At 65.6% G+C, this 55,601-nt stretch carries 55 protein-coding genes, 1 tRNA gene and 2 other RNA genes (1 of these 58 running past the window's edge); 37 read left to right on the forward strand and 21 right to left on the reverse strand.

Going from position 1 to position 55,601, the window contains the following annotated elements; all coding sequences use genetic code 11:
* Nucleotides 1–34 precede the first annotated feature (34 nt).
* Complete coding sequence (gene thyX, locus LDL28_RS10450; protein ID WP_233058491.1) at nt 35–985, reverse strand: FAD-dependent thymidylate synthase; 951 nt, start codon at nt 983–985, stop codon at nt 35–37.
* 225 nt (nt 986–1,210) lie between these two features.
* Here thyX and ssrA point away from each other — a divergent pair.
* From ssrA to LDL28_RS10470, 4 genes are all read left to right on the forward strand, one after another.
* Nucleotides 1,211–1,534: a transfer-messenger RNA gene (ssrA, locus tag LDL28_RS10455) on the forward strand.
* Between the two features lie 213 nt (nt 1,535–1,747).
* On the forward strand, nt 1,748–2,335 hold the full coding sequence (locus LDL28_RS10460; RefSeq protein WP_233058492.1) for an SspB family protein: 588 nt from the start codon (nt 1,748–1,750) through the stop codon (nt 2,333–2,335).
* A 101-nt stretch (nt 2,336–2,436) separates the two neighbouring features.
* A complete protein-coding gene (locus LDL28_RS10465; RefSeq protein ID WP_233058493.1) occupies nt 2,437–4,089 on the forward strand; it encodes a fumarate hydratase in 1,653 nt (550 codons plus the stop codon).
* A 67-nt stretch (nt 4,090–4,156) separates the two neighbouring features.
* On the forward strand, nt 4,157–4,549 hold the full coding sequence (locus LDL28_RS10470) for a VOC family protein (protein WP_233058494.1): 393 nt from the start codon (nt 4,157–4,159) through the stop codon (nt 4,547–4,549).
* 118 nt (nt 4,550–4,667) lie between these two features.
* Here the strand turns inward: LDL28_RS10470 and LDL28_RS10475 are convergent, their stop codons facing one another.
* Together LDL28_RS10475 and LDL28_RS10480 are read right to left on the reverse strand one after the other, a co-directional pair.
* Nucleotides 4,668–5,162 (reverse strand): kinase inhibitor, encoded by a 495-nt coding sequence (locus tag LDL28_RS10475; protein ID WP_233058495.1) that lies wholly within the window; start codon nt 5,160–5,162, stop codon nt 4,668–4,670.
* Between the two features lie 31 nt (nt 5,163–5,193).
* Nucleotides 5,194–5,421 (reverse strand): hypothetical protein, encoded by a 228-nt coding sequence (locus LDL28_RS10480; RefSeq protein ID WP_233058496.1) that lies wholly within the window; start codon nt 5,419–5,421, stop codon nt 5,194–5,196.
* A gap of 180 nt (nt 5,422–5,601) precedes the next feature.
* On the opposite strand from LDL28_RS10480, the gene queA reads away from it, so the two are divergent.
* The 5 genes from queA to LDL28_RS10505 are packed head-to-tail and all read left to right on the forward strand — an operon-like array spanning nt 5,602 to nt 10,037.
* Nucleotides 5,602–6,660, forward strand: coding sequence for a tRNA preQ1(34) S-adenosylmethionine ribosyltransferase-isomerase QueA (gene queA, locus LDL28_RS10485; RefSeq protein WP_233058497.1), 1,059 nt, complete (start codon nt 5,602–5,604; stop codon nt 6,658–6,660).
* A complete protein-coding gene (gene tgt / locus LDL28_RS10490; protein ID WP_233058498.1) occupies nt 6,657–7,817 on the forward strand; it encodes a tRNA guanosine(34) transglycosylase Tgt in 1,161 nt (386 codons plus the stop codon). The genes queA and tgt overlap by 4 nt, the downstream gene beginning before the upstream one ends.
* Nucleotides 7,817–8,899 carry a tRNA epoxyqueuosine(34) reductase QueG gene (queG, locus tag LDL28_RS10495; protein ID WP_233058499.1) on the forward strand — a complete coding sequence of 361 codons (1,083 nt, stop codon included), beginning with the start codon at nt 7,817–7,819 and terminating at the stop codon, nt 8,897–8,899. Before tgt ends, queG begins: the two co-directional genes overlap by 1 nt.
* Nucleotides 8,896–9,195, forward strand: coding sequence for a ribbon-helix-helix domain-containing protein (locus LDL28_RS10500; protein ID WP_233058500.1), 300 nt, complete (start codon nt 8,896–8,898; stop codon nt 9,193–9,195). The genes queG and LDL28_RS10500 overlap by 4 nt, the downstream gene beginning before the upstream one ends.
* 26 nt (nt 9,196–9,221) lie before the next feature.
* Nucleotides 9,222–10,037 carry a TerB family tellurite resistance protein gene (locus tag LDL28_RS10505; protein WP_233058501.1) on the forward strand — a complete coding sequence of 272 codons (816 nt, stop codon included), beginning with the start codon at nt 9,222–9,224 and terminating at the stop codon, nt 10,035–10,037.
* A 73-nt stretch (nt 10,038–10,110) separates the two neighbouring features.
* On the opposite strand, the gene LDL28_RS10510 is transcribed toward LDL28_RS10505, so the two are convergent.
* Nucleotides 10,111–11,241: an Mrp/NBP35 family ATP-binding protein gene (locus tag LDL28_RS10510; RefSeq protein WP_233058502.1), complete on the reverse strand. Its 1,131-nt coding sequence runs from the start codon at nt 11,239–11,241 to the stop codon at nt 10,111–10,113.
* A 218-nt stretch (nt 11,242–11,459) separates the two neighbouring features.
* Here LDL28_RS10510 and LDL28_RS10515 point away from each other — a divergent pair, with 218 nt between their 5' ends.
* The 4 genes from LDL28_RS10515 (at nt 11,460) to LDL28_RS10530 (ending at nt 16,874) form a co-directional block, all read left to right on the forward strand.
* Entirely contained in the window at nt 11,460–12,620 is a 1,161-nt protein-coding gene (locus tag LDL28_RS10515) for an OpgC family protein (RefSeq protein WP_233058503.1), read from the forward strand.
* A 76-nt stretch (nt 12,621–12,696) separates the two neighbouring features.
* Nucleotides 12,697–14,247, forward strand: a complete 1,551-nt coding sequence (locus LDL28_RS10520; protein ID WP_233058504.1) for a DegQ family serine endoprotease — start codon at nt 12,697–12,699, stop codon at nt 14,245–14,247.
* Nucleotides 14,248–14,252: 5 nt separating this feature from the next.
* A complete protein-coding gene (locus LDL28_RS10525; RefSeq protein ID WP_233058505.1) occupies nt 14,253–15,368 on the forward strand; it encodes an aromatic acid exporter family protein in 1,116 nt (371 codons plus the stop codon).
* A gap of 42 nt (nt 15,369–15,410) precedes the next feature.
* Nucleotides 15,411–16,874 carry a mannitol dehydrogenase family protein gene (locus LDL28_RS10530; RefSeq protein WP_233058506.1) on the forward strand — a complete coding sequence of 488 codons (1,464 nt, stop codon included), beginning with the start codon at nt 15,411–15,413 and terminating at the stop codon, nt 16,872–16,874.
* Nucleotides 16,875–16,886: 12 nt separating this feature from the next.
* Here LDL28_RS10530 and LDL28_RS10535 read toward each other — a convergent pair whose 3' ends face one another.
* Nucleotides 16,887–17,435 (reverse strand): GNAT family N-acetyltransferase, encoded by a 549-nt coding sequence (locus LDL28_RS10535; protein WP_233058507.1) that lies wholly within the window; start codon nt 17,433–17,435, stop codon nt 16,887–16,889.
* An 82-nt stretch (nt 17,436–17,517) separates the two neighbouring features.
* Between LDL28_RS10535 and LDL28_RS10540 the strand changes: the two genes are divergently transcribed.
* The 3 genes from LDL28_RS10540 (at nt 17,518) to mdoH (ending at nt 21,644) form a co-directional block, all read left to right on the forward strand.
* Complete coding sequence (locus LDL28_RS10540; RefSeq protein WP_233058508.1) at nt 17,518–17,862, forward strand: winged helix-turn-helix domain-containing protein; 345 nt, start codon at nt 17,518–17,520, stop codon at nt 17,860–17,862.
* A gap of 111 nt (nt 17,863–17,973) precedes the next feature.
* Nucleotides 17,974–19,479 carry a glucan biosynthesis protein gene (locus LDL28_RS10545; protein WP_233058509.1) on the forward strand — a complete coding sequence of 502 codons (1,506 nt, stop codon included), beginning with the start codon at nt 17,974–17,976 and terminating at the stop codon, nt 19,477–19,479.
* Entirely contained in the window at nt 19,467–21,644 is a 2,178-nt protein-coding gene (gene mdoH, locus LDL28_RS10550; RefSeq protein WP_233058510.1) for a glucans biosynthesis glucosyltransferase MdoH, read from the forward strand. The genes LDL28_RS10545 and mdoH overlap by 13 nt, the downstream gene beginning before the upstream one ends.
* A 20-nt stretch (nt 21,645–21,664) precedes the next feature.
* Here mdoH and LDL28_RS10555 read toward each other — a convergent pair whose 3' ends face one another.
* Nucleotides 21,665–22,120 (reverse strand): hypothetical protein, encoded by a 456-nt coding sequence (locus tag LDL28_RS10555; protein ID WP_233058511.1) that lies wholly within the window; start codon nt 22,118–22,120, stop codon nt 21,665–21,667.
* A 716-nt stretch (nt 22,121–22,836) separates the two neighbouring features.
* Here LDL28_RS10555 and LDL28_RS10560 point away from each other — a divergent pair.
* Nucleotides 22,837–24,153 carry an MFS transporter gene (locus LDL28_RS10560; protein ID WP_233058512.1) on the forward strand — a complete coding sequence of 439 codons (1,317 nt, stop codon included), beginning with the start codon at nt 22,837–22,839 and terminating at the stop codon, nt 24,151–24,153.
* 174 nt (nt 24,154–24,327) lie between these two features.
* Here the strand turns inward: LDL28_RS10560 and LDL28_RS10565 are convergent, their stop codons facing one another.
* The 4 genes from LDL28_RS10565 to LDL28_RS10580 form a co-directional block, all read right to left on the reverse strand.
* Complete coding sequence (locus tag LDL28_RS10565) at nt 24,328–24,618, reverse strand: hypothetical protein (RefSeq protein WP_233058513.1); 291 nt, start codon at nt 24,616–24,618, stop codon at nt 24,328–24,330.
* A gap of 143 nt (nt 24,619–24,761) precedes the next feature.
* Nucleotides 24,762–25,832 carry a histidinol-phosphate transaminase gene (gene hisC / locus LDL28_RS10570; RefSeq protein ID WP_233058514.1) on the reverse strand — a complete coding sequence of 357 codons (1,071 nt, stop codon included), beginning with the start codon at nt 25,830–25,832 and terminating at the stop codon, nt 24,762–24,764.
* 101 nt (nt 25,833–25,933) lie between these two features.
* A complete protein-coding gene (locus tag LDL28_RS10575) occupies nt 25,934–26,482 on the reverse strand; it encodes an ankyrin repeat domain-containing protein (protein ID WP_233058515.1) in 549 nt (182 codons plus the stop codon).
* 61 nt (nt 26,483–26,543) lie between these two features.
* Nucleotides 26,544–27,605: an MBL fold metallo-hydrolase gene (locus tag LDL28_RS10580; RefSeq protein WP_233058516.1), complete on the reverse strand. Its 1,062-nt coding sequence runs from the start codon at nt 27,603–27,605 to the stop codon at nt 26,544–26,546.
* Nucleotides 27,606–27,981: 376 nt separating this feature from the next.
* Here LDL28_RS10580 and tkt point away from each other — a divergent pair, with 376 nt between their 5' ends.
* From tkt to LDL28_RS10635, 11 genes are all read left to right on the forward strand, one after another.
* Nucleotides 27,982–30,093 carry a transketolase gene (gene tkt, locus LDL28_RS10585; protein ID WP_233058517.1) on the forward strand — a complete coding sequence of 704 codons (2,112 nt, stop codon included), beginning with the start codon at nt 27,982–27,984 and terminating at the stop codon, nt 30,091–30,093.
* Nucleotides 30,094–30,216: 123 nt separating this feature from the next.
* Complete coding sequence (locus tag LDL28_RS10590; protein WP_233059270.1) at nt 30,217–33,075, forward strand: bifunctional transaldolase/phosoglucose isomerase; 2,859 nt, start codon at nt 30,217–30,219, stop codon at nt 33,073–33,075.
* A 120-nt stretch (nt 33,076–33,195) separates the two neighbouring features.
* Nucleotides 33,196–34,194, forward strand: coding sequence for a phosphogluconate dehydrogenase (NAD(+)-dependent, decarboxylating) (gene gnd, locus LDL28_RS10595; RefSeq protein WP_233058518.1), 999 nt, complete (start codon nt 33,196–33,198; stop codon nt 34,192–34,194).
* A gap of 150 nt (nt 34,195–34,344) precedes the next feature.
* Nucleotides 34,345–35,874, forward strand: coding sequence for a glucose-6-phosphate dehydrogenase (gene zwf / locus LDL28_RS10600; protein ID WP_233058519.1), 1,530 nt, complete (start codon nt 34,345–34,347; stop codon nt 35,872–35,874).
* Nucleotides 35,875–35,878: 4 nt separating this feature from the next.
* Nucleotides 35,879–36,706, forward strand: a complete 828-nt coding sequence (locus LDL28_RS10605; protein ID WP_233058520.1) for a Cof-type HAD-IIB family hydrolase — start codon at nt 35,879–35,881, stop codon at nt 36,704–36,706.
* Between the two features lie 30 nt (nt 36,707–36,736).
* A complete protein-coding gene (locus LDL28_RS10610) occupies nt 36,737–37,567 on the forward strand; it encodes a Cof-type HAD-IIB family hydrolase (RefSeq protein WP_233058521.1) in 831 nt (276 codons plus the stop codon).
* A complete protein-coding gene (pgl, locus tag LDL28_RS10615) occupies nt 37,560–38,309 on the forward strand; it encodes a 6-phosphogluconolactonase (RefSeq protein ID WP_233056848.1) in 750 nt (249 codons plus the stop codon). The genes LDL28_RS10610 and pgl overlap by 8 nt, the downstream gene beginning before the upstream one ends.
* A gap of 100 nt (nt 38,310–38,409) precedes the next feature.
* On the forward strand, nt 38,410–39,114 hold the full coding sequence (gene rpiA, locus LDL28_RS10620) for a ribose-5-phosphate isomerase RpiA (protein ID WP_233058522.1): 705 nt from the start codon (nt 38,410–38,412) through the stop codon (nt 39,112–39,114).
* Nucleotides 39,111–39,677, forward strand: coding sequence for a gluconokinase (locus LDL28_RS10625; protein ID WP_233058523.1), 567 nt, complete (start codon nt 39,111–39,113; stop codon nt 39,675–39,677). Before rpiA ends, LDL28_RS10625 begins: the two co-directional genes overlap by 4 nt.
* A 99-nt stretch (nt 39,678–39,776) precedes the next feature.
* Nucleotides 39,777–40,250, forward strand: a complete 474-nt coding sequence (locus tag LDL28_RS10630; RefSeq protein ID WP_233058524.1) for a low molecular weight protein-tyrosine-phosphatase — start codon at nt 39,777–39,779, stop codon at nt 40,248–40,250.
* The gene (locus tag LDL28_RS10635; protein WP_233058525.1) at nt 40,247–41,077 is read left to right on the forward strand and encodes a fructosamine kinase family protein; all 831 of its coding nucleotides are present in this window, start codon (nt 40,247–40,249) and stop codon (nt 41,075–41,077) included. Before LDL28_RS10630 ends, LDL28_RS10635 begins: the two co-directional genes overlap by 4 nt.
* Before the next feature lie 32 nt (nt 41,078–41,109).
* Here the strand turns inward: LDL28_RS10635 and LDL28_RS10640 are convergent, their stop codons facing one another.
* Together LDL28_RS10640 and LDL28_RS10645 are read right to left on the reverse strand one after the other, a co-directional pair.
* Entirely contained in the window at nt 41,110–42,207 is a 1,098-nt protein-coding gene (locus LDL28_RS10640; RefSeq protein WP_233058526.1) for an NADH:flavin oxidoreductase/NADH oxidase, read from the reverse strand.
* A gap of 165 nt (nt 42,208–42,372) precedes the next feature.
* Nucleotides 42,373–42,449, reverse strand: a tRNA-Asp gene (locus LDL28_RS10645).
* A gap of 250 nt (nt 42,450–42,699) precedes the next feature.
* On the opposite strand from LDL28_RS10645, the gene LDL28_RS10650 reads away from it, so the two are divergent.
* The 3 genes from LDL28_RS10650 (at nt 42,700) to LDL28_RS10660 (ending at nt 44,583) form a co-directional block, all read left to right on the forward strand.
* Nucleotides 42,700–43,635 (forward strand): hydrogen peroxide-inducible genes activator, encoded by a 936-nt coding sequence (locus LDL28_RS10650; RefSeq protein ID WP_233058527.1) that lies wholly within the window; start codon nt 42,700–42,702, stop codon nt 43,633–43,635.
* 98 nt (nt 43,636–43,733) lie between these two features.
* The gene (gene ykgO, locus LDL28_RS10655) at nt 43,734–43,859 is read left to right on the forward strand and encodes a type B 50S ribosomal protein L36 (RefSeq protein WP_003617324.1); all 126 of its coding nucleotides are present in this window, start codon (nt 43,734–43,736) and stop codon (nt 43,857–43,859) included.
* A 118-nt stretch (nt 43,860–43,977) separates the two neighbouring features.
* Nucleotides 43,978–44,583, forward strand: coding sequence for a tetratricopeptide repeat protein (locus LDL28_RS10660; protein WP_408887024.1), 606 nt, complete (start codon nt 43,978–43,980; stop codon nt 44,581–44,583).
* A gap of 85 nt (nt 44,584–44,668) precedes the next feature.
* On the opposite strand, the gene LDL28_RS10665 is transcribed toward LDL28_RS10660, so the two are convergent.
* The 6 genes from LDL28_RS10665 to LDL28_RS10690 form a co-directional block, all read right to left on the reverse strand.
* The gene (locus tag LDL28_RS10665; protein WP_233058529.1) at nt 44,669–45,631 is read right to left on the reverse strand and encodes a peptidoglycan -binding protein; all 963 of its coding nucleotides are present in this window, start codon (nt 45,629–45,631) and stop codon (nt 44,669–44,671) included.
* 20 nt (nt 45,632–45,651) lie between these two features.
* A complete protein-coding gene (locus LDL28_RS10670) occupies nt 45,652–46,698 on the reverse strand; it encodes a flagellar motor protein MotA (RefSeq protein ID WP_233058530.1) in 1,047 nt (348 codons plus the stop codon).
* A gap of 12 nt (nt 46,699–46,710) precedes the next feature.
* Nucleotides 46,711–47,475, reverse strand: coding sequence for a hypothetical protein (locus tag LDL28_RS10675; protein ID WP_233058531.1), 765 nt, complete (start codon nt 47,473–47,475; stop codon nt 46,711–46,713).
* Between the two features lie 70 nt (nt 47,476–47,545).
* Nucleotides 47,546–48,367 (reverse strand): inositol monophosphatase family protein, encoded by an 822-nt coding sequence (locus LDL28_RS10680; RefSeq protein ID WP_233059271.1) that lies wholly within the window; start codon nt 48,365–48,367, stop codon nt 47,546–47,548.
* A gap of 110 nt (nt 48,368–48,477) precedes the next feature.
* The gene (gene efp / locus LDL28_RS10685; RefSeq protein ID WP_025813909.1) at nt 48,478–49,044 is read right to left on the reverse strand and encodes an elongation factor P; all 567 of its coding nucleotides are present in this window, start codon (nt 49,042–49,044) and stop codon (nt 48,478–48,480) included.
* Nucleotides 49,045–49,129: 85 nt separating this feature from the next.
* Entirely contained in the window at nt 49,130–50,209 is a 1,080-nt protein-coding gene (locus LDL28_RS10690) for a lysine-2,3-aminomutase-like protein (RefSeq protein WP_233059272.1), read from the reverse strand.
* Between the two features lie 51 nt (nt 50,210–50,260).
* Here LDL28_RS10690 and epmA point away from each other — a divergent pair, with 51 nt between their 5' ends.
* Nucleotides 50,261–51,280, forward strand: coding sequence for an EF-P lysine aminoacylase EpmA (gene epmA, locus LDL28_RS10695; protein ID WP_233058532.1), 1,020 nt, complete (start codon nt 50,261–50,263; stop codon nt 51,278–51,280).
* A gap of 27 nt (nt 51,281–51,307) precedes the next feature.
* Here epmA and thiE read toward each other — a convergent pair whose 3' ends face one another.
* Both thiE and LDL28_RS10705 read right to left on the reverse strand, forming a co-directional pair.
* The gene (gene thiE / locus LDL28_RS10700; RefSeq protein ID WP_233058533.1) at nt 51,308–51,934 is read right to left on the reverse strand and encodes a thiamine phosphate synthase; all 627 of its coding nucleotides are present in this window, start codon (nt 51,932–51,934) and stop codon (nt 51,308–51,310) included.
* A 119-nt stretch (nt 51,935–52,053) separates the two neighbouring features.
* The gene (locus LDL28_RS10705) at nt 52,054–52,473 is read right to left on the reverse strand and encodes a hypothetical protein (protein ID WP_233058534.1); all 420 of its coding nucleotides are present in this window, start codon (nt 52,471–52,473) and stop codon (nt 52,054–52,056) included.
* Nucleotides 52,474–52,529: 56 nt separating this feature from the next.
* Between LDL28_RS10705 and LDL28_RS10710 the strand changes: the two genes are divergently transcribed.
* The 5 genes from LDL28_RS10710 (at nt 52,530) to LDL28_RS10730 (ending at nt 54,762) form a co-directional block, all read left to right on the forward strand.
* Complete coding sequence (locus LDL28_RS10710) at nt 52,530–52,796, forward strand: hypothetical protein (protein WP_233058535.1); 267 nt, start codon at nt 52,530–52,532, stop codon at nt 52,794–52,796.
* A 4-nt stretch (nt 52,797–52,800) separates the two neighbouring features.
* Entirely contained in the window at nt 52,801–53,142 is a 342-nt protein-coding gene (locus LDL28_RS10715; RefSeq protein WP_233058536.1) for a cell division protein ZapA, read from the forward strand.
* A 9-nt stretch (nt 53,143–53,151) separates the two neighbouring features.
* Nucleotides 53,152–53,310, forward strand: a non-coding RNA gene (gene ssrS / locus LDL28_RS10720) — 6S RNA.
* A gap of 10 nt (nt 53,311–53,320) precedes the next feature.
* Complete coding sequence (locus LDL28_RS10725; RefSeq protein ID WP_233058537.1) at nt 53,321–53,932, forward strand: 5-formyltetrahydrofolate cyclo-ligase; 612 nt, start codon at nt 53,321–53,323, stop codon at nt 53,930–53,932.
* A gap of 14 nt (nt 53,933–53,946) precedes the next feature.
* Entirely contained in the window at nt 53,947–54,762 is an 816-nt protein-coding gene (locus tag LDL28_RS10730) for a TIGR00282 family metallophosphoesterase (protein WP_233058538.1), read from the forward strand.
* A 48-nt stretch (nt 54,763–54,810) separates the two neighbouring features.
* Here the strand turns inward: LDL28_RS10730 and LDL28_RS10735 are convergent, their stop codons facing one another.
* Nucleotides 54,811–55,601, reverse strand: the 3' portion of a protein-coding gene (locus LDL28_RS10735) for an AMP nucleosidase (RefSeq protein ID WP_233058539.1). Its footprint extends 664 nt past the window's final position; 791 of the gene's 1,455 nt are visible here — the last part of the coding sequence; the start codon falls outside the window, past its right edge — the gene reads right to left on this strand; it ends in the stop codon at nt 54,811–54,813.

The following is a 55,601-nucleotide window of genomic DNA, read 5'->3' on the forward strand; positions in this document are numbered from 1 at the left end:
TGGCATCACAGTTTATTGAAGGTGCGGCCGGGGTTCAGGATACAAGACGGGGCGCGATTTCGGGGAACATGTCAGCCAGTTCCCGGATCTCGCGCCTGGACAGGCCCAGAGCCGCCGCATCCACCTGCTGGCCGCCCATGGCCGCGCGCAGCGCGCGCAGCGCGGGGCCGGACAGCAGCACAGCGTCGCGCATGTAATCGGTAAAGGCCTCGAATGTCAGCGGGGCCCATTTCTCCACGATCCGCAGGATGGCGTCGGCATAGGCGCGGATTTCGTACTGGGCGTGGCTGTCGGCGCGCAGGCGCAGGAAGTGCAGCAGGTTCCACAGGTTAATCTGCCAGTAGAACTGCGTCATGATGTTGACCGGCAGGTTCATGCGCGCCAGTTCACGGGCTACGGACGGGCGTGATGGATCGCGGGTCTGGCCGTTTTCATCCTCGTTCAGCAGGTCCATGTAATGGTCGTAGCAGCGCGAGGCGTCGTCACGCAGGATGTCGAGCACCTGCTGCGCCTGTTCGGGCGGCAGGCTGTCGGCGCGTCCCTGCTTGTTGCTGCTGGACTGGGCGGCGATATCCTCCGGCCGGGGAAAGTAGAATTCCTTTTCCAGCACCGAATAGCGGGCCGAGTACTCGTTGATGCTGGCGGTGCGGTGGCGGAACCACTGGCGGGTGACGAAAATGGGCGCGCGCACGTGCAGTTTCAGCACCGCCAGTTCGAACGGGCTGGTGTGGCGGTGGCGCATGAGGTAGCGGATCAGCCCCCGGTCATCGGACGTGCTGCGCGTGCCCTTGCCGTAGGAAACGCGCGCGCCCTGCACGATGCCGCTGTCACCGCCCATGTAATCGACCGCGCGCACGAAGCCGGTCTCCAGCACGGGGATGGGGGAATACAGCACGTCTTCCACCGCGGGTACGACAAGGCGACGTGTCTGCGCCCAGCCGGCGCGGGCCGCCTCGATTGCCGATTTCTGCTCACTGGAAAACATGTGTCCTACCGCCCCGTCTATGTCGATCATAACAAAGGATGGGGGCCATACCATACCGCCATGCCCTGTCCTAGTCATGTTGTTCCGGTCCGTGTTTCGCGGCGCCATCATGGCGCATGGGGTGGGCGCGGGCCAGCGGTTTTGCATGCCGGGCGGCACGGGCGCAAACGGATTCCCGGGCTGGTTCGGGGCGTCGCGCCATCGTCGTGTTCCCGCCCGGCCATACCCCTTGCCATATGCCGTGGCGCTCCCTATGTTCGGAAGTGCAGGAGGGGCTTGCCCCTTGGCTATGGCGATAAACGGCGCGTGGAATAAGTGTTGTGGACCCGGGGGCGGTACCCGGCGTCTCCACCAATTTCCCCCCCGATGGGGAACATGGGGACGAAACAGGCTCGACACGCATGGTAAAGACCCGCCTTTTGCCCGGCATTGTACCACCGTTATCGGGCTAAATCACAAGTGCCAACGATAACTCTGAGGTGCTCGCTGTCGCTGCATAAGCGATAAGCGCGGTTCGGGAGGGCACCGGGCAACAGAAGCCCTCCCACTTACATTTTCTTCGTGTATCTGTCCTTCATGTCGCGGCGGGCGCGGGTGGCGCACTATCCGCTTCGTGAAGAAATGCATCGTGGCTGTGGCTTGCCATGGGGGCGGGTTTGACGCACAGCTTGCTCCTGTGGCACGGCGTGGTCCGAACCCGCATGTCTGCAAAAATCCGCTCCGGTCGTGAACGCCCGGGCGGATCTTACGGAGAAGTCCGAAATGTCCGATGATCATGACGAGGAAAACGGTTTTGACGCCGCCCTCCCCGACAGCCTCATGCCCTATGATTCCTGGATCGAGGAGTCATACCGTCAGGTCATGCTGCACGCGCTGGATTACGCGGTCGAACATGGCCTGCCGGGCGATCATCATTTCTACCTGACATTCCGGACCGACTGGCCGGGCGTGGAAATGCCCGGACACCTGCGCGCCCAGTACCCGCACGAGATCACCATTGTCCTGCAGCACCAGTTCTGGGGCCTGAAGGTGGACCGTGCGCACGCGGTCATATCGGTCGGGCTGTCGTTCGGGGGCATTCCCTCCACGCTGGTCATTCCCGTGGCGGCCATTTCCGCCTTTGCCGATCCGCATATCCGCCTTGCCCTGCGCTTTACCGTGCCCGAGCAGCCGCCCGTGGCCGCCGCGCCGGAAAACGTGGTGCCGGTGCAGATACCGGAGGCGGAAGCCACGGCCGACGCCCCCGCCGCCGATGAGACCCGCGCGGAAGGGGAGGCCGAAAAGGGCGAAGGTTCGCAGGTCGTCAGTCTCGCCGCCTTCCGCAAGCGTGGGCCGGGGGGACCGGGCTGAGCCACATTTCCCATCCGGTGGCCCGGATGCACCGGGCGCGCCTTGATACCTGAACGCCGCCACCTGGAACCAATCCGGGGGAAAAGGCAGGAGACCGTCCGTTGAATGTATCCGCACCCACGCGCAAGCCATTTGTCTATGGCCCGCTCTTTCCATTGCATGATGAAACGACCCCGTGGAAGAAACTGGAGATCGAGGGGATTACCACCTCGGTCCTTGGTGGGCGCACGGTGGTCCATGTCCGCCCCGAGGCCCTGACCGCGCTGGCCGCGCGCGCCTTCAACGACGTGGCGCACCTGCTGCGCCCGGCGCACCTGGCGCAGTTGGCCAGTATCCTCAAGGATCCCGAAGCCTCCGAGAACGACCGCTTCGTGGCGATGGACCTGCTCAAGAACGCCTGTATCGCCGCGGGCGGCGTGCTGCCGATGTGCCAGGATACCGGCACGGCCATCGTCTATGGCAAGAAGGGCCAGCGCGTATGGGTTGACGGGAACGAGGAGGAAGCCTTCTCACGCGGGGTGTACGACACCTATACCGGCACCTCGCTGCGCTATTCGCAGATGGCCCCGGTCTCCATGTTCGAGGAAGTGAACACCGGCACCAACCTGCCGGTGCAGTTCCACATCTCCGCCACGCCGGGTGACTACCATGCCGAGCAGATGGATCTCATGTTCATCGCCAAGGGCGGCGGGTCGGCGAACAAGACCTTCCTGTTCCAGGAAACGCGCGCCCTGCTGTCCGACAAGGCCAGCCTGCTGAAATGGCTGGATGGCAAGATCCGCACGCTGGGCACGTCGGCCTGCCCGCCCTACCATCTCGCGGTGGTGATTGGCGGCATGTCGGCCGAGCAGAATCTGGAAACCGTCAAGCTCGCCTCCACCCACTGGCTCGACAGCCTGCCCACCGAAGGCAGCCCGCTGGGCCACGCCTTCCGTGACCTGGAGATGGAGAAGGAAGTCCACAAACTGACCCAGAAGATGGGCATCGGCGCGCAGTTTGGCGGCAAGTATTTCTGCCACGACGTGCGTGTTGTGCGCCTGCCGCGCCATGGGGCGTCGCTGCCGGTCGGCATCGGGGTTTCGTGTTCGGCGGACCGGCAGGTGAAGGCGCGCATCACCGCCGATGGTGTCTTTCTGGAACAGCTTGAGGCCGATCCGGCGCGCTTCCTGCCCGAAACGACGGATACCGACCTTGAGGGCGAGGCGGTCCAGATCGACCTGAACCAGCCGATGGACGAGATCCGGCGCAAGCTGTCGCAGTATCCGGTGCGCACGCGGCTGTCACTGACCGGCACGATGGTCGTCGCGCGCGACATCGCGCACGCCAAGTTCCGCGAGCGGCTGGAAAAGGGCGAGGGACTGCCCCAGTACCTCAAGGACCACCCCGTCTATTACGCAGGCCCGGCCAAGACGCCCGAGGGCATGCCCACCGGCTCCTTCGGGCCGACCACGGCGGGCCGTATGGACAGCTATGTCGCCATGTTGCAGAAGGCGGGCGGTTCCTATGTCATGCTGGCCAAGGGCAACCGCTCGCGTGCGGTGCGCGAGGCGTGCAAGGAATATGGCGGCTTCTATCTCGGTTCCGTGGGTGGCCCCGCAGCCCGTCTCGCGCAGGATTGCATCCGCAAGGTCGAGGTGCTGGAATACCCCGAACTGGGCATGGAAGCGGTATGGAAGATTGAGGTCGAGAATTTCCCCGCCTTTATCGTGATCGACGACAAGGGTAATGATTTTTACGAAGGCCTGACCGGCTGAACGTGACCCGTTACGGGTCCGTCCGGCCCATCCATCGGGCCGGACACACCGGAGGTTTGTGAGCGCCATGCGTTTTACCGTCGATCGTCTTGACCATCTTGTGGTGAGTGTGCGTGACCTGGAGGTCTCGGCTTCATGGTTCCAGCGCGTGCTGGGCATGGAGCGGGAGGAATATGGCCGCAACAACCGCACGGCGCTGAAATTCGGCGGGCAGAAAATCAACCTCCGCCCCCATGGGGCCGAAGGGTGGGTCACGGCGGAAGACGCGCTGCCCGGCACGAACGACCTGTGCTTCATCACCGCCGTCAGCAGCGGCGATGTGATCGAACATCTTGAAAAATGCGGCGTGCAGGTGACCGAGGGGCCGGTGGCCCGCCTTGGCGCGCTGGGGCCGGTCACATCGGTCTACTGCCACGACCCCGATGGCAACCTGATCGAGATCGCGTCCTATCAGGGTTAGGGGCGCGACAAGGAAAGTTTGCGGGTACCGCCTTTAAAACCGTCTTTTGGCTGGCGGATACTCCCTGCGCCATCCGTCCCATGACCGGGGCGGGTGGCGTTTTCGTTTCAGGGCCAGGTTATTTCGGCTTTTTGCCGTAAACCGCCGTCAGCGTGGCGGAGCCGAGGCTGTGCTGGTTGATGACAAAACCCACCATGGCGCCGGACGCGTCGCTGGGCAGTTCGATCCGTTCGATGTCCAGCGCGTGGATGGTGAAGATGTAGTGGTGCTCCGGCCCCGGCGGGGGGGCGGCGCCGCCATACACGTTCCCGCCGAAATCGGTGCGGGTCATCTCGGCGGGTTCGGGCAGGCTGTTGTCGCCCGATCCGGCCCCGGCGGGCAGGGAGGACACGGTGGCGGGAATGTTGATCACCACCCAGTGCCACCAGCCCGACCCGGTCGGCGCATCGGGATCGTAGAGCGTGATGGCGAAGCTCCTGGTACCCTCGGGCGGGTCCTGCCACGCCAGCGGGGGCGAGATGTTGCCGCCGGAATAGCCCATTCCATCAAATACCTGCGCTTCGGGCAGGCGGTCGCCTTCGTGGAAGGAGCGGCTTGTCAGTGTAAAGGTCATATCGGTTTCCTGTTTTCCGCGTGGGGGCGGTTTACCAGTTCTGGCTGATCAGCCAGAATTCCTCCGATGTCAGGGTAATGGCCTGGTCGCCATTCTTGCTTTCGGCGGCGGCGCGGGCCAGCGCTTCGATCCGCTGGATCATGAGCGTCTTGCGCTGGTGGACTTCGTTACGGTCCTGTTCATCAACCGCTTCCAGAACATGCAGGGCCGTCTTGCAGGCCTTGGTAATGCGTACGGCATCAAGTGCGGCATAGGACATGTGGTGTCTTCCTTGGCTGTGGAATGGAAAATTCCCCTGCGGGAATCGCGTCCGCATTCTGGCTTCCCCTTCCGCTTCTGTCCAATATCACCCTGCATGGCGGCCACCGCGCGGGGACGTGGCGGGGAAAGGTGAGAGTTCGGGCTGGCAAGTGCCGTGCGGATTCCGTAAAGGAGCCGCATGACGGATCTGGTTTCTGATTTTGATTTCGCGCTTCCCCCCGAACGGATCGCCGACCACCCGGCCCGCCCGCGTGACAGCGCGCGCCTGCTTGACGTGCCGGTGGAAGGCCCGTTCATGGACCGCCATGTGCGCGACCTGCCGGGCTGCCTGCGCGCGGGTGATATTCTGGTGGCCAATGATACGGCGGTGATCCCGGCGCAGCTCGCGGCCATGCGCGGGGCGGCGAAAATCGGCATCACGCTGGACCGTATCCTGCCCGATGGCACATGGCACGCACTGGCCCGCAACGCCCGCCGCCTGCGCCCCGGTGATACGCTGACCTTCGGGCACAACCCGGTGACGGCACAGGTCGTAAGCCGGGGGGAGGCAGGCGACATCACCCTGCGCTTCAGCGCGGAGGGGGCGGCGTTCGACCAGTTCCTGCATGATGCGGGCCGTCTCGCGCTGCCGCCCTATATCGCCCGCCCCGATGGCCCGACGGAAGCAGACCGCAAGGATTACAGCACCATCTTCGCCCAGCATCGCGGGGCGGTGGCCGCCCCCACGGCGGGGCTGCATTTCACGCCGGATCTGCTGGCCGCGCTTGATCAGGCCGGGGTGATCCGCCAGACCCTGACGCTGCATGTGGGGGCGGGCACGTTCCTGCCCATGCGCAGCGAACAGATTTCCGCCCACCACATGCATGCCGAACGCGGCACGATTTCCCCCCATGCGGCGGAACGCATCAACGCCGCGCGCGCGGCGGGGGGGCGGGTGGTGGCCGTGGGCACCACCTCGCTGCGTCTTTTGGAAAGTGCGACGGATGAGGAAGGCCGCGTGCACCCCTTCCATGGCGAGACGGCCATTTTCATCCGGCCCGGCTACCGTTTCCGCGCGGTGGACATGCTGCTGACCAATTTTCACCTGCCGCGTTCGACGCTGTTCATGCTGGTCTGCGCCTTTGGCGGCCCGCGCCGCATGAAGGCGGCCTATGACCACGCCATCGCCAGCGGCTACCGTTTCTATTCCTATGGCGATGCCTGCCTGCTGCATCGCGCCGAGGGAGACCTGCCATGACCTCTTTCCGCTGGCGCGCCGAAGCGCGCGCGGGCCATGCCCGTGCCGGCTGGCTCGATACCGCCCATGGCAGCGTGCCGACCCCGACCTTCATGCCCGTGGGCACGGTGGGCACCGTCAAGGCCATGACGATGGACAACGTGCGCGCCACGGGCGCGGGCATCGTGCTGGGCAATACCTATCACCTCATGCTCCGGCCGGGGGCGGAGCGGGTGCGCGAACTGGGCGGCCTGCATCGTTTCATGGACTGGCCCGGCCCGATCCTGACGGATTCGGGCGGGTTCCAGGTCATGTCGCTCGGTCCGCTGCGCAAGCTCGATCAGGATGGCGTGACCTTCCGCTCGCATATCGACGGCTCGAAACACCGGCTGACCCCCGAACGCTCGACCGGCATCCAGCACGCGCTCGACGCCACCATCAGCATGTGTTTTGACGAATGTCCCGCCCTGCCCGCGCCACCGGACGTGATCGCGAACTCCATGCGCATGTCCATGCGCTGGGCCGAGCGGTGCCGCGACGCCTTCATCCAGCGCCCCGGCTATGCGCAGTACGGCATCATACAGGGCGGCACCGAGCCGGAACTGCGCGCCGAGAGCGTAAAGGCGCTGACCGGGATCGGGTTCGAGGGCTATGCCATCGGTGGCCTCGCGGTGGGGGAGGGGCAGGAACTCATGTTCTCCACCCTTGATGTAACCGTGCCGCTGATCCCCGATGCCAGCCCCCGCTACCTCATGGGTGTCGGCACGCCCGATGACCTGCTGGGCGGGGTGGAGCGCGGGGTCGACATGTTCGACTGCGTCATGCCCACGCGGGCGGGGCGCACGGCGCGCGCCTATACCGAGCGGGGCACGCTCAACCTGCGCAACGCGCGCCATGCCAACGATTCGCGGCCGATTTCGCCCCATTGCGACTGCCTGGCCTGTTCGCGCCACAGCCGCGCCTACCTGCACCACCTGTTCCGCACGAACGAGATCCTCGGCCCCATGCTGCTGACATGGCATAACCTGGCCTATTACCAGCGTCTCATGCGCGGGATGCGCGGCGCGATCGTGGACGGGTCGTTTACAGCCCATGCCAGCCACCTGCGCGCGCAATGGGCGATGGATGACTGGAGTGGTGATGAAATGCCCTTTCCCGACATTCCATCGGTCGCCTGATGGCCCGCCCGCCCGCATCATCCCCCGCTGAAGGCGCCCGGCTTGCCGCGGCGATAGCGGGTCATGCGCGGGCGCTGGGGTTCGACGCGGTGGGCTTTGCCCCCGCACGGCTGGATGATGCGGAACGCGCCCGTCTTGCCGCCTTTGTGGAGAACGGGTTCGCGGGGGGCATGGGCTGGATGGCGCAGCGCATGGAGCAGCGCGGCGACCCGCGCGGCCTGTGGCCCGAGGTGCGCAGCGTGATCGCCCTTGGCGTGACCTACGCGCCCGAAGGCGATGCGCTGGCCACCACCCGCCTGCCCGATGCGGGCAATATTTCGGTTTACGCCCGTAACCGGGATTATCATGACGTGGTCAAGGGCATGCTCAAGCATCTGGCCCAGTTCGTGGTCAATGAAGGGCGGCGGCAGGGGATGGATGGCCCGGAGGTGAAGGTGTTTGTCGATACCGCCCCGGTCATGGAAAAACCGCTGGCGCGGAACGCCGGTCTGGGCTGGCAGGGCAAGCATACCGGCCTTGTCTCGCGCCAGCACGGAAGCTGGCTGTTCCTGGGGGAGGTCTATACCACGCTGGACCTGCCGCAATCCGCGCCTTCGGGCGGGGGGTGCGGCAGTTGCACCCGCTGTCTTGACGCCTGCCCCACCGGGGCGTTTCCCGCCCCCGGCGTCATGGATGCGCGGCGGTGCATTTCCTATCTCACGATCGAAAACCGCGATCCGATTCCGGTGGAGCTGCGCCCTGCCATGGGCAACCGCATCTATGGCTGTGACGACTGCCTGGCCGTGTGCCCGTGGAACCGCTTCGCCACGGCCACGCACCACATGAAACTTGCCGCGCGCGACGACCTGCGCGCGCCTGCGCTGGCTGAACTGGCGGCGCTGGATGACGTGAGCTTCCGCGCCCGGTTTTCCGGCTCGCCCATCAAGCGGATCGGGCGCGGGCGCTTCGTGCGCAACGTGGCGGTGGCCATGGGTAACAGCGCGCGCGCCGAGCTGCGCCCGGTGGCCATGGCCCTGTGCGCCGATGCCGACCCCGTGGTGGCGGAAGCCGCGCAATGGGCGGTGGGCAGGCTGCCCGCGTGAACGACCATAATGCCCTGCCGCTGCCCGCGCAGCGCGGCGCGCGGCCCTTGCGCAAGCGCAGCCTCAACCTGTCGGGCCACCGTACCAGCGTGGCGCTGGAGCCGGAATTCTGGCACGCGCTGGACCTGATCGCGCATAAACGCGGGCTGACGCTGGTGGGGCTGGTCGGGCGCATCGACGCCACCCGCCCGCCGGACCGCCCGCTGGCCTCCGCCCTGCGGGTGGAAGCCTTGCGCGAATGGATGCCAGCAATGCCGCAAATGCCTGATGGCGGCAGGGAAGATCGGTTGGGTTAAGCCTGTATCCGTGCTAGCATCGGGGCATGGCGATATGGGGCAAGATTTTTGGTGGCGTTGCGGGGTTCGCGGTCGGCGGCCCCATGGGGGCGGTCGTCGGCACCGCGCTGGGCCACGCGGCGGATAACGGTTCCCTGCTGGAAACGCCGGTGGGTGGCTGGACCGACCGCTGGGGCCCACGGCTGAATGCCGACCCCAATGGCGCGGCCACCTTCATCGCGGCCAAGATGGCGGCCGTGATGGGCAAGCGCGACCAGATGTACGGGCTGGTCGTCATTATCCTGTCCGCCAAGATGGCGAAGTGCGATGGCCCGGTGAACCGCGCCGAAATCGACGCCTTCAAGCGCCGCTTCCACCTTCCGCCCGAGAACATGAAGGAAGTGGGCCGCCTGTTCGATAACGCCCGCCAGCGCACGGATGACTACCGGGCCTTCGCGACCGAACTGGGCCGCGCCTTCGCCGGGCGCACCGCCATGCTGGAGGAGGCCCTGGCCTCGCTGTTCGTGATCGCCCGCGCGGATGGGGAGATCAACGCGCGTGAGGAATCATTCCTGCGCGGCGTGCACAAGGCGTTCGGCCTCAGCCCCGGTGCGTGGGACCGCGCGCGTGACGGCGGCGCACGCCCCGGCGTGAGCGAGGTGGATGCCTATACCGTGCTGGGCGTCTCGCGTGACGTGAGTGATGAGGAAGTGCGCATCGTCTGGCGTCGCCTTGTGCGCGAACACCACCCCGACATCATGACCGCGCGCGGGGCCTCCGCCGCCGAACAGGCGCGCGGCGCCGCGCGTATCGCCCGCATCAACGCGGCATGGGACCGGATCAAGCGCGACCGCAGGCTCTGATGGGGGCGTAACGGGGGCTGGCTGGCCCCCGCGCCACGGCGGGGAATGACCCCGCCATGCCCGGCCGGACGGATCAGCGGGCGTTTTTCTTCTGCTCCAGCACGCGGCGCACGGTCGCGCCCACCGTATGGGCCAGGCCGCGATAGGCCTGCCCCGCCGGGCTGTCGGGCGCGGCGATCACGATGGGCGCGCCTTCGTCCGCGCTGGCGCGGATATCGGCCAGAAGCGGGATTTCACCCAGGAACGGCACCTTCATCTTCTCCGCTTCCGCCCGCGCGCCGCCATGGCCGAACAGTTCGGTGCGGTGGTTGCAGTTGGGGCAGCAGAAATAGGACATGTTCTCCACGATCCCCAGCACCGGCACGTTCATCTTCTCGAACATGGTAATGCCGCGCCGTGCGTCCAGCAGCGCGATGTCCTGTGGCGTGGAGACGATGATGGCGCCCGCCAGCGCGGTTTTCTGCGCCAGTGTCAACTGCGCATCCCCCGTGCCGGGCGGCATGTCCACCACCAGCACATCCAGCGCGCCCCATTCGACATCGCCCAGCAACTGGTTGATGGCCCCCATCACCATCGGCCCGCGCCAGATCATGGCCTCGGTCTCGTCCACCAGCATGCCGATCGACATGGCGCTGATGCCCCATTTGCGTGGCGGGATCAGGTGACCATCCGCCACTTCGGGCCGCGCGTTCAGGCCCATCATGCGCGGCAGGGAAGGGCCGTGGATATCCGCGTCCAGCAGCCCGACCTTCAGCCCCTCAAGCCCCAGCCCCACCGCCAGGTTCACGGCCGTAGTCGATTTACCGACCCCCCCCTTGCCCGACGCCACGGCAATGACCACGCCCACCTGCGGGGGGAGCGGGCCGGTCGCGGCTTTCGGTGCGCCGCCCAGGTTGAGCGGACGATGCCCGCCGGATGCCGGCGGGGCCGCGGGGGCCGGCGCGGGCGCGGGGCGGTGCGCGGTCAGGATGACGCTGGCCCCGGAGCAGCCGGGAACCGCCGCCATAAGGGCACGTTCCAGTTCGGGCAGCAGCGGCTGCAGATCCGCCGCGCGCGCGCGGTCCGTCGCGATGGCGACGTGAAGCACCCCGTCACGCACCATGAAGGCGTCCAGACTGCCCAGTTTGGCTACATTGGTGGATTTATCTGCCGTATGGACCTGTTGCAGCACGGTCTCGATGGTTGTCCTGTCGGGGTTGGTCATGGTGGTGCGTTTCCTGCTCTGTCGCCCCTGCGGGTATAAAAGGAGCAGGGGAGTGTGGTCGAGTCATGAAACCGTGGTGCGGGCGCGTCCGGGCATGCGCCGCATGCGCGCCGTCCCTGCGGCGGGAGAATGGCGCCCGGCCCGGTTTGCTGCTTTACGCTTCTCCGTTGCATGGTGTGAATGGCTATCATGCGCGCATTCAGGCAGGCAGGGACATAATGGGCAATTCCACTCCACAGGCCGCGTCCCATCACCGGCGGGACCACAGGGTTGACGCCCTGCGTGGGGTGGCGCTGCTCATGATGTGCATCGACCATATTCCGCAAGATGTGCTTAACCGCTTCACCATGCGCAATATCGGCTTTGCCGACGCGGCGGAGGTGTTCGTGCTGCTGGCGGGCTATGCCTCCTGGCTGGCCTACGGGCGGGCCTTTGGCACCCGGCCCGTGCCCACGGTCCTGCTGCGCATCGGGCGGCGGTGCTGGCAGCTTTATGTGTACCAGATCGTGCTGGTTGTGGTCTGTGTCTCCACCATTCGCATATGGCGGCATTTCTGGCCCGTGCCGGTCGATTTCCTTGAACCCGAACTGGCGCATGGGCTGGATTCGGTCTGGCGGGTGCTCTCGCTGGTGGCGTTGCCGGGCAACCTGAACATCCTGCCGCTCTATATCGTGCTGCTGCTGGGCTTTGCGCCGCTATACGCGCTGCTGCGCGGGGTGGGGACCGCCGTGGTGCTGGGCCTGAGCGGGGCCGTGTGGCTGGTGGTCAATGTCGACCCCCGGCTCAACTTTCCCAACTGGCTTGATCCGGATGGCTGGTTTTTCGATCCGCTGGCGTGGCAGTTCCTGTTCGTGCTGGGGGTTTGCGCCGCGCGCGTGGCGGGGCGGCATGACGGCAGCCTGCCGCGCTCGTACGTGCTGGCGGCGGCGTGCGGGCTGTACCTGGTGTTTTCCGCCGTGCAGTCCTTTCCATGGATGGACTGGGGCTTTGCCGACCTGCGGCCCGTGACCATGGGGGTGCCCGACAAGATGATCCTCTCGCCCTGGCGGCTGCTGGACGTGCTGGCGCTGTTCTATCTTGTCCAGTCCTCCACGCGGGCGACGGGGCTGGCCGCGACGCGCGCCGGCCAGTTCATGGCGCTGTTCGGGCGGCACTCCTTGGAAATCTTCACCATGGGCACCATAGTGGATCTGTATGGCCGCCTGGTGCTGACCAGCTTCGGCACGGGGTTCGTGATGCAGGTGGCGGTCAATGCGACAGGCTTCGGCGTGCTGCTGGCCGTTGCCCGCATCCGGGAGCGCCAGCGCAACGCGGCCCGTGGCGCGGCACGGGGCGGGCAGGGCAACCTTGCGCCGCCCGCCCCCTTATGCAGGAACTGAGGCCGTGATTTCCGCGCCGGTCAAGGGCATGGTATAGCTGTCCACCCGATCCCGTTCAGCAGGATATATGCACCCCATGTCCTTTCGTGCCGCTGTCTTTTCCCGGTCCTGCCTTGCCCTGGGGCTGCTCGCGACCCCTGGTGCATACACCGCCGCCCATGCGCAGGAGCCCGCCCCCACGGCCCCCCTGCGCCTGCCGGGCGAGGGACGCAACATGCCCGACAGCTTCGCCGACCTGGCGGCGAAGCTGCTGCCCGCCGTGGTCAACGTCTCCACCACCGAGATGGTCCGCCCCGGCGATGACGAGGAGGAGGGCGGCGATGACGGCGACAGCACGCCGCAGGTGCCCAATTTTCCCGAAGGTTCGCCGTTCGAGAAATTCTTCCATGATTTCATGAACCGTCAGGATTCACCCAACGCGCCGCCGCGCAAGATGCAGGCGCTGGGTTCGGGCTTCATCATCGACCCGTCGGGCGTGATCGTGACGAACAACCACGTCGTGCGCCATGCCGACCAGATTACCGTCACGCTGCAGGACAATACCGTGCTCAAGGCGCGGCTGCTCGGGCATGATGACCGTACCGACCTTGCGGTGCTGAAGGTGGACAGCCCCAGGCCACTGCCCGCCGTGCCGTTCGGGGATAGCGACCATGCGCGGGTGGGGGACTGGGTGCTGGCCATCGGCAACCCGTTCGGCCTCTCGGGCACGGTGACGGCGGGGATCATTTCCTCACGCGGGCGCAATATCGAGCAGGGACCGTATGACGATTTCATCCAGACGGACGCCCCCATCAACAAGGGCAATTCCGGCGGCCCGCTGTTCAACCTGAAGGGTGAGGTCATCGGCATCAACACCGCCATCTTCTCGCCTTCGGGCGGGTCGATCGGTATCGGGTTCTCCATCCCCTCGGCCGAGGCGCAGGGCATTATCGAACAGCTCCGCCACCACGGCACCGTGACGCGCGGGTGGATCGGGGTGCGTATCCAGGACGTGACGCAGGAAATTGCCGAGGGCCTGGGCATGCAGGGCGCCCATGGCGCGCTGATCGCGGGGGTGGAGCCGAAGGGACCGGCGGACATGGCCCATCTCCAGACCGGGGATGTGATCCGGAGCCTGAACGGCAAGGATATCGACGGCCGCGCGCTGCCCCGTCTGGTGGCCGAGCTTGCGGGTGGCAGCGTGGCGCATCTGGGGATCTGGCGCAAGGGCCAGCAGATGGAGGTTCCCATCACCATCGGCGCCCTGCCCGATGAAAAGACCGACAAGGCCGAGGGCGGCCACGCCCCCGCCCATGAACCGGCGCAGAACAGCGTGGCGATTACCGGCATGGGTTTCACGGTGGGTGAGATCGATGACATCGCGCGCCAGAAATACAACATGGCCGAAGGGCAGAAGGGCGTGCTGGTGACCGGCGTGACCGAGGACAGCCCGGCCGCCGAACGCGGGCTGCGCCCCGGTGACGTGATAACCGAGGTGCAGCAGTCCGCCGTCGGCACGCCAGCCGACCTGCGCCGCCAGATCGACGCCGCGCGCGCGCGCCACGGCCGGACCGTCCTGTTCCTGGTGCAGAATGCCGATGGCCTGCGCTGGGTGCCCTTTCCCCTGCCCGATGGCGCCGGGCACTGACCCGCATGGGGGCGCGCCTGCGGGTCATGCTGCGTTCCATCATGCGCAAGGGCACGTGGCGGCAGGTCGTGCGGATGAATGTCTCGCTCGTGCTGTCCGGCATCGTCGCCACGCTCATCCATCTTGAAGAGCCGGTCTGGGCGCTGATCACATCGGTCATCGTCATTACCCAGACCCGGCTGACCCAGACGCTTTCCACCGGGCGTGAGCAGATTGTCGGCACCCTGATCGGGGCGGCGGCGGGCATGTCCGCCATCGCGCTGGAACAGTGGTATGGCCTTTCGCTGGCTATGGTGTTCTGGGTCATGCTCATGCCGCTGGCGGTTGTCGTGGCGCTGCGGCCCAAGATGCGGGTCGCGATCGTGACCCTGATGGTCGTGCTGCTGTTTCCCGCCACCGGCGCGCCCTTTTCGCGCCCGCTGCAACGGATCGCCTCGATCATGACCGGGGTCGTGGTGTCGTTCGCGGTCTCGTTCTTCGTGCTGCGCAACGAGGCGCGGCGCGAAGTGCTGGCGGACTCCGCCAGCCTGCTGCGCGGTCTGGCCGACCTGCTGGGCAGCGCGCTGCGCCCGCATCCCGATTATGACACGCTGGCCACGGCGGATGTGACGTGCCGGTCGCTGTTGCAGGACATCAATGACGGCGTGCAGGAAGCGGAGGTGGAGCACCCCGGCGCGCTTGCCCGGCATGACCCGCTGGTGGCGCGCCTGCCGGGGCTTTTGCGTCGGATCCGTTCGGATGCTATCTTCATCGCGCGCGCGGCGGTGGAGGGCGAAACCGCCCGCATGGGTGACATGCTCGGTCATGAACGCGACATGGTGGTCCTGCTTTTGGGCCAGATGGCCGATCGCTGCGATGCGACCGCCGCCACCCGCCGGGGCCACGCGCTGGGCAGTGAGGGCATGCGTGACATGCTGGACCGCCTGGAGCGGACGGGGGAACACTGGACGCCTGTCATGCGTTTCGCCGTAGGGCTGCTGCATGCCGACATGCGGCTTGCCGTGCGTAATATCTGGTCAGACGGGCGGACCGATGATGGTCCGTTCCCGCTTTCGGGGCACCCGCTTCTGGCTGAAGTTTCCTTCGGGCCGGTCAGTGCCGACAGGGCAGACAAGGGATAGGGCCGGCCTGCGCAGATACATACAAGGAGTTCGAAAGACACCATGCTGAATGAAACAACCCTGAAGCATCTTCCCGCCGGCGTGCAGGCGCCACATTACCAACCGGGGGAAGTGGGGCGCGGGATCGTTCATTTTGGTGTGGGCAATTTTTTCCGCGCGCATGAAGCCTGGTATGTGGACAAATGCCTCGCCCTGCCCGGACAGTCGGAATGGGGGATCGTGGGCGTGGGCCTGAGCGGTGGCGCGCGCAGCGAGGCCAAGGCCCACGCCTTCCAGCAGCAGGACTGCCTGTATTCCCTGACCGAAGTCACGGCCGATGGCGTGCGCACGGTGTCCGTGATCGGGGCCCTGCGTGAATATCTGCTGGCCCCCGCCAACCCCGATGCGGTGCTGGCCCGCCTTGTCGACCCGAAGACACGCATCGTCAGCATGACGATAACGGAGGGTGGCTACAATATTGACGAGGAAACCGGGCGTTTCAGGCTCGATACCCCGGCCATCCGCGCCGATCTGGACAACCCCCGCCAGCCCGCCACCGTGTTCGGCTACGTGGTCGAGGCCCTGCGCCGCAGGCGGGCGGCGGGCACGGGACCGTTTACCGTCCTGTCATGCGACAACCTGCGCAGCAATGGCCATGTCGCGCATGAAGCCTTTGTGGGGTACGCCCGCGCGCTGGATGCGGACCTGGCGGCGTGGATCGAGGCCAATGTCACCTTTCCCTGCTCCATGGTGGACCGCATCACCCCCGGCGTGGACGCGGCGACATGCAGGGCGCTGAACGAAGCCAGCGGGCTGGACGATGAACTGCCCGTGCTGGCGGAAGATTTCAGCCAGTGGGTGCTGGAGGACAAATTCTGCAACGGCCGCCCCGCGCTGGAAAAGGTCGGGGTGGAGTTCGTGCAGGACGTTGCGGGCTATGAGCAGGTGAAGGTGCGCATGCTCAACGCGGCGCATATCCTGCTGGGCTCGGCCGGGCTGCTGCTGGGCTATCGCTACGCCCATGAAACGGTGGAGGACGCGGATCTGGAGCGTCTGGCCAATGCCTACTGGACACAGGACGCGATGCCCCAGATCGACGCCCCGGCGGGTGTGGATCTCGATGCCTACCGCAGGCGTCTGCTCAGCCGGTTTTCCAACCCGGCGGTCGCGGATACGCTGCTGCGCATATGCAGTGATGGCGCATCCAAGGTCCGGGTCTTCTGGACCGATACCGTGCGCCGGTCGCTGGCCAGCGGCCACCCGCTTGACCGGATTGCCTTCGGCATCGCCGCCTATCTGGAAATGCTGCGTGGGCGCGACGAGAAGGGGCAGGCCTATACCCCCATCGAACCGACGCTGGATGCGGATGAACTGGCGCTGGCCCGTGCCGATGACCTGTCGGCCGGTCTGGCGCTGTCCGCGTTCGATGGCTGGCGCGACATGGACACCACGGCGCTTGACGCGGCGGTCATCGCCGCGCGCCGCTCCATCCGCGCGCGCGGGCTGCGCGCCAGCCTTCCGGCGTAATCCTTGCCGGGGTCAGGGGGCAGGGGAAATGGCGCGGCGCATCGGGCAGGCATCCGCGCCATAACTCCGCGTGACCTGTGGCGGTATGTCGGCCATGGGCGTGAAGCCCAGATGCGCCCAGACCGCCCGCGCGCCCTCGGCCGCCATAAGGGCAAGCCATGATATGCCCTGCCGCCGGGCCTGCGCCGCCATGAGCCCGAGTGCCGCATGCGTATCGCCCCGCCCGCGCAGGGAGGGCAGGATGGCGATGTCATGCAGGTACCAGCAATCCGCCGCCTCGGGCAGGCGGCGCAGGTATGTATCCAGTGCGGGGGGTGAGGCCATGCGCCAGGGGTGGCTCAATACGTACCCCCCCACACCGCCGGTGGGGCCGGGCAGGATCAGGCAGCCCGGCGGGCACAGGCTGTGGCGTTCCTCCAGTATGGCGGGCCGTTCCGGACAGGCGGGGTGCAGGCGTTCGGCCAGCGCGCTTACGGCGGGCAGATCCCGTGCCTCCATGGGACGCCACCGGCCATGGATCGGGGCCGCCATGGGTGCGACCGGATGGTCGGAATGGGTCATGATTTGAAACTTCCCTTCCAGAAGAAGCCGTTTCCGGTAAAAACGACCAGTGGTATAGCTGCTGGCGGGAGTAAGAAGAACCATGACTGAAATGCGGCTGACGTTGCGGCTCGACGCGAATGGCACCCCCCTGCTTGGGCACGGCAAGATCCGGCTGCTTGAACAGATCGGCCGGACGGGCTCCATTTCAGCCGCGGCGCGGGTGATGGGCATGTCCTACCGCCGGGCCTGGCTGCTGGTCGAGGCCATGAACACCGCCTTCACGCAGCCGCTGGTCTCCGCGCGGCCCGGCGGCGGCGGCGGCGCCGGGCTTTCGCCCCAGGGGGAAGCCGTGCTGCGCCTGTACCGTGAAATCGAGGACGCGGCCCGTGACGCGACCCGTGCCCCGCTTGAGGCATTGGGGGCGATGTGCGCGCCCGCGCCGTGAAAAAGCCATGAGTGTGATGATCACACTCATACCAGCACCTGCCTGGCCAGAACAGGAAGCCAGAACAAGAAGAATGAACCGGAGTTCAGCGCAGTGTTACGACGTGATTTCATGAAAGCGGGAACCGCCCTTTCCGCCCTGGCCCTGTCGGGCATGGGCGCGATACGGCCCGCCAGGGCGACCCAGAGCAGTAATTTCGATTCCACGACAGTACGCACCCTGGCGCACCAGCTTTCGCAGCAGGCCTATCAGGCCCCGTCGCAGACCCTGCCCTCCGCCCTGCGCAACCTGAATTTCGATCAGTACAACTCCATGTCCTTCCGCTCGGAACAGGCATTGTGGCATGGGGAGAATCTGGGTTTCGATGTCGAGTTCTTTCCGCGCGGCTATCTGTACGCGCCCCGCATCGACATGCATGAAGTCATTGATGGGCAGTCGCGCCCCATTACCTTCAGCCCGGACATGTTCGACTACGGAGATCCCGCCCTGCGGGTGAATGATGATATCGGCTTTGCGGGCCTGCGCCTGCGCGCGCCGATCAATACACCCGGTGTCATGGAGGAATTCTGCGTCTTCCTGGGCGCATCCTATTTCCGCGCCGTGGCGAAGGGGCAGAATTACGGCCTGTCGGCACGCGGCTTCGCGAATGGCACGGGGGATCCGGCGGGGGAGGAGTTCGCCCTGTTCCGCGCCTTCTGGCTGGAAAAGCCCAAGGCGGGGGTGGATAGCGTCGTGGTGCATGCGCTGCTTGACAGTCCCTCCCTTGCCGGGGCGTTCCGCTTTACCATCCGGCCGGGCGAGACCACGGTGTTCGATGTCCAGTCCTATCTCTACCCGCGCAAGGCCATTGCGGAATCCGGCATCGCGCCGCTGACGGGCATGTTCTATTTCGATGCCAACGACCGCACCCGCGTCGATGACTGGCGGCCCGCCGCCCATGACAGCGAGGGACTTTCGATGTGGACAGGCAGCGGCCAGCAGTTGTGGCGGCCGCTGCGCAACCCGCGTGACCTGCAGTTCTCGGCCTTCAGCGATGTCAGGCCGCATGGCTTCGGTCTCATGCAGCGCAAGCGCTCCTTTGCCGATTTCGAGGATGTGGCCCTGAATTATGAAAAGCGTCCCTCGCTCTGGATCGAACCGATCGGGGACTGGGGCATGGGCGCGGTCGATCTGGTGGAAATTCCCACACCCAACGAGGTGAACGACAATATCGTCTCCTTCTGGCGCCCCCAGCAGCCGCTGGACCAGGGGCGCGAATATATCTTCACCTATCGCATGTACTGGGGCTGGGACACGCCGTGGCCCACGAAGCTCGCCCGCGTGGCCGCCACGCGCGTGGGGGAATCGACGGATGATTCGCATACCCGGTTCTTTGACCTCGACTTCGTGGGCGCGCCATTCCAGAACCTGCCGGACAAGCCGCATTTCCACCTGCAATGCCGGACTTCGGCGGGTGAAATCCGCAATGTGGTGGTCGAGCCGGTACCCGCCATCCATGGCTGGCGCAGCACGTTCGAATTCGCCCCGGGTGATGCCAAGGTGGCGGAACTGAACTGCGTGCTGGCCGATGATAACGGCCCCGTATCGGAAGAATGGGTCTATCGATGGACGCCGTAGGCGGCCTGACATCATCGGGGCCGCCCACGCGCGGCCCGTCCACCCTGCTGCCGCAAGGCTGGTCCGCCCTGCCGCCCCCGGCGCCGCTGGACATGCCTGTCCATCCGCTGGCCGATGCGCCGGACCTGCATGGGCGCGGGCCGGTCATGCCCACCCAGTGGCGCCTGATCGGGCTGCGGCGCCTTTTGGTCATTGGCGGCGCGGTGGCCATGACCGGGCTTGCCGGGTACGAAATGGACCTTGTGTTCAACGCCGTGCAGCGTTCCGTGGCCGGCATGGTCATGCTGGTGCTGTTTGTCGTGCTGTTTTTGTGGATCGCGCTGGCCTTTACCTCCGCCATCGCGGGGTTCGGGTCGATGCTGGCGCATGGCGGGCTGGGGCTGGGCATTACGCGCACCGGGCCGCTGCCGCGCCTGTCCAGCCGCACGGCGCTGCTGATGCCCACCTATAACGAGGATCCGGGCCGGGTCATGGCCGGGCTGCGCGCCACCATCGACAGCCTGACCGCCACGTTGCAGGAACGCGCGTTCGATGTGTTCATCCTGTCCGATACGACCGACCCGGACATATGGGTAGCCGAAGAGGCCGCGTACATGGCCCTGTGCCGCGCGACGGGCTGGGGCGGGCGGCTGTTCTATCGCCGCCGCGCGGTCAATACCGACCGCAAGGCGGGCAATATCGCCCAATGGGTGCGTGCCTACGGCGCGGCCTACCAGCAGATGATCACGCTTGATGCCGACAGCGTCATGGCGGGCGACGTGATCGTGCGGCTGACGGCGGCCATGGAGCGCAACCCCGGCGTGGGGCTGATCCAGTCCCTGCCGGTCATTGTGAACGGATCGACCCTGTTCGCGCGCATGCAGCAGTTCGCGGGCCGCGTCTATGGTCCCCTGATCGCCCACGGCATTGCCTGGTGGCATGGGTCGGAAGGCAATTACTGGGGGCATAACGCCATCATCCGCACCAAGGCGTTTGCCGAACAGGCGGGACTGCCCCACCTGCCCGGCCGCAAGCCGTTCGGTGGCGCGATCATGAGCCATGACTTCGTGGAGGCCGCCCTTATGCGCCGGGGGGGCTGGGCCATCCACATGGTGCCTGCCCTGAGCGGATCGTATGAGGAAAGCCCCCCGTCACTGACCGATATCGCCATCCGTGACCGGCGCTGGTGCCAGGGCAACCTGCAGCATGCGAAGGTGATTTCCGCCAACGGCCTGCACTGGGTCAGCCGCATGCACATGCTCATGGGCATCGGCTCCTACGTCACCGCGCCGCTGTGGCTGATCTTCCTGCTGGTCGGGATCGTGGTGTCCCTGCAAACCCGCTTCTACAAACCCGAATATTTTGGCGACACCAAGCTGCTCTACCCCCACTGGCCCCATGTGGATCCGGTACAGGCGGAATACATGTTCCTGGGTACCATGGTGGTGCTGCTGGCCCCCAAGATACTGGCGTACATCCTGCTGCTGATCGATGGCCCGCTGCGGCGGGGATGTGGCGGGGCCATCGCCGCCGCCGCCTCCATCATGGTGGAAACGGTCGTGGGCGGGCTGATGGCCCCGATCGCCATGCTGATCCAGACCGGGGGCGTCATTTCCATCCTGATGGGGCGCGATTCGGGCTGGAACGCGCAGCGGCGCGACGCGGGCAGCCTCCAGATCATGCATAATGTGCGGCTGTACATGGTGCATACCCTTATGGGCATGGCACTGGCCGCGGCGGCATGGAGCGTCTCGCTCCCGCTGTTCTTGTGGATGCTGCCGGTAACGCTCGGCCTGGTCTGCGCCATTCCCCTGACGGCGCTGACCGGCAGTACGGCGGTGGGGCAGGCGTTCCGGCGTGCCCACCTTCTGTTGATACCCGAGGAAACAGCCCCGCCCCCCGTGCTGAAGGAAGCCGTGACCTATATGGGCCGCATGGCGGGCCAGCCGGTGCCCGAAGCCATTGCCGCGCTGCGCGCGCGCGCCGAACTGCTCAGGGTGCATGAAATCCTGCTGCCGCCGCCCCGCCACCGGGGGGATCCGATCAACCCCGCCCTTCTGGTCGGCCTGCTGAAGGTGCGCGAGGCCCCGGATCTGGCCACGGCGGTGCGTGAACTCGACCGTGCGGAAAAATCAGCCGTGCTGGGCAATGCAGAAGGGCTGCATCTTCTGGCGCAACTGCCCTGAACGGGGCGCGCAGGGGCCTGTCAGTCGCCTGATGTGCCCTGCGGGGCGGAAATGGCTTCCTCCCCCTCATCACCGCCATCGATGGACATGACCGCGTCCAGCGCGTCACACAGCTTTTTCTGGTTCGGGCTGGCAAGGCTGCCGGGTGCTTCGCATACCTTGGCCGCATCCGGCACGCAGGATTCGGTTGCGTCCTCATAGTCGGATGTCATGACGTCATGCGCCAGCGACAGGTTGGGGTTATGCGCGTTCTCGCCCGCCTCATCGATGAATTTTTCCATCTTGTGCAGGTCTTCGAGTTTGTCGAGGCAGGCCTGGCTGGCCAGGTTGGGCTTGAGGCGCAGCACCCCCAGCGCGCGCTGCACCTTCTGCACGACCAGACTCTGGCCGTGGGCGGGGGGGCAGGGCAGCAGGGAAGCGCAGAGCAGTAACGCGACCGGCAATGCGGCAAGGCGTGAAGGCAGCTTGATGTTCACCGTGACCGTTCCGTTTGTCCATATCCCGGTATGGGGTGCAGGGCGCCCGCCGTACTGGCGGGGGCCTGGCGTGACTATGGCAGGAACCCGCCGGTTGGGAAAGATGGATCGGCCCCGCCCCGTGCCGCGCTGAAACAGGCTTCGGAATATATTGATATAATAAGGGGAAAATCGGAATCGTGGCGAAAATTCGAGAATTCTCTTACATTCTTGGGACTTTTTTAGTATAGATTGCTCCCACTGAATATATTTTTTGTGTTTTCGCGGAGGTTGGAAACTATCGGGTCACTGTGAAATCGTTCGGAACTGCAACGATTTCGTATATCTGACTGATTTATGGTCTTTCCAGCGTGAGAGATCACATGATCGTGCCCATTTTTCGGTACGATTTTGTGTTTTTTCATCAGGTTGTTATTGCAATGCGTGCCATGTGGCGCGTTTTCCTGCTGGATTGATGGCGTCTGCCGGTAACGCGTATGGGGAAAAACAGGCCCGCCAGCATGTTGCGCTGGCGTTCTGGCGCGGATGCCCGCGCCGTCCGGCCCCTCTGCTGTAACCGGTCCGGGTGACTGCACGCCCGAACTTGTGAAACTGAGGTTCCGCACTGGTGTTTCCGGCTAACCGGATCAGGCGGACGCAGCCTGCATCGACGCTCCGCAATGAGGTGGAGCCCCTCGTCTTCGTGTCGGCTGCCTGTGAAAGAGGAGAATCTCCCCTTGAAACAGACAGACAATCTGTCCGAATCAACGTCCTTTGCTGACCGGCTGGGCATTCCCGCCCCCCTGTTCTGGGGGTTTGTGGGGCTGCTGTTCTTCATGATCGGTGACGGGGTCGAGGCTGGCTATCTGGCCCCCTACCTTGAGGGGCATGGCGTTTCATCGCGGGATACCGCGCTTTTGTTCACCATTTACGGTGTGACCGTTTCCCTGTCCTCATGGGCGTCGGGGCCCTTGTCGGATCTGTGGGGGCCCAAGCGGGTCATGTGGATCGGGCTTGGCATCTGGGCGCTGTTCGAGGTGATGTTCCTGACCTTCGGCGTGGCGGTCAACAGCTACCCGATCATGCTGGCCGCCTACACCATGCGTGGTTTCGGCTACCCGCTGTTCACCTACGGCTTTCTGGTCTGGATCGCGGCGGCGACACCGCCGCGCCAGCTCGGCTCGGCGGCGGGGTGGTTCTGGTTCGCCTTTTCCGGCGGCCTGCCCACGCTGGGTTCGCTGTTCGCCAGCTTCGCCATTCCGGTGATAGGCGAGATGGCCACGTTCTGGTCCTCGCTGGGGCTGGTCATGTTCGGCGGGCTGCTTGCGCTGCTGATGACGCATGAGCCGACCGGCACGAAGCGCCTTGCCCGTCCCGGCACGCCTGTCGGTACGATCTTCTTCAGCTCCATCAGCATCCTGTGGCGTGAACCCAAGACGTTGATCGCCATGCTGGTGCGCACCATCAACACCTCGTCGGAATATGCGTTCCTCGTGATCATGCCGGCGTTCTTTACCAAGGTGATCGGGTTCTCGCTGTCGCAGTGGCTCCAGCTCCTGTCGATCATTTTCCTGGCGAACATCCTGGTCAACCTCGTATCGGGCATGACGGCGGACCGGCTTGGCCATCGGGCCGTGGTGGCGATTGGCGGCGGTGTGGGCGCGGCCCTTACCGTGCCGATGTTCTATTACGTGCCGATGATGTTCCCCGGCAACTTCACCATCGCGGCCATCATGGGCGCGGTGTATGGCGCGACGATCGCCGCTTTCGTGCCGCTGTCGGGTCTCGTGCCGCAGATCTGCCCCAAGGAAAAGGCCGCCGCGCTGTCCGCCCTCGGGCTGGGGGCTGGCGCCAGCACATGGGTTGGTCCGGCGATCGTGACATGGTTTGAATCATGGCACGGGATTGAAGGGATCATCTGGATCTTCTCGGGCCTGTATGTGGCGTCCGCCCTCATGACCCTGGTGCTGACCATCTCGCCCGAAGCCCGCCGCCATCTGGACGAAGCCGCGCTGCGTGGCGACATTGCCGAGGAACTGACCGTCGGCCACTGATGGTCCTTTCGCTTCCGTCCGAATCTGCAAAAGGCCCGCTGTTTCAGCGGGCCTTTTTCTTTGGCAGGCTGTTTGAAAAGCCAGTTCGGGAAGCGCCGCCTTCGCGCCGTGCGGCCCATGCGGGTCGCATGAAAAAAGGCCGGGGCTGCACCAGCACCCGGCCTTTCGTTTTTTTCAGATCCCGCGTTCGGGCCGCCTGCGTGGCGTACGCGGCTGCCCGGTGCCGGTCGTGCCGGCGCTGCCCGAGGGGGGGCGACGCTTCCCGTCGGCTTTCAGGGCGGGGGCGGCGGTGATTTCGCTTTCAAGCTGGCGGATGCGTTTTTGCACGCTTTCGCGCAGGGCGGGGGATGTATGCGATTTCATGGTCGCCAGCGTTTCGCGCAGGTCGCGTAGCTGCTTCTGCTTTTCAGCAAGCGAGCGGCGGATCGGCTGGTTGTCGGACATCTGTCCGTGGAATGCGCGCATGATAGGTATCCTGTGGACCTCGGGTCCAGGAAATGAGTTGCCAATTAACCGTGTGGTGGAAAGACGTGCGGCACGTACTGAACCCGTGCCCGCCGGTCAGGGCGGAGTGGACGGGCGTGGTATGTGATGAACCGGGGGCGGTGTCAGCCCCCGTCCTGCGCAAGCACTTCGGCCAGCCCCGTTACCAGGGCCTGACATTCGGCGTCCGTGCCAATGGTGATCCGTAGCCATTGCGCGATGCGCGGGGTCCGGAAATGACGCACGATGATGGCCCGTTCCCGCAGGGCGGATGCCAGATATGCGCCGTCATGGTCCGGATGCCGGGCAAATACGAAATTCGCCTGTGAGGGCAGAACCACGAACCCCATCTTCCCCAGGCTGTCTGTCAGCCTGTCGCGTGAGTTTATGATCTTCGCGCGGGTGTTTGCAAGCCATTCCCGATCCTCGATCGCGGCAATGGCCCCGGCCTGCGCCAGCCGGTCCAGCGGATAGGAGTTGAAGCTGTCCTTCACGCGGGTCAGCGCCGCGATCAGGTCGGGCTGGCCAATGGCGTAGCCCACCCGCAGCCCCGCCAGCGCGCTGGATTTGGACAGGGTGCGCACCACCAGCAGGTTGGGATGCCGGGCGACCAGCGCAACCGCCGTTTCCGCGCCGAAATCGACATAGGCCTCGTCAATCACCACGACCGCGTCCGGGTGGTCGGCAAGCAGGGTACGGATTTCAGACAGCGGCAGCGCCATGCCGGTCGGGGCGTTGGGGTTGGGGATGATGATGCCGCCACACGGCCTGCGGTAGGCGGCAATGTCGATGCGCATGCCCTCGTCCAGCGCCACCGTCTCGTGCCGGATGCCGTACAGCCCGCAATAGACCGGGTAGAAGCTGTAGCTGATGTCGGGGAACAGCAGGGGGGCCTCGTGGTTGAGCAGCCCCTGGAAGGCATGGGCCAGCACTTCATCCGAGCCATTGCCGACGAAGACATGGTCGGCGGGCACGTCATGCGCGTGCGCGATGGCGGCGCACAGCGCATGGGCCGTGGGGTCGGGATAGAGGCGCAGCGTATCGTCCGTCGCGGCCCGGATGGCGTCGAGCGCCCTGGGTGAGGGGCCGTACGGGCATTCATTGGTGTTGAGCTTGATCAGGTTGGCCAGTCTGGGCTGTTCCCCCGGCACATACGGGGTCAGGTGGTGGACGACAGGGCTCCAGAAACGGCTCATCAGGGAAAATTCCAGATTGATCGGGGTATGAACGAAGGCGCGCCGCCCGCCATATGGCACGGGCGGCGCGAGAGGGATCGGGGGGAAGGACGGGCGCGTGTTCAGCCCTGTACGGAGGCTTTCGTATGCTCCATCGCGGCCAGCAGGGCGGTATTGCCCTGGCGTGTGGCGAAGATGCGCGCGCTGATTCCCTCGCCATCACACAGGTCGGGATCAGCCCCGCGTTCCAGCAGGAAGGTGACCATGGGGTCGCGGTTGAACATCGCCGCGAAAATCAGCGGCGTGCGGCCGATATGGTTGGGCACGTCAATGCCCGCGCCATGTTCGAGCAGGATACGCGCGCATGGCAGGTCCCCCTTGAAGGCGACACCGGCCAGCGCGGTCGATCCCTTTTCATCGCGCAGGTCCGGCTTCGCCCCGGCGGCCAGCAGGGCGCGCACGGTTTCGGCATGGCCGTTATAGGCCGCGAGGATCAGCGCGGTATGGCCCTTGTCGTTACGGATGTCGGGATCGAGGCCCGCTTTTACGAATTCGGTCACAAGGTCGGTCTGCCCATCGCGCGCGGCGGACAGGAACAGGGCCTCGATTTCCGCGTTGCTGAAGGATTCGGGGGCTGCGGCCGGGTCGCCGCTGGCGGTTGTGTTGGTCATATGCCTGCCTAGCTGGTCGGTTTACGCAAAATGGGGGCCTGCCCCTGCGGGAGCGGTCGCATCATAAGACGGTTCGGCTGAAAAGAACATCGGGCAATCCCGGGTCGTCCGCGGGTGGCCATGGCATGTCGCGACATTCCCCATGCGCCATCACATCCATGGTCCGTGCCGCAAGCCCCGCCGCGCGCACGGCGGCGCGCAGGCGCTGGACAGGTTCGTCCATCGGTTCGTCCGTCAGGCGGAACGTGCCGAAATGCATGCCAATTCCCTGCCGCGCGCCCAGTTCGCGCAGGCCGGTCAGGGCTTCCTCCGGCGTGGTGTGCACGCTGGCCATGAGCGCGCGCGGCGCATAGGCCCCGATGGGCAGCAGTGCGATGTCCGGCGCGCCCAGCCGCGCGCGGATCAGGGACCAGTGGCGGCCATGGGCCGTATCACCAGCGAAGAAAAGCTGGTGGCCCGCCGCGTCGCGCAGCATGAACCCGCCCCACAGGCTCGTGTTGCGGTCAAAGGGCGTGCGGGCGGCCCCATGGCGGGCCGGGGTGCAGGTCACCCGCAACCCGTCCGTGCCGACGGTCTGCCACCAGTCCAGCTCCATGATGCGGCGCAGCCCGGTCCGACGCAGGAATCGGGCGTTTTCCAGCGGGACGACCACCAGCGGGTCATCGCCCCGCCGCGCCAGCGCGCGGAGCGTGGGCAGGTCCATATGGTCGTAATGGGCGTGGGAAATCAGCACGATATCAACCGGCGGCAGGTCGGCCAGCGCCCGCCCCGGCGCCCGCACCCGTTTCGGCCCCATGAACGGTAAGGGCGAGCAGCGTTGCGAGAAGATCGGGTCGGTCAGGATGCTCAGCACCGTGCCATCGGGCCGGGGCAGGCGGATCAGGAACGTGCTGTGCCCGATAAAGGTGATCTGCACGGTATTGTGTACCGGCATGGCATGGGGGTCGCCTGTGGGGGGCGGGTTCTCAACCCATCGTGGCCAGTCCGATGGGGGCCGGGTCCACTGCCATTCCACAATGGCCCGCCACCGCATCCGCCCCGGTGGCGCGGTTTCGGGGCGGATGGCGGGCGGATTGAAAAAGCGTGTGCCATCCGTGTGATCGCTGGCGGGTAACAGCGGCATGCACGAGCTCCGTGACCTTGCGTGTCGTAATCCGACAGGAGAGGGATGGGGCAGGGTTGTGTCAAATTCCGGGCCATCGGCGCATCACCCTGCAACCGGCCCGGTACGACTGCGCTGGTACAGGGTACAGGCCGGGCCTGGGGCCGCCCGGCGGATGGCGCTGGTAACGGCTTGATGAGATGGCTTGTTCCGTCCCCAAGGTCGTGAGAAGGTGCGTGCTGACAAAGCCTTTTGACCTTGCGACCCCGTTCTGCCCCGCCCGCAGGGCAGGCGCGTACGGGCGGTATGGAAAGAAAAAGAAGATAAGGTTGTCTGGCCCATGTCTCTGGCCTGATCGGGGCTGGACATAACCATGGCTGTAAGGAGGCCGGTTTTCATGCGTTCCCTGTTTACATCTCCCCCGATGGCGCCAGAAGGAGGCGGCAGCATGCCCACCAATATCGATACGCTGTGCATCAACACCATCCGCACGCTATCCATGGATGCGGTGCAGAAAGCGAATTCGGGCCATCCGGGTACCGCCATGGCGCTTGCCCCCGTGGCCTATACGCTGTGGCGCGATGTGCTGAACTACGATCCGGCCGACCCGCTATGGCCCAACCGCGACCGTTTCGTGCTTTCCATCGGGCACGCATCCATGCTGCTGTACTCGCTGATCTACCTTGCCGGTATCCGTGATGTGCGCCCCGGCAACCCCCCGGCGAACCGCCCGGCGCTGACGCTGGAGGATCTCGAACAGTTCCGTCAGCTTGACTCGCTCACCCCCGGCCACCCGGAATACCATCACACCGCCGGGGTCGAGACCACTACCGGCCCGCTGGGTCAGGGCTGCGGCAATTCGGTGGGCATGGCCATTGCCGAGAAGTGGCTGGCCGAACGCTACAACCGCCCCGGGTTCAGCCTGTTCGACCATCACATCTATACGCTGTGCGGTGATGGCGACAACATGGAGGGGATCTCCAGCGAGGCCGCGTCCATCGCGGGGCACCTGAAGCTGGGCAACCTGACGTGGATCTATGACAGCAACCAGATCTCCATCGAAGGCTCGACCAGGATCGCCTTTACCGAGAGCGTGCACAAACGCTTCGAGGCCTATGGCTGGCATGTCCTTGAACTCAAGGACGCCAACGATACCGGGGATTTCCGCCGCCTGCTGGCCGAGGCGAAGGCCGAGACCTCCCGCCCGACGCTGATCATCGTGCACTCCATCATCGGCTGGGGTGCGCCGCACCTTGCCGGCACGGCGGAGGCCCATGGCTCCCCGCTGGGGGTGGAGGAAATCCGCGAGACCAAGAAATTCTACGGCTGGCCGGAAGACAAGAGCTTCTACGTTCCCGACGGCGTGCCCGAACACTTCCAGCAGGGACTGGCCCCGCGCGGCGCCGCCGCCAGCAAGGCGTGGAACGAGCTGTTCGCCGCCTACCGCGCCAAATTCCCCGATGAGGCGAAGCAACTCGACCATATCTTCGCGGGCACCCTGCCCGAAGGCTGGGACGCGGATATTCCCGTATTCGACGCGGACGCCAAGGGTGTGGCCTCACGCGCGAGTTCGGGCAAGGTGCTCAATGTCATCGCGAAGAATTACCCGTGGATGATCGGCGGCTCGGCCGATCTGTCGCCTTCGACCAAGACGCACCTGACTTTCGACGGCGCGGGCGACTTCCAGCCGCCGCAGTGGGGGGGCACCTATGGCGGGCGCAACCTGCATTTCGGCGTGCGCGAACACGCCATGGGGTCGATCAGCAACGGTCTCGCGCTGTATGGGCTGCGGCCCTACTGCTCGGGCTTCCTGATCTTCTCCGATTACATGAAGCCGCCCATCCGCCTCTCGTCGCTCATGAAGCTGCCGGTGACCTATGTCTTCACCCATGACTCGATCGGCGTGGGCGAGGACGGCCCGACCCACCAGCCCATCGAGCAGCTTGCCCAGCTTCGCGCCACGCCGGGCGTGACCGTGCTGCGCCCCGCCGACGCCAACGAGGTGGCGGAAGCCTGGCGCACCCTGATCCAGCTTACGGATCGCCCCAGCGTGCTGGCGCTGAGCCGGCAGAACCTGCCCACCATCTGCCGCAAGACCTATGCGCCAGCGACAGGTCTGGCAAAAGGGGCCTATATCCTTGCGGATACGGACGGGCGGCCCGATGTTATCCTCATGGCAACGGGCAGCGAAGTCGGACTTATCATCAAGGCGGCGGAAAAGCTGAAGGCGGACGGCATCAAGGTGCGGCTTGTCTCCATGCCGTCATGGGATCTGTTCGAGGCCCAGCCCAAATCCTATCGTGACAGCGTGCTGCCGCCGGATGTGAGTGCGCGCGTGGCGGTGGAACAGGCCGCGCAGCTTGGCTGGGACCGCTACACCGGCCTGGCGGGCGAGACGATTGTCATGCACGGCTTTGGCGCCTCCGCCCCGGCGGAGAAGCTGGAAGTCAAATTCGGCTTCACGGTCGAGGCCGTGGTGGCCGCCGCCCGCAGGCAGGCCGGAAAATAAAAAAGGGGATCGGGGCAGGCAGGGCTTTCGGTCCTGCCTGTTCGGGTTCCGGGGAATGTCAGGCGGCGTGGACAGCCCGCGCCGCCGGGAAGCAAAGGAAGCACAGCCATGAGTGCGACAGCCATGAATGCGCGTGAATCTGGTGAAGAAAACCCGTTGAAGGAACTGGCCCGCTACGGCCAGTCCCCCTGGCTGGATTTTATCCAGCGGTCCTATACCGAAAATGGCAGCCTGAAAAAACTGGTGGATGAGGACGGCCTGAAGGGGGTGACCTCCAACCCCGCCATCTTCCAGAAAGCCATGGGGCAGGGCACGGATTACGATGCGCAGATCCGCTCCGTGCTGGAACACCGGATTGTCGATGCCGGTACGCTGTACGAACTGCTGGCCATTGACGATATCCGCGCCGCCGCGAAGGTGCTGTATCCCGTCTATGAACAGACGAAAGGCGTGGACGGCTATGTCAGCCTCGAGGTCTCGCCCTATCTGGCGCGTGACACCAGCGGCACGCTGACCGAGGCCCGCCGCCTGTGGAAGGCGGTCGATGCCCGCAACCTCATGATCAAGATTCCCGGCACGGACGAAGGCGTGCCCGCCATCCGCGCCGCCATTGGTGACGGGCTGAGCATCAACGTCACCCTGCTGTTCTCGTTCGATGCGTATAAAAAGGTGCTGGAAGCCTACATCGCCGGGCTGGAGGACCGTCTGGGCCGTGGCGAAAGTGTCGCGGGCATCGCCAGCGTCGCCTCCTTCTTCGTCAGTCGCATCGACGTGAAGATCGACAAGGAAATCGACGGTCGCGTCGCCGCCGGGGACAAGGAGACGCCCACCCTCAAGGCCCTGCGTGGCAAGGTGGCCATCGCCAACGCCAAGATGGCGTATGAATACTGGAAAAACGTCACCGCCAGCGCGCGGTGGAAAAAACTGGCCGATGCCGGGGCCATGCCGCAGCGCCTGCTCTGGGCCAGCACCGGCACGAAGGACAAGTCCTTCAGCGACGTGCTGTACGTGGATGGGCTGATCGGCCCCGAGACGGTCAACACCATCCCCCCCGCCACCTTCGACGCCTTCCGCGACCATGGCAAGGTGGCCGAGACCCTGACGCAGGACCTGCCCGGCGCGCGCAAGGTGCTGGCGGAAGCCGAGCGTCTTGGCCTTGACCTGGCCGGTGTGACGAAAACGCTGGTGGATGAGGGCGTTGCATCCTTCGCCGATGCGTTTGACGACCTGCTGGGGTCCGTCGCGGCCAAGCAGGCGGCGTTCCTTGGCAGGAAGGTCACGTCCACCGCCCTCAGTCTGCCCGCCGATCTGGACAGGGCGGTCAAGGCGGAGCAGGAGGAATGGCGCAAGGCAGGCAAGGTCCGCCGCCTGTGGCAGCACGACGCCACCCTATGGACCGGCAAGGACGAGGCAAGCTGGCTGAAATGGCTGGACATTACCGATGACCAGATCGCCGCCCTGTCGAAGTTCGAGGAATTCCAGGCCGAGGTGAAGGCGCGCGGCTTCCAGCATGCGCTTTTGCTGGGCATGGGCGGATCCAGCCTCGGCCCGGAAGTGTTGGCCCAGACATTCGGCAGGCATGAAGGCTTCCCGCACCTCCATGTGCTGGACAGCACGGACCCGCAGCAGGTGCGTGCGTTCCAGGACAGGATCGATATTTCCAAGACCCTGTTCATCGTCTCGTCCAAGTCGGGCGGCACGCTGGAGCCGAACATCCTCAAGGCCTATTTCTTCGACCAGGCGAAAAAGGTGCTGGGTGACAAGGTGGGATCCCACTTCATCACCGTGACCGACCCCGGCTCCCACATGGAAGACGTGGCGAAGAAGGACGGGTTCTGGAAAATTTTCTACGGTGAAAAGCAGATCGGTGGCCGGTATTCCGTGCTGTCCGATTTCGGGCTGGTGCCCGCCGCCGTGGCGGGCCTGCCGCTGAAGCTGCTGCTCGAATCCGCGCAGCGTGGGGAAAAGTCCTGCGCCGCCTCGGTCCCGCCCGTGCAGAATCCCGGCGTGGTGCTGGGCAGTGTGCTGGGTGTCGCCGCGCGTGATTTCGGTCGCGACAAGGTGACCATCATCGCCTCCCCCGGCATTTACGACATGGGGGCGTGGCTGGAGCAGTTGCTGGCGGAATCGACGGGCAAGGACGGCAAGGGCCTGATCCCCATCGATGACGAGACGATCGGCAAGCCCGATGTGTATGGCAAGGACCGCGTCTTCGCCTATCTGCGCCTGGCCGAGGATCCCTGCCCCCGTCAGGACGCGGCCTTCGCCGCCCTGGCCGAGGCGGGCGAGCCGGTCGTGACCATTGAACTGCATGAGCGCCGCCAGGTGCTGGAAGAGTTTTTCCGCTGGGAGTTCGCCACGGCGGTGGCCGGTTCGATCATCGGCATCAACGCCTTCAACCAGCCCGATGTCGAGGCCTCGAAGATCGAGACCAAGAAGATCACCAACGCCTATAACGAAACCGGCAGGCTGCCGCCGTACGAGCCGTTCGCCAAGGACGCGCCCTTCGCCTTCTACGCCGACCCCAAAAACGCGCAGGCGCTGGGTGCGGGCCAGACGGCGGAAGCGATCCTCAAGGCGCATTTCGCCCGCGCCGGGGCGGGTGATTACGTGGCGCTGCTGGCCTATATCGACCGTGACACGGCAACGCGCGAATGGATCCAGAAGGTCCGGCTGGACGTGCGTGATGCGCTGAAGGTCGCCACGGCCGCCGAATTCGGCCCGCGCTTCCAGCATTCGACCGGGCAGGCGTACAAGGGCGGCCCCAACACGGGCGTCTTCCTGCAGATCACCTGCGATGATGAGGTGAACCTGCCGGTGCCGGGTGAGAAATATACCTTTGGCATCGTGAAGGAAGCCCAGGCGCGTGGCGACATGGAGGTACTGGCCGAACGCGGCCGCCGTGTGCTGCGTGTCCACATCCACGGGGACCTGAAATCAGGTCTTGAAAAACTGGGGCAGGATATCGCCCGCGCGGTCTGATCCGCGGTTCCGGACCCGCCTTTTCTCACGAAAAGGCGGGTTTCTTGATAGCGGTCATTGGGAAATGGCCATGAAGGCGATAGGGATACAGCCCTATCCCATCTTCAGGAGTGTTTGATTATGCAAATCGGTATTGTTGGTCTTGGCAAGATGGGCGGCAACATTTCAATCCGCCTCACCCGCCATGGTCATGACGTGGTGGCCTATGATCGCGATTCCGCCGTTACCGCGAAAGTGTGCGAACAGGCCGAAGGTGGCCGGGCCACGGCGGCCACCGGGCTGAAGGACATGGTCGGCAAGCTGTCCGGCCGCAAGATCATCTGGCTCATGCTGCCCGCGGGCGAGGTGACGGAACAGGCGGTGCAGGAACTCGGCACGCTGATGGGCCGTGGTGATATCGTGATTGACGGTGGCAATTCCTTTTACAAGGACGATATCCGCCGCGCCGCCGAACTGGTGAAAAAGGGCATTGACTACATCGATGTCGGCACGTCCGGCGGGGTGTGGGGGCTGGAACGCGGCTACTGCATGATGTACGGCGGCACCAAGGAAGCGACCGATTACATCGACCCCATCCTGTCCGCGCTCGCGCCGGGGGTGGGTGACATTCCGCGCACGCCGGGCCGTGACAAGCCGGAATTCGACCCGCGCGCCGAACAGGGCTACCTGCATTGCGGTCCCGCCGGTTCCGGCCACTTCGTGAAGATGGTCCATAACGGCATCGAATACGGCATCATGCAGGCCTTCGCCGAAGGGTTCGACGTGATGAAGTCCAAGAACTCGACCGAACTGCCCGAAGACCAGCGTTTCGACCTGAACATGGCCGACATTGCCGAGGTCTGGCGCCGTGGCAGCGTGGTCTCCTCGTGGCTGCTCGACCTTTCGGCCAGCGCGCTGGCGGGCAACCCCGACCTGTCCAACTACAAGGGCGACGTGGCCGATTCCGGCGAGGGCCGCTGGACCATCGAGGCCGCGATCGAGGAAGCGGTGCCGGTGCCCGTCATTACCGCGTCGCTGTTCACGCGCTTCCGTTCGCGCACGGGCAACAACTATGCCGAGAAGATGCTGTCGGCCATGCGATTCGGCTTTGGCGGTCATATCGAAGGCACGAATAACTGACCCGACACCCGGTCGGTAACTGACTGGGTCGCCCGGGTGCTAGTTTTTCCGCCTCCGGCTGCTTCCAAAAAAGACAGCACATGAATGACTGCGCGCGGAACAGCCGGAGGGGGAATACAGGCGAAAAACAGTTCAGGAACAGTAGCAGACATGGAAAATATTATCGCCTCGGCAGTATCGCAGGTAGGGGATGCCGGCCATGAAAGCGCGCCCCGGCGCTGCCCGCCGGGATCGTTTGTCATTTTTGGCGGGGGCGGGGATCTGACGCATCGCCTCCTGCTTCCCGCCATCTACAACCTTGCCTGCGCCGGACTGCTGGATGATGGCTTCAATGTCGTTGCCGTTGACCGTGCGGACCTGACCGATGCGCAGTTGCGCCAGAGCATGTATGTGGCGCTGGAAAATTTCGTCGCCCGTCGCGGGGCCGAGGCCGTGGCCCTGCGCACGGACATATGGGACTGGCTCGCGCCGCGTATCCGCTACGTGCGCGGCGATTTCGAGACCGGGCAGACCTATCAGGACATTTCCGGCATCGTGGGGGAGCGGAACTGCATTTTCTACCTCGCCGTGGCCGCCCGTTTCTTCGGCCCCATCGTGGACCGGCTGGGCGAGGCCGGCCTTGTGCGCGAGGGACGCAATTCCTTCCGCCGGGTGATCGTGGAAAAGCCCTTCGGCCATGACCTGCCTTCGGCCATAGCGCTCAATACCCGGTTGCTGAACACGCTGACGGAACAGCAGATTTACCGGATCGACCATTATCTGGGCAAGGAGACGGTCCAGAACATCCTCGCCCTGCGTTTTTCCAACGGGTTTTTCGAGCCGTTGTGGAACCGCCAGAACATAGACCACGTCCAGATCACCGCCGCCGAGACGGTGGGCGTGGAACAGCGCGCCAAATTCTACGAAGGCACGGGCGCCGTGCGCGACATGGTGCCCAATCACGTCATGCAGCTTCTGGCCATGACGGCGATGGAAGCCCCCATTTCCTTCGATGCCGACGCCGTGCGCAATGAAAAGACGAAGGTGCTGGACGCCATTCACACCCTGTCACCCGATGACGTGGTGCGCGGGCAGTACGCCGCGGGCACAGTGGGCGACGTGGCGGTGCCGGGGTACCGGGAGGAACCGGGCGTTGATCCCCATTCCCTGACCGAGACCTACGTGGCCATGAAGTTCCAGATCGACAACTGGCGCTGGGCTGGCGTGCCGTTCTACGTGCGCACGGGCAAGCGGCTGGCCGCACGCAAGACCGAAATCGCGATTCACTTCAAGTCGGCGCCCTACGCGCTGTTCCGTGATACGCCGGTGGACCGTCTCGCCCCCAACATCATGGTCATGCACATCCAGCCCACCGAAGGGGTGACCATGCAGTTCTCGGCCAAGATCCCCGGCCCCGCCGTGCGGCTTGGCGGCGTGCGCATGAAGTTCGATTACGCCGAATGGTTCAGCGAAGGCCCCAGCACCGGATATGAAACCCTGATCTATGACTGCATGATCGGGGATGCGACGCTGTTCCAGCGCGCGGACAATATCGAGGCCGGATGGCGGGCCGTGCAGCCGGTTCTGGACTGGGGGCAGGACAGCCAGACGCTCGCCCTCTACACCGCGGGCAGCGAAGGGCCGAAGGCCGCCGACGCCCTGCTGGCGCGTGACCACCGGCACTGGCTGAAAATTGGATAATCATATGTCCCCGTCCGTTTCCCCCCCAGGCGACGTGCGTCTGGTCGTGTCCGACATCGACGGCACCCTCATCACCCCCGAGCGCGTGATCACACCGGCCGCCCACCGGGCCGCCGATGACCTGGAACGCGCCGGGATCCGGCTGAGCCTTGTCAGCAGCCGCGCGCCGCGCGGGATGATGCAGTATGTCCGGGCGCTGCGCATCAGCACCCCCATCGCGGGGCTGAATGGCGGGCTGATCTGTGATGCCGACGGCACGATACGCGAACGGCTGTCACTCGCCCCCGATGCCGTGCACAGGGCGGTGGAATTCCTGATCGCCAACAATGTCGAGCCCTGGCTGTTCATCGGCCATGACTGGCTGGTGCGGCAGATGGATACGCCACAGGTCCATCATGAACGCGAGGTGGTGCAGACCACGCCGGTGCAGGTGGCGGATTTTGCCGGGCATTACCACGATGTCGGCAAGATCATGGGCGTCTCGTCCGATAGCGCGCACCTGCCGGTGGTGGAGCGTGAACTGGCGGCCCTGCTGGGGGGGGAGGCCAGTGTGCATCGCTCCTCGCCCATCTATCTGGATATTACGCATCCCCGCGCGAACAAGGGCTATGCGGCGAAAGAGCTGGCGCGCCTGCTGGATGTCAGCATCCATGAGACGGCCTGCATAGGGGATATGAACAACGACATTCCCATGCTGAAGGAAGCCGGTGTCAGTATAGCCATGGGCAATGCACCACAGAATGTGAAGGCCCAGGCCCGTTACGTGACAAGACCCAACACACAGGACGGATGGGCGCATGCAATGGAAAGTTTTGTACTGTCCCGCGCATGATCGCGCGGCACACAAGGGAGACGAGTGAACATGCCTCAGGACGCAGCTAAACCATCCGCCAGCCAGATCAGGCTTGTACTGGCGGATGTGGATGGCACCCTGGTCACGAAAGACAAGATCCTGACCCCGCGCGCGATCCGCGCCGTGGCGCGCCTGCGTGAGCGCGGTATCCTGTTCACCATCACCAGCGGCCGCCCGCCCAAGGGCATGAAGATGGTCATCGACCCGCTTGAAATTTCCGAGCCGATCGCAGGCTTCAATGGCGGCATGATGGTCAGGCCCGACTTTACCGTGATCGAGGCGCGGACCCTGCCCGCCGATACGGCGCGCCGGGTCATCGGTATCATCCGCGACCACAAGGCGGACCCGTGGGTCTATAACGGCAATGACTGGATCGTCTCGAACAGCGAGGCCCCGCATGTCGCGCGCGAACAGTGGACCGTGAAATTCCCGCCCGTGGTGGGGAAGGTGGACGAAAAGCTGGACCAGGTGGTCAAGATTACCGGGGTGAGCGACGACCTTGCGCTGATGAAGCGCCTTGAGCATGACCTCCAGCAGGCGCTGGGCGATACGGCCTCCGCCGCCCTGTCGCAGCCCTATTACGTGGATGTGACCAACCGCGACGCGAACAAGGGCGGCGTGGTGATGACGCTCGAACGCCTGCTGGGCATCCCCGCCGCGCAGATGGTCACGCTGGGCGACCAGCCCAATGACGTGCTGATGTTCCGCAAGAGCGGCATGTCCATCGCCATGGGGCAGGCCAGCGCGGAGGTGCAGGCACAGGCGACCCATGTCTCGACATCGTGCGAGGAGGAAGGGTTCGCCAACGGGATCGAGAAATACGTGCTGGGAGATGCATGACATGACAGGCGGACATGACGTGAAGACGGGGGCGATGGTGGTCCTGCCGGATGGGGAAGCCATCGCGCAGCACATGGCGAAATGGCTGACCGGACAGGCGCTGGCCAAACAGGACGGCCCGTTCGTGCTGGCGCTGTCGGGGGGCTCCACGCCCAAGCGGCTGTACCAGATTCTGGCCTCGGCCGACTATCGCGACCGCTTCCCGTGGGCGCGCACGCAGTTCTTTTTTGGCGATGAACGCTTCGTGCCGCCGGGCGATGCGGCCAGCAACTACCACATGGTCGAGACCGAGATGCTGGCCCATGTGCCGGTGCCGGCGCAGAATGTGCATCCCATGCCCACCTCGGGCGACCCGGCGCAGGCGGCGGCCCGCTACCAGGCGGAACTGGAAAAGGTCTATGGTGGTACCACGCTGGAAGCCGGGCGGCCGCTGTTTGACGTGGTGATGCTGGGCCTGGGCGATAACGGGCATACCGCCTCGCTCTTCCCGCGCCAGCCGGTGCTGGAGGAACGCAGGCTGTGGGTCTCGACCTGCGTGCCCGACGATGCGCCGCATACGCGCCTGACCCTGACCTACCCCGCCATCCATTCCAGCCGCCATGTGGTGTTCATGCTGGCCGGGGCGGGCAAGCGCGCCGCGTTCGCGAAGGTGCGCGCGGGCGACCCGACGGAACCTGCCAGCCATATCACCACCGAGGGTGAACTCATCTGGCTTATGGACACGGCGGCGGCGGGGCAATAAATGCGTGATGCGCCGCACGGGCGGTGATACGCATCAGGACAAATAAGAAAAGACGGGACACCCGAAAAAAGGAAATGTCCCGCAGGAGAGGAAACAGCGCATGTCCACGCATAATGCGGACCCGAGGGCGGAACTGAAGCGGCAGGCGGCGATCGAGGCCGCCGACATGGTCAAGGAAGGCATGGTGGTCGGCCTGGGTTCGGGCACCACATCCGCCTTCATGATCGAGGAACTGGGTCGTCGCTGGGCGGATGGCCTGCGGTTCTGCGCCATCCCCACCTCGGAACATTCGGCCGAGCAGGCGCGTTCACACGGGATCAAGCTGGTCACGTTCGCCACCCATCCTGAAATCGACATCGACATCGATGGCGCGGATGAGGTCGAACGCAGCACCCTCAACCTGATCAAGGGGCTGGGGGGCGCATTGTTCAGGGAGAAGATCGTGGCCGCGGCATCGCGCCGGTTCGTGATTGTGGTGGACGACAGCAAGCTGGTGGACCGTCTGGGCGGGCGCGTGCCCGTGCCGGTGGAGGTCGCATCCTTTGGCTGGACCAGTACCGCCCGCCATCTTGAAGCCCTTGGCGCGCGGGTGACGCAGCGGCTCGACCGCAGCGGCAACGTATTCGTGACCGATGGCGGCAACATGATCCTGGACTGTCATTTTGGTGAAATCGCGGATTCGGAAAAGCTCCAGCTCCAGCTTGACCGGGTCGTGGGCGTGATCGAGACCGGGCTGTTCATCGGCCGCACGTCGGAAGTGATCGTGGCCACGGCGGGCGGCCTGCAAAGGCTGCGTGCGTCATGACCGGGCGGGAGCTGAGCGATCAGGGCGTCGCGCCACGGGTTGTCGTGATCATGGGCGTGTCGGGCTGCGGCAAGACCACGCTGGCGGAAGGGCTGCATAACCTGCTGGGCTGGCCCTATCAGGAAGGCGACCTGCTGCACCCCGCGGCCAATGTGGCGAAAATGTCCGCCGGCATTCCCCTGACCGATGCCGACCGCAAGCCATGGCTCGCGGCGTGCCATGCATGGCTGCTGGAGCGCGTGGCGTCGGGGCAGGGCGGTATCCTGACCTGTTCGGCGCTCAAGCGGTCCTATCGTGACATGCTGCGCGCCGATGGGGCTGGCAGCATCGTATTCGTCTACCTGAAAATACCCGAAGATACGCTGTACGACCGGCTCAAGCGGCGGCGGGGGCACTATATGCCCGCAAGCCTGCTGCCCAGCCAGCTTGCCACGCTTGAACCGCCCACGCCGGACGAGCATCCGATCGTCGTGCACCTGGAAGCCACGCCCGCCGAACTCATTGCCGAGACGCTTGGCCTGCTGAAGCAGAAATTTCCCGAACACGACCCTGCCGGAAACTGACATGCTGGCGGTTCTGGTCCGGTCAGGCTCCAAGGCCGGGCGTTCGGAAACAGGGAATGTAACCTCATGCAGTCATCCACCATCCGGTCCCGAGGATAAATGACACCGTCTCCCGCCGTCCTGTTTGTCTGTATGGGGAATATCTGCCGCTCCCCCCTGGCGGAGGCCGCGTTCCGTCATGTCGCCACGAAAGCGGGGCTGGCGGTTACGGTCGATTCGGCGGGAACGGGAAGCTGGCACGTGGGCGCGCCGCCGGACCAGCGGGCCTGCGCGGTGGCCCGGCGGCACGGAATGGACATAGGCGGCTACCGCGCGCGCGTGGTCAAGGTGACGGATTTTGCGCGCTTTACCCATATCGTGGCGATGGACCGCGCCAATCTTGAGCATCTGCTGTCCATACGGCCGCCCGGCAGCCGCGCCGAGGTTTCGCTGCTGCTGGACCATGTGCCCGGCAGGCAGGGCCAGAGTGTCGCGGACCCGTATTACAGCCCCGCCAGCGCGTTTGACACCACATGGCGGGATGTGACGGCCGGGGCGGAAGGGCTGATCAGGAAATTGCGGATCCTGTCATGAGCCGCCTGGCGCGCCATGGCGCGGCCCTGCTGGGTGCGCAGCTATGGAACTGGCAGGCGTTGCAGGGCGGCGATCTCGCCCGGACGCTGCTGGTCTATCTGAATGACGGGCGCAAGGTTGTGGTCAAGAACGGCCCCGACCCGGTGGCGGAGGCGGACATGCTGCGCAGCCTTGGCCGGACCGGCGCTGTGGTGCCGCAGGTGCTGGGCGTGGATGAGAACGCGCTGGTGCTCCAGTACCTGCCATCCGGCAGCAGGGTCGCGGGCTGCTGGCCCGATCTGGGTCGTGTGCTGGCGCAGGTCCATGCGGGCAGGCCCCCACAGCGCGACGGGGCCTGTTACGGCTGGCATGCCGATTACGCTTTTGGTGCGCTGCCCGTATGCAATGCATGGACGCGGAGCTGGCCGGAATTCTGGGCGCGCCACCGTCTGGCCGTTCATCAGGAGCATGTCGGCATCGACCTTGCCCGCCAGATTGAAAAACTCATGCGTCGCCTGCCTGACCTACTGCCGGAAAGTCCGACGGCCTCCCTGCTGCATGGCGACCTGTGGGGGGGGAATGTGCTGGTGGCGGACAACCGGGTTTCAGGACTGATCGACCCGTGCTGCCATTACGGCCATGCGGAGGTCGATCTGGCCACCGCCGGGATATTCGATCGCCCCGGCCCGGGATTCTATGCCGCCCATGGACCGCTTGAGGCAGGGTATGAGGTCCGCTTCGCGATCTATCGGCTCTGGATCGCGCTGGTGCATCTGCGCCTGTTTGGCGCGACCTACAGGCCGCTGGTGGCGCATTATCTCGATGCCGCCGGTGCGGGAAGCGGCTGAGGCCGTCCCGCACGCGGGGTCAGTATAACCACTCAGAGCGAACGATAGCGCGACAGCCAGTGGGCATAGGGCGCGGGCAGTACCCATGGTGCGTCCTCGCGCCCCAGTGCACGCGCCGCCGCATAGGGCCAGTGCGGGTTTTCAAGGAAGGGGCGACCGATCATGGCCAGGTCGATCTGTCCGGTGCGGATCAGCCCGTCAATGGCCCCGGCATTGCCCAGGTACCAGCTTGTGGCGACCGGCAGCCCGCTTTCATGGCGCACACGTTGCGCGATGGGGGCCATGAAGGACGGTCCCCACGGGATTTTCGCGCCCGGCGTGGAAAAGCCGATACTGACATCAAGAAAATCCAGCCCGGAGTCGCGAAAGATCCTGGCCACCGTTATGGCGTCGCGCAGGGTCTGCTCGTCCTGCCCGTCGAACTCGATCATGCCCAGCCGGGCGCTGAGCGGACGGTCCTCCGGCCATACGGCGCGGACTTCCTGCAATGTCTCCACCAGGAAGCGGGCGCGGTTTTCAAGGCTGCCGCCATAGCCGTCATCGCGCTGGTTGGAATGGGTCGAGAGGAAACTCTGGGCAAGGTAGCCATGGGCGAAGTGCAGCATGAGCCAGCCAAAGCCCGCATCCCGCGCGCGCCGGGCGCTGGCCACGAAATCCTGCCGCACGCGGGTGATGTCCGCCACCGTCATGGCGCGGGGCACCTTTGGCAGGCCATCGCCATAGGCCAGGGCGGAGGGGGCTATGGTTTCCCACCCGCGCGGGTCATCGGCCGCGATATGGTCATCCCCCTCCCACGGGCGGTTGGCGCTGGCCTTGCGGCCCGCATGCGCGATCTGGATGCCGGGCACGGCGCCCGCGTCGCGTATGGCGCGCACCAGCGGGCGGAAGGCTTCGGCCTGCGCATCGTTCCACAGGCCCAGACAGCCCGGCGTGATCCGTCCCTCGGGCGAGACGGCCGTGGCCTCAACCACCACCAGCCCGGCGCCGCCACGGGCCAGGGTGGGATAATGGACATTGTGCCAGTCATTTACCACGCCATCGACCGCCATGTACTGACACATGGGGGAAACCGCGATGCGGTTGCGCAGGGTCTCGCCCTTGAGCGTGTAGGGGGTAAAGAGATCAGTCATTATTCTTGGTATCCGTTCACCGGGAATGGCCATACAGACTGGCCCCATGGCCCGGATGACGCAATGCGCGCAGGCATGCACAACAGGTATGCACAAACCGCACGGAGCCGTCACGAGCGTTGCACGGCACGGAAGGGATATATGTAAGGGAGGGGCACCGTAAAATGGCGCGAGTGACGGGGCTCGAACCCGCGACCTCCGGCGTGACAGGCCGGCGCTCTAACCAACTGAGCTACACCCGCATCCGCTGCCGCCCCGTGGGGCTGCAACCGTTCGGTGAAAGGGCAAATAACAGGCCGCTCCCGTCATGGCAACAGGGCAGGCGAAAAAAAACGTCATGACGGGCAGATTCAGCGTCAGGAAACCATTTTCGGAACGTCAGCCCCCGAAACGTCGTGTAAATTGCAAGGAAATCCCGGGTGCAGCTTTTTTTCAGGAAGGGAGGCCCCGAAAGCTTTGTTGTTTTTTAACAGTTTCTGATCGGAAATGGCGATGATTCCGATGCCCTCCGCCCAACAGCTTCGCTATCTCGTCACCCTGGCGGAACTGCGTCATTTCGGGCGTGCGGCGCGGGCCTGCGCCGTGACCCAGTCCACGCTTTCCGCCGGGATACTGGCCCTTGAGCGCCAGATGGACGTGAAACTGCTGGACCGCGATGTGGGCAAGCAGGTCGTGTTCACCCCGCTGGGCGACCAGGTGCTGGCGCAGGCGCGCATCGCGCTTGACGCGTTGCAGGGCGTGGTGGATGTGGCCGTGGCCGCGCATGAACCGATGAGCGGCCTGCTGCGCCTTGGCGTCATTCCCACCATCGGGCCGTTTGTCATGCCATCGCTGGTGCGGCGGTTGCCGCTGGCCTATCCGCGCCTGCGCCTTTCGCTCAATGAGGACGTAACCCGCAACGTGATGGAAAAGCTGGCGCTGGGCAGGCTTGATCTCGTGCTGCTGGCCATGCCGTGCGACTGCGCCGATAGCGAGACGCTGCCGCTATGGCGCGATCCGTTCATGCTGGTCATGCCGCATGGCCACCCGCTGGCGGCCCTGCCCGAAGTGCCCGTCCGCAGCTTTGCGCGCGAACGCATGATCATGCTGGAAGATGGCCACTGCCTGCGTGACCAGACGCTGGCCATGTGCCGGCAGGTGCATGGATGGACCCAGCCGCATGACGGGGCCGTCTGTGCCGTGACCTCCCTTTACACCATGGTGGAAATGGTTGCGGCGGGCATGGGGCTTGCCCTGCTGCCGCAACTGGCGGTCGATTCCCCGCTGCTGGACGGGCAGCGTCTGGCGGTGCGGCCCGTAAGCGGGGCGCAGGCATGGCGCACCATCGGGCTGGCCTGGCGGCCACGTTCACCCCGCATGGTGGATTTTCATGCCCTTGCCCCGTTTTTCATGCCCCCAACCGTTGCACGGGGGAATTCCGTGGCCTAAATGGCGCCAGAATCCGGCCGTGGAGTTGACTCCTGACGCAGGGAAGGGTATTCGGGCGCCTCTTTGGCGGTATTCCGCCGCTAGTCGAGGGTCGGATCATGAAAATCAGAAACAGCCTGAAATCGGCCAAGGTTCGCGACAAGGACTGCCGCGTGGTCCGTCGTCGGGGCAAGGTCTATGTCATCAACAAGAAGAACCCGCGCATGAAGGCCCGTCAGGGCTGATTGCCGGACGGCCTTGACCGTCAGCGTTTTTCCTGAACAGCCGCGAAGCCACGCAGGCAGGTTTTTCGTAACCTGCATCCGTGGCTTTTCGTGCGTACCCCTTCTGGTTATCACGGCGCTGGCGGTTACGCCACCGGCACGGGCGCAACTGCCCGATCATTATGGGCCCGGTCATCATGGGGTGGACCAGCATGCGGGACCGCCAGCGGGCGGTTATGCCCATGCCGGGCGCCGGGATCCGGCCGCGCCGACGATTGCGGAACTGGAAACGGAACTGTCCCACGCCGCCACCGCCAATGGCGCGCATGACCTGATGGGCCGGATCGAACAGTTGCGCATGAAGGATCTGGCGCCCACCACCAGCCTGCTGCTGCGCCGTGCGCAGGATGACCTGGATGCCCAGCGCCCGCTGGACGCCGTGCAGGACATGGATGACGCCCTGCTGCTCCAGCCCGATATGGAGGTGCTGTGGCGCAACCGCGCGCAGGCACGGCTGGCCGCCGCCAACCCCGATGGCGCTGTGGCCGATCTGGGCGTTGCCCTGCACCATGACGGGCGTGACCTCACCGCATGGAAAATCCTCGTCAATGTCGAGCAAATACGCGGTGACTGGCAGGCGGCGTGGAAGGCATGGCAGCATGTGCTGCAACTCGACCCGACAACGCCCGACGCCGCGCATGAAACAGAGCGCCTGCGTCTCAAGGCTTTTGGCCAGCCGACCTGAGCATTGCCTCCGTTCAGGGGGGCTGGAAGCTTTTGGGAAAAAAACTTCCTTATGATCTGCGGTCGGGTTTGGCCCGACCCCGGCATTAGCGATCGGTCAGGCGGAATTCGATGCGCCGGTTACGCGCAAAGGCTTCGGGCGTGGTGCCGGGGTCGAGCGGCTGGTAATCGGAAAAGCCGGTCGCGGCGAGGTGGCGTGGGCTGATCCCTTGGGAAATCAGCAGCTTGACCACGGTAATGGCGCGGGCGGATGACAGCTCCCAGTTGCTGGGAAAGGCGGAGTGGATCGGCTGGCGGTCGGCATGTCCGTCCACGCGCAGGATCCACGGCACATCAGACGGAATCTGCTGGGCGACCTGCTTCAGCGTCCCCGCGAGGATCCCGATTTCCTTCACGCCCTCGGGCGAGAGGTCGGCCCCGCCGGGGGGGAACAGCACCTCGCTCTGGAACACGAAGCGGTCACCGACGATCTGCACCCCCTTGTGGTTCTGCATCACATCGCGCAGCCGCCCGAAGAATTCGGAGCGGTAATGCTGCAACTGCTCCACCTTTTCAGCCAGCGCCACGTTAAGCTGGAGGCCCAGGTCGTCGATCTTCCGATCGCGGTCATGCACCTCGTTTTCCGTAATTTCCAGTGCGCCTGCAATGGCGCTGAGCTGCTGGCGAAGCTGGGCCACCTGCTCATCCAGTTCGGTGGCGTGGGCCTGTGCGCTGTCGCGCTCGGTGGTCTGCTGGTTGAGCTGCGCGGTCAGGGATGTCGCGGTGGCCACATCCGCCTCATGCGCCTTCTGCAGGGTCGCGACTTCATGCTGCAGCGCGGTTGTATGGCCACGCTCCAGCGAGAGCATCTGGCCCAGCCTGACCACCTCATGCTCAAGCTGGGTCAGCGCCTGCTGGCGCTTGTTCAGCGCCACGGACAGGAAGGCCTGCCCCAGCACGAAAACAAGCAGCACGAAGATGATGACCATCAGCAGCGTGGACAGCGCATCGACATAGCCGGGCCAGGCATTCAGTTCGGAGCGGATCGAGCGACGGGAGCGGCGCGCCATGGGTTGAACCTTATATGCGATCAGGAGGCGGAATGGTTCGTTCCGGGGGCGCTCGCGGCAATGGTGCGTGCAAGCAGGCGCAGGTCGCTGCGGATATCGGTCGCCATCTGCTCCCGCCCCGCCGCCGATTCCTGCACCAGACGGGCCAGCAGGGATTCGATCCCCTGTAGGTGGTCATCGCCACGGCTGTCGGCCATCTGGGCCAGGCGGTCGTTCAGCGCGGTCAGCAGGCGCTGTTCCTGCGCGCGGATTTCCTCGCTGCGGCCAAGAAGGATCTGGAGCTTTTCCATGTTCTCGGCGGTCTGTTCCAGCAGCGCCTGCACATAGGCCGGAACGCTGGCGTCGGTGCCGCCAACCTGAAGCCCGCTGGCCGAAAGCCGGGTGATGCTGGCCAGCCATTCTTCCAGTTCGTTGAAGAAGCGGGTCTGGGCCTGTCCGGCGGTCAGGTCCAGGAAACCCAGTACCAGCGCGCCCGCCAGGCCGAACATGGAGCCCGAAAACGCCGTGCCCATGCCATGCAGCGGCCCGGCCAGGCCGGATTTGAGCTGGTCGAACATGACATTCATGTCCCCGCTGCCAACACTCATGTTGCCGATCACATCGGCAATGGAGCCAACGGTCAGCAGCAGCCCATAGAAGGTGCCAAGCAGGCCGAGGAAGATCAGCAGCCCGGTCAGGTAGCGCGAAAGTTCACGCCCCTCATCCAGCCGGGCGGAGAGGCTGTCGAGCAGCGACTGCATGACCGGGGCGGACAGCGTCAGCCTGCGCCCCTTTTCATGTGTCGCCAGCATGGACGCCATGGGCGCGAGCAGGCGCGGCGGCGGCGGGGTGGTCAGCCCGTCGCGCGGGTGGCGCAGGATGCTGACCCACCGGACCTCGGGGATCAGGCGCAGGATCATGGTGATGTTCCACCCGATCCCGAGCAGCAGGATCCCCACGATCAGCCCGTCCAGGTAGGGATTGTTGCAGAATGCCTGATAAAGCGTGGAGGAAAGCAGGGCTGTGACACCCCCGACCGCCAGAAGAAACAGCAGAACCCGTACAAGATAGGTCGTCGGACGTGTCACGCAGTGATTTCCTTAATGCGCAGGTGAACCGGAAGCCGAGGCCACCACACCCGAACGGGTAACGTCAATACAATCCGCGCCCGCACCCTGCGCGTTTTCATCGGGCAGGCCGATGGCGCGGACATAGATGCGCGTGGGCGCGACACCCGCATGGATCAGCACCGAACGCGCCGCAAGCCCGCGCGACAGGGCGACACGGCGGGGTGTGGAGGGATCGTCGGGCCGCCCCTCGCCATAGGCCGCGATAGTGACGTGCTGGTCGGGCAGCCTGAGCATGATTGTGGCAAATGTTTGCAGCGCCGAAATCATGCGCGAATTCATGGCCGCCGACTGCACGGTGAAGTGCAGCCGCGTACCGCCGGGAATCCGCTCCGCCCGCCCGCGTGCCTGCGGGTCGGCCCTGACTTCCGGTGGCAGTGGCAGCGGATGGGACGGCACATGCAGTTCCGGCGGGCGCAGCACGGGATTGTCGGGCGGCTGGGTGGCGATGGGGGGCAGCGACGCAAGGGCGGCGGGGGATGCGATGGCCGAGGCCGGAGCATGACTGTCCGGCACATCCGCGCCCGCACCGCCAGCCGGGGTGGCGCTGGCGCCCGCATGGGGCGTGGCCACCGGGTGCGGGGGCGCGCCAAGGGCGTCGAGCGCGCTTTGGCTGGTCGTGACCTGCGCGCGCGCACCATGGCCCGGGCCAAGCAGCACGCAGCCCGTAACACCCAGCAGGGCCAGCCCATGCAGGGACCGGCGGGAAAGGGAGGGAAGGAAGGAGATATGATGCATCGCACCGGCAGGCTACCGGGCGATGGGGGATGCTGCAATCGGCAAAACGGGCCGGTTGCGGCATTGTCCCTCAGTCGATGCTGCTGGCGACCAGTTCGCGCAGCGGGCCATGCATGTGCGGGTTGGCCACGACCGCATCGATCGACGCGCCAAGGTCGTTCAGGTCTACGCCGGCCGGGTCGGTCGCGTAGCCACCGGCCTCACGCACCAGCAGGATTCCCGCCGCGCAGTCCCACGGTTTGATGCCCAGTTCCCAGTAACCATCGTACCGCCCCGCCGCGACCCATGCGAGGTCGAGCGCCGCCGCGCCGAATCGGCGGATACCGGCGACCTGCGGCATGAGCGCGCCCAGCGTGCGGGCAAAGGACAGGCGCGCGCGCGCCGGAACCCGGGCGAAGGGGATGCCGGTGGCGAACAGCGCCTCGTTCATGGACCGGCGGCCGGAAACGCGCAGGCGGCGGTCGTTCAGGAACGTGCCCACGCCCTTTTCCGCCCAGAACATCTCATTGGCGGCGGGGTTGTAGACCAGCCCGGCCACGATCTCGATCGTGCCATCGGGCAGGCGGCGCTGCAGCCCGATCGAAATGGCCCAGTGCGGGATGCCATGCAGGAAGTTGGTCGTGCCATCCAGCGGGTCCACGATCCAGCGCCATGTCCATCCCTCGTTCCCCGAAGCGCCGCTTTCCTCCATCAGGAAGGCGTAGCCGGGACGCGCGCGGGCCAGTTCCTCGCGGATGGTGGTTTCGGCCCGCAGGTCGGCCTGCGACACGAAATCGCCAGGGCCCTTGATGCTGACCTGAAGCTGCTCGACTTCATTGAAGTCACGCAGAAGACGGCGTGCGGCCTTCTGGGCAGCGTTCTGCATCACCGTCATATGGGGAGAGAGTCGCATTGCCACGGTGATTCGGTCCTGTCTGGTTCGGCGGTGGAACGGGAATGGGTAAGGGGCTGGAAAAACCGGCCATGGCGGGGCGCGCGAACGCCCCGCCATGGCGGGTGGGGTCAGGACTTGGCGCGCTCGACGTAGGTGCTGTCCTCGGTGCGGACCACGATGCGTTCACCCGCTTCGATGAAGGGGGGCACCATGGTCTTCACGCCGTTGGACAGGCGCGCGGGCTTGTAGGACGAGCTGGCCGTCTGGCCCTTGACCACCGGGTCGGCCTCGACCACTTCCAGCGTGACCTGCGGCGGCAGGACCACGCCAACCGGGTCGCCTTCCACCAGGTTGAGCACCAGCGTCATGTTGTCCTGAAGGAACGGGGCCTGGTCGCCCAGCAGTTCCAGCGGCAGGAGAAGCTGCTCGAACGTCTCGGGGTCCATCAGCACGATGTTGTCGCCATCCATGTAGGAGTAGGTGTATTCCTTCTCCTCGGTCATCAGGCGTTCAACGGTGTCGGCGGTGCGCCAGCGTTCGTTGGTCTTGTTGCCGGTTTTGAGGTCGCGCATCTCCACCTGGATGAACGCGCCGCCCTTGCCCGGCGTGATGATCTGCTGTTTCAGGACCGTCCAGCGACGGCCGTCGTGCTCGATGACCTGCCCGGCACGGATCAGGTTTGCCTGCTGCTTCATGGTGGTCCCTGTATGGTTGTGGGAAGTATGGCGGTTCGGCTTCTAGCGTCCCCGGCGCGGAAGGGCAAGGTTTGCGGCTGTCTTTTCAGCCGCGTTCACGCGCGAGCCGGTGGATCGTGCCATCGGGCGCGCGGGCGCGCAGGTATCCGTCCGGCCCGGTGTGCAGGTAATCCGGCGCGATGGGCACCTTGCCGTGGCCGCCGGGAATGTCCAGCACATAGGTGGGCCATGCAATGCCCGTCACCCGCCCGCGCAGGCTGGCCAGAAGGCGCTGCCCCTCACGTATGGGCACGTGGAAGCGCGCGGTGCCGGGCGCGGGGTCAAGCTGGTGCAGGTAATAGGGCCGGATGCGGGCGCCCACCTGCGCGCGCAGCAGGTCTTCCAGCGCGTCGGGCGTGTCGTTCACCCCGCGCAGCAGCACCGACTGGCCCAGCACGGGAATGGCGCGTGACTGCACGCGGCGGATGGCCGCGCGGGCTTCGGGCGTGAGTTCGCGCGCGTGGTTGACATGCACCACCAGCCATACCGAGCGCGTGGTGTCGAGCGCCTCCGCCATCTCCGCATTCAGGCGGTCCGGGTCGGCAACCGGCACGCGGGAATGGATGCGGATGGTATGGATATGCGCCATGCCTTCCAGCGCGGTCATGATGGCGCGCATCCGGCGCGGCGAGAGCATGAGCGGGTCGCCCCCGGTCATGACCACTTCATGAATGTCGGGATGCGCGCGCAGCCAGTCGAGCGCGCGCGCCAGCGCCGCGTCATCCAGCACGCCCCCGCCGGGGCCGACATGTTCGCGGCGGAAACAGAAGCGGCAGTAAAGCGGGCAGACCAGCAGGGGCTTGAGCAGGGCGCGGTCGGCATAGCGATGCACGATGCCCGGCACGGGGGAGAGCGCGTCATCCCCGATCGGGTCCGGGTCTTCGGCCGCTTCCGTGTGGCGTTCCGACGGGTGGGGAATGACCTGCCGACCGATCGGGTCATCCGGCGTTTCGATCAGGCTGGCGAAGGCGGGCGGAATGGCGGTGGCGTACTGGCGGGCCACCTGTTCCAGTTCCGGCGCCTGCGCGGGGGGGACCAGCCCGGCGTCAAGCAGATCCGTCACGCTGCGCAGGGTGCGCGCGCTGGCCTCTGGCCCGGAAGGGGGGGGATTGACCGCGGATGTCATGCCGGGGCTGTACTGCGCCGCCATGGCCGCTGCAACCGGAGATCCCGCCTCATGCCCGATTCTGTTCCCACCCCCGCCGATCCGGACCGGATCGTGGACCGGCTGCCCTTCCTGCTGCGGCGTAATCTGGTGCGCCGGGGGGTACGGGCGTTTTTCGATGCCCGGGGCTATGTGGAAGTCGAAACGCCCTGCGCCGTCCCGACTCCGGGCGAGGAAGTGCACCTGAAGGTTTTCCGCACCGAGCGCGCCGGGCCTGATGGCGTCATCCAGCCGCTATGGCTGCATACCAGCCCGGAATTCGCCATGAAGCGCATCGTGGCGGCGACGGGCCTGCCGGTGTACCAGCTTGCCCGCGTATGGCGCAACGCGGAGGGCAGTCACCTCCACGCCCATGAGTTCACCATGCTGGAATGGTACCGCCCCGGCGCGACCCTTTCCGCCCTGATGGATGAAACGGAAGCCCTGCTGCGCGTGGTGCTTCCCCCCGTCGTGCGGGCGGGCGGCGCCGAAATCGGTATTGCGCCCGCGTTCGAGAGGCTGTCGGTCGCGGATGCCTTTCACCGTTATGCCGGGTTGGATATTCTGGCGACCGAAGGGGACGCGACAGCCCTGGCCCGCGCCGCAGGGTGCGCGTTGCGTGCAGGCGAGACGTGGGAGGACCTGTTCTTCCGGCTGATGATGGCCCGTATCGAACCGCATATCGGGCGGACGCGCCCGACATTCCTGACGCACTGGCCCGCCAGCCAGGCTGCCCTGGCCCGCCGCGACCCGGCGGACCCGCGCGTCGCGCTGCGCTTTGAGCTGTATGCGGGGGGGATCGAACTGGCCAATGCCTTCGAGGAGCTGACCGACAGCGCCGAGCAGCGCCAGCGATTCGTGGCGGACCGCGCCCGCCGCGCGGAACTCTACCCCCATGAGAGCGGGCTGGACTGGCCGCTGGATGAGGCTTTTCTGACAGCACTCGACAGCCTGCCCCCCTGTGCGGGCATCGCGCTGGGATTTGACCGTCTGGTCATGCTGGCGGCGGGTACGGGGCGGATTGCCGATGTGCAGTGGCTGGGAACATCCTGACGCCGCCCGGCACGGGCGCGTCGGGCTTCAGGCGGCCTCGATGGCCGCGTTCATGGCCCGCACACCCGCGCCCGGTCCATCGGGGTGCGACCACACGGCGCTGATCACCGCCAGGAAATCCGCCCCCGCGCGCACAAGCGGCGCGCAGTTGGCCGGCGTGATGCCGCCAATGGCCACCACCGGCAGTTCGATCATGCTGCTCCACCATGTCAGCAGCGCCGGGTCGGCCCGGATTTCCGTTTCCTTGGAAGGCGAGGGGAAAAACGCCCCGAACGCCACGTAATCCGCCCCGCATTCCCCCGCGCGCAGCGCCATGTCGCGGCTGTCATAGCACGAGACGCCCAGTTGCAGGCTGTCACCCAGTATGCGCCGCGCGGTGGCCACATCCGTATCCTCCATGCCCACATGCGCGCCATCGCACCCGCAGGCGACGGCCAGATCGGGCCGGTCATTGAGGATGAAGGCAACATCGCGCGCATGGGCCACGGGCTGGAGAATATCCACCGCGCGGCGCAGCGCGTCATCCGTCACGTTTTTCAGGCGGAGTTGCACGGCGGCGACGGGGCCACCATCCAGCGCTTCGGCCAGACGGGGGGCGAACGCCGCGGGATCGAGCGATTCGGGCGTGATGAGGTAGAGCTGGCAATCGGTCATGTCGGGGCGATCCTATGCCACCGTGGCGATGGCGAACAGCCCCCGCATGGCTCTGTCCCCCGTGTGGGGAAAGGCAGGTGAGCGGGGCGTGGCCAGAAACGCCTTATGTCCTTGGCGGGTCATGGCTGGCGGTGGGCATGCAGGTATCTGGCCAGCGCATCCCCGGCCCCGCGCGGGGGCAGTTCCAGCGCGGGGGGGCGCTGGCGCAGCACCCGCGCGCCCATGTCCCGCGCCAGTGACACGAGCGTACGATGCTGCGCCGGAGGGGCCGCGACAATGATGCCCCCCACACCCGCATGCAGCGCCGCCGCCGCGTAACCCGCCGCCTGCCCGCAATCGAGCAGGGCGGGCAGGGGGCAGCCCGCCAGCAGCGCCGCCCACCACGCGGCCCCCATGAAACATCCCGCCCCCGGTGGCGAAACCACGGTGCAACCCAGACGTAAAGCGTCCGGTTCCGCCATGACCCGCGCCAGATCCCGCGCGCAGGCAACGACGACATGGGGGGGAAAGGGCACAGAATGGTCATGTTTGTCGATCATGCTTGACGTTGAAACCGCACCGCGCGATCAGTTCAAGGGGAGGAATGCGCGAAAGGATGAACGTGTCTGATATTATCGTGCCATCGGAACAGGACGCGGCCGACGCGCCGCCCGGGGCCGGGCCGCACCCGGCCGACCGTCTGGAACTGGCGTTGAACCGTATTGCCTTTGCCCTCGACCGCCGCGCGGAACTGGCGTCCGTGGCCCGTCCGTCCATGCCGGATGTGGATGTCCATGCGCTTGCCGCCAATATCGACGCCCTGATCGCGCGCGTACGTGATGTGCTGGGCGAGGAAGATGAACTGACCGGCGGGGAGGAATAGGCCCATGAGCCAGGTGACCGTGCGCATCAACGGCTTTTCCTACGCCGTGGGGTGCAAGGAAGGGCAGGAAAAACATCTTCAGGCCATGGCGCAGGAGGTCGAACGCCGGATCGAGCGTATTCACGCGCTGGGCGGGCATAGCGGGGAAGGGCGGCTGCTCGCCCTGGCCGCCCTGCTCATGGCCGATGAGATCCATGACCTGACGGCGGAAAAAATGTCCTCCGACACCACCCACCAGCTCGCGCTGGGCAGGCAGGCGCGCATCGAGAACGAGCAGCGGCGCGAACAGCTCGCCCACCTGGTCGAACGTGCGGAAAACATTGCAGCCGCCATGGAAGATGACTAATATAAGGGGGCGGGGCTGCCGGGTGCGTCAGGCATGATTCAACCCCTGGGCCGATAAGCACTTCCTAGGGAGCTGGCACTGTCGTGACCGTGGTCACGTTACCTGGCGCCCACCTGCGTCAGCAGGTCCGGGAGGGCTGATCCGACCAACGGCCATGGCGGCTCCGTATTATGGTTTCATGACGTCATCCCAATCCGAATCGTGGTCGATCGTCCGCGCCAAGCAGGCCCTGCGTGATGAAATGACACGGCGGCGGCAGGCTTTCGCCGCCAGCACCACGCGCGCCATGGCGGAAGACAGCCTGTGCCGCCGCATGGTGCGGGGGCTGCGCGCCATGGCGGGGGCGGGGGACTGCATCGCCCTTGTCTGGCCCCTGCCGGGTGAGACCGACCTGCGCCCCGTGATCAGGGCCCTGCATGCCGATGCGCTGTGCGTCGCCCTGCCCGAAACCACGCCAAAGGGCCATCCCCTTACATTTCGCCTGTGGCAGCCGGAATGCATCATCCAGACCGGACGCTATGGCACATGCCACCCCATAGGCCCCCCCGTGCAGCCCGATGTGGTGTGCGTGCCGCTGCTTGCGTTTGACAGGCGCGGCATGCGGCTGGGATATGGCGGGGGTTATTACGATCGTACGCTGGCCATGCTGCCCGGCGCGCGCGCCGTGGGGTTCGGCCTGTCCTTTCAGGAAGTGGCCTGCATTCCCACGGGGCTGCATGATGTTGCATTGCCCGCGATCGTGACCGAACGTGAATGGATCCGGTGTCGTGGTGACGGGCGGACACGGTAAAAAAGGCTGTTTTCTTGAGAATACTGTTTCTGGGCGATATCGTGGGCCGGGTCGGGCGCGAAGCCGTGATTTCCCGCCTTCCGGCGCTGCGGCGTGACCTTGCGCTCGATTTCGTGGTGGTGAATGGCGAAAACGCAAGTCACGGTTTCGGCCTGTCGCCCGCCATCGGGCGCGACCTGCTGGAAGGGGGCGTGGACGTCATCACGCTGGGCAACCATAGCTGGGACCGGCGCGACCTGATCGGCCATATCGGCAGCGAACCCCGCATCATCCGCCCCACCAACTATCCGCCCGGCACGCCGGGACAGGGCAGCGTGGTGGTGGAACTGGTGGACGGGCGCAGGGTGCTGGTCGTGAATGTCATGGGCCGCCAGTTCATGGACGCGATGGATGACCCCTTCCGCGCGATGACCGATATTCTCTCCCGCCACCGGCTGGGCGTGACCATGCACGCGGCCATTGTGGACGTGCATGCCGAAGCCACGAGCGAGAAATGGGCCATGGGGCATTATCTCGATGGCCGGGTCTCGCTGGTGATCGGCACCCACACCCATACGCCCACGGCGGACCATCGCATCCTGTCGGGCGGCACGGCCTTCCAGACCGATGCGGGCATGTGCGGCGATTATGACAGCGTGATCGGCATGGGCAAGGAGGCGGCCATCGCGCGCTTCGTGCGCAAGATGCCCGGCGACCGCCTGCAACCCGCCGAAGGCGAGGCCAGCATCGCGGGCATGATGGTGGAAACCGACGACGCCACCGGCCTTGCCCGCCGCATGGCCCCGGTGCGGCAGGGCGGGCACCTGGCGCCGACGCTGCCGGATTTCTGAGCCCATTTTCAGGCGGTTTCGAACGTGTTGGCTGCCTTGGGGCGCGCCTTACCGGAAGGCCGGTTCGTCAAACCCGCGCAGCTTGCGTGAGTGCAGCCGGTCCACGCCCTGGGCGCGCAACTGCTGCATGGTCTCGATGCCCACCACCAGATGCTGGCGCACCCGCTCGCGATAGAAGGCGTTGGCCATGCCGCGCAGTTTCAGTTCCCCATGCAGCGGCTTGTCGGACACGCACAGCAGCGTGCCATAGGGAACGCGGAAGCGGAATCCATTGGCCGCGATGGTGGCTGATTCCATGTCCACCGCAATGGCGCGGGAGGTGTTGATGCGGGTGAACAGCGCATTGAGCCGCAGTTCCCAGTTGCGGTTATCCGTTGTCATGACCGTGCCGGTGCGCAGGCGGGTCTTGACCTCGGCATCGTGCAGGCCGGTCACGCGGGCGGTCACGTCCTGAAGGGCGACCTGAACTTCCGCAATGGGGGGAACGGGCACCCAGGGCGGCAGGTCGTCATCAAGCACATGGTCGTCGCGCAGGTAGCCATGGGCCAGCACGTAATCCCCCAGCTTCTGGCTGCGGCGCAGGCCCGCGCAGTGTCCGACCATAAGCCAGCAATGCGGGCGCAGCACCGCGAGGTGGTCCGTGATCGTCTTGGCGTTGGCGGGGCCCACGCCGATATTGATGAGGGTGATGCCATCGCCATCGGGGCGGCACAGGTGGTAGGCGGGCATCTGGGGCAGGCTGTGGCCCGCATGGGGGACGGCATGCTGCGTGTCGCGGGTATGGATGATCTCGCCCGGCTCGACAAAGGTGGTGTATTGCGTGCCGCTATCGACCTGCG

It is taken from the genome of Komagataeibacter sp. FNDCR2 (genome assembly GCF_021295395.1).
Classification (GTDB): Bacteria; Pseudomonadota; Alphaproteobacteria; order Acetobacterales; family Acetobacteraceae; genus Komagataeibacter.

What these genes read in the sequence shown, in the direction of transcription:
- LDL28_RS10675 (WP_233058531.1), bottom strand. Translation starts at nt 47,475, where the DNA reads ATGCATCATATCTCCTTCCTTCCCTCCCTTTCCCGCCGGTCCCTGCAT.
- LDL28_RS10625 (WP_233058523.1), top strand. Translation starts at nt 39,111, where the DNA reads ATGACCGGGCGGGAGCTGAGCGATCAGGGCGTCGCGCCACGGGTTGTC.
- LDL28_RS10580 (WP_233058516.1), bottom strand. Translation starts at nt 27,605, where the DNA reads ATGCCGCTGTTACCCGCCAGCGATCACACGGATGGCACACGCTTTTTC.
- LDL28_RS10525 (WP_233058505.1), top strand. Translation starts at nt 14,253, where the DNA reads ATGGGGGCGCGCCTGCGGGTCATGCTGCGTTCCATCATGCGCAAGGGC.
- hisC (WP_233058514.1), bottom strand. Translation starts at nt 25,832, where the DNA reads ATGAGCCGTTTCTGGAGCCCTGTCGTCCACCACCTGACCCCGTATGTG.
- LDL28_RS10470 (WP_233058494.1), top strand. Translation starts at nt 4,157, where the DNA reads ATGCGTTTTACCGTCGATCGTCTTGACCATCTTGTGGTGAGTGTGCGT.
- mdoH (WP_233058510.1), top strand. Translation starts at nt 19,467, where the DNA reads ATGGACGCCGTAGGCGGCCTGACATCATCGGGGCCGCCCACGCGCGGC.
- thyX (WP_233058491.1), bottom strand. Translation starts at nt 985, where the DNA reads ATGTTTTCCAGTGAGCAGAAATCGGCAATCGAGGCGGCCCGCGCCGGC.
- LDL28_RS10665 (WP_233058529.1), bottom strand. Translation starts at nt 45,631, where the DNA reads ATGGCGCGCCGCTCCCGTCGCTCGATCCGCTCCGAACTGAATGCCTGG.
- queG (WP_233058499.1), top strand. Translation starts at nt 7,817, where the DNA reads ATGGCCCGCCCGCCCGCATCATCCCCCGCTGAAGGCGCCCGGCTTGCC.
- LDL28_RS10690 (WP_233059272.1), bottom strand. Translation starts at nt 50,209, where the DNA reads ATGACATCCGCGGTCAATCCCCCCCCTTCCGGGCCAGAGGCCAGCGCG.
- LDL28_RS10715 (WP_233058536.1), top strand. Translation starts at nt 52,801, where the DNA reads ATGAGCCAGGTGACCGTGCGCATCAACGGCTTTTCCTACGCCGTGGGG.
- LDL28_RS10520 (WP_233058504.1), top strand. Translation starts at nt 12,697, where the DNA reads ATGTCCTTTCGTGCCGCTGTCTTTTCCCGGTCCTGCCTTGCCCTGGGG.
- ykgO (WP_003617324.1), top strand. Translation starts at nt 43,734, where the DNA reads ATGAAAATCAGAAACAGCCTGAAATCGGCCAAGGTTCGCGACAAGGAC.
- LDL28_RS10680 (WP_233059271.1), bottom strand. Translation starts at nt 48,367, where the DNA reads ATGCGACTCTCTCCCCATATGACGGTGATGCAGAACGCTGCCCAGAAG.
- LDL28_RS10725 (WP_233058537.1), top strand. Translation starts at nt 53,321, where the DNA reads ATGACGTCATCCCAATCCGAATCGTGGTCGATCGTCCGCGCCAAGCAG.
- queA (WP_233058497.1), top strand. Translation starts at nt 5,602, where the DNA reads ATGACGGATCTGGTTTCTGATTTTGATTTCGCGCTTCCCCCCGAACGG.
- gnd (WP_233058518.1), top strand. Translation starts at nt 33,196, where the DNA reads ATGCAAATCGGTATTGTTGGTCTTGGCAAGATGGGCGGCAACATTTCA.
- tgt (WP_233058498.1), top strand. Translation starts at nt 6,657, where the DNA reads ATGACCTCTTTCCGCTGGCGCGCCGAAGCGCGCGCGGGCCATGCCCGT.
- LDL28_RS10510 (WP_233058502.1), bottom strand. Translation starts at nt 11,241, where the DNA reads ATGACCAACCCCGACAGGACAACCATCGAGACCGTGCTGCAACAGGTC.
- epmA (WP_233058532.1), top strand. Translation starts at nt 50,261, where the DNA reads ATGCCCGATTCTGTTCCCACCCCCGCCGATCCGGACCGGATCGTGGAC.
- pgl (WP_233056848.1), top strand. Translation starts at nt 37,560, where the DNA reads ATGCATGACATGACAGGCGGACATGACGTGAAGACGGGGGCGATGGTG.
- LDL28_RS10480 (WP_233058496.1), bottom strand. Translation starts at nt 5,421, where the DNA reads ATGTCCTATGCCGCACTTGATGCCGTACGCATTACCAAGGCCTGCAAG.
- LDL28_RS10575 (WP_233058515.1), bottom strand. Translation starts at nt 26,482, where the DNA reads ATGACCAACACAACCGCCAGCGGCGACCCGGCCGCAGCCCCCGAATCC.
- LDL28_RS10605 (WP_233058520.1), top strand. Translation starts at nt 35,879, where the DNA reads ATGTCCCCGTCCGTTTCCCCCCCAGGCGACGTGCGTCTGGTCGTGTCC.
- efp (WP_025813909.1), bottom strand. Translation starts at nt 49,044, where the DNA reads ATGAAGCAGCAGGCAAACCTGATCCGTGCCGGGCAGGTCATCGAGCAC.
- zwf (WP_233058519.1), top strand. Translation starts at nt 34,345, where the DNA reads ATGGAAAATATTATCGCCTCGGCAGTATCGCAGGTAGGGGATGCCGGC.
- LDL28_RS10650 (WP_233058527.1), top strand. Translation starts at nt 42,700, where the DNA reads ATGATTCCGATGCCCTCCGCCCAACAGCTTCGCTATCTCGTCACCCTG.
- tkt (WP_233058517.1), top strand. Translation starts at nt 27,982, where the DNA reads ATGCGTTCCCTGTTTACATCTCCCCCGATGGCGCCAGAAGGAGGCGGC.
- LDL28_RS10540 (WP_233058508.1), top strand. Translation starts at nt 17,518, where the DNA reads ATGACTGAAATGCGGCTGACGTTGCGGCTCGACGCGAATGGCACCCCC.
- LDL28_RS10515 (WP_233058503.1), top strand. Translation starts at nt 11,460, where the DNA reads ATGGGCAATTCCACTCCACAGGCCGCGTCCCATCACCGGCGGGACCAC.
- LDL28_RS10630 (WP_233058524.1), top strand. Translation starts at nt 39,777, where the DNA reads ATGACACCGTCTCCCGCCGTCCTGTTTGTCTGTATGGGGAATATCTGC.
- LDL28_RS10590 (WP_233059270.1), top strand. Translation starts at nt 30,217, where the DNA reads ATGAATGCGCGTGAATCTGGTGAAGAAAACCCGTTGAAGGAACTGGCC.
- LDL28_RS10705 (WP_233058534.1), bottom strand. Translation starts at nt 52,473, where the DNA reads ATGATCGACAAACATGACCATTCTGTGCCCTTTCCCCCCCATGTCGTC.
- LDL28_RS10530 (WP_233058506.1), top strand. Translation starts at nt 15,411, where the DNA reads ATGCTGAATGAAACAACCCTGAAGCATCTTCCCGCCGGCGTGCAGGCG.
- LDL28_RS10610 (WP_233058521.1), top strand. Translation starts at nt 36,737, where the DNA reads ATGCCTCAGGACGCAGCTAAACCATCCGCCAGCCAGATCAGGCTTGTA.
- LDL28_RS10505 (WP_233058501.1), top strand. Translation starts at nt 9,222, where the DNA reads ATGGCGATATGGGGCAAGATTTTTGGTGGCGTTGCGGGGTTCGCGGTC.
- LDL28_RS10710 (WP_233058535.1), top strand. Translation starts at nt 52,530, where the DNA reads ATGAACGTGTCTGATATTATCGTGCCATCGGAACAGGACGCGGCCGAC.
- rpiA (WP_233058522.1), top strand. Translation starts at nt 38,410, where the DNA reads ATGTCCACGCATAATGCGGACCCGAGGGCGGAACTGAAGCGGCAGGCG.
- LDL28_RS10565 (WP_233058513.1), bottom strand. Translation starts at nt 24,618, where the DNA reads ATGCGCGCATTCCACGGACAGATGTCCGACAACCAGCCGATCCGCCGC.
- thiE (WP_233058533.1), bottom strand. Translation starts at nt 51,934, where the DNA reads ATGACCGATTGCCAGCTCTACCTCATCACGCCCGAATCGCTCGATCCC.
- LDL28_RS10640 (WP_233058526.1), bottom strand. Translation starts at nt 42,207, where the DNA reads ATGACTGATCTCTTTACCCCCTACACGCTCAAGGGCGAGACCCTGCGC.
- LDL28_RS10535 (WP_233058507.1), bottom strand. Translation starts at nt 17,435, where the DNA reads ATGACCCATTCCGACCATCCGGTCGCACCCATGGCGGCCCCGATCCAT.
- LDL28_RS10635 (WP_233058525.1), top strand. Translation starts at nt 40,247, where the DNA reads ATGAGCCGCCTGGCGCGCCATGGCGCGGCCCTGCTGGGTGCGCAGCTA.
- LDL28_RS10475 (WP_233058495.1), bottom strand. Translation starts at nt 5,162, where the DNA reads ATGACCTTTACACTGACAAGCCGCTCCTTCCACGAAGGCGACCGCCTG.
- LDL28_RS10460 (WP_233058492.1), top strand. Translation starts at nt 1,748, where the DNA reads ATGTCCGATGATCATGACGAGGAAAACGGTTTTGACGCCGCCCTCCCC.
- LDL28_RS10545 (WP_233058509.1), top strand. Translation starts at nt 17,974, where the DNA reads ATGAAAGCGGGAACCGCCCTTTCCGCCCTGGCCCTGTCGGGCATGGGC.